Consider the following 55,568-nt stretch of genomic DNA (forward strand, 5'->3'; position numbering starts at 1 on the left):
TCCAGGAGGTAGGTCTTCGCGACGGAGCGGAGCTCCTTGATCGCGAAGATCCTCGGGATGCCCATCTCCCGCACGGGACGGAGGTCGATGTGGCCGCCGGTCAGGTCCGTGACCGGCACCTCGAGCAGCTGGAGCCGGATGGGCAGCCGACCGCGTTCGCGGTTCACGAGCGTGAGCGCCGCGGCGATGCTGCCGCCGGCGGACACCCCGGCGACGGCGACCCGCCCCGCGTCGACCCCGAGCGTCGCGGCCTCGGCGAACAGCCACTCGAGCGCCGCGTGGGCCTGCTCCAGCTGCGTCGGGTACCGGTGCTCGGGAGCGAGCGCGTAGTCGACGGCGGCGATGACCACGCCGGCGTCGGCCGACCGACGACGGAACCCCGCGTCGGTCGTCGGGTAGTCGATCCCGCCGATGCGGAACGCCCCACCGAAGAAGGACAGGACCGCGGGCACCGCCTGGTCTCCGTCGGCCGTGGGCGGGTGGTAGAGCCGGATCCTGACGTCGGGGAAGCCGGCGACCGGGATCGTGTGCTCCTCGATGCGCAGCTCCGGGCCCGGGACGCCGACGGTCGCGAGCTCCTTCTTGTCCCAGTTCCGCGCGGCCTTGCGGTGCTGCGCGCGCGTCTTCTTCCGGCGTGGCGTGGCGGTGGTGGCCTTCGCCGTCGCACTGGAGGGCTTCGCCTTCGGCCCGGTGGCGTTCGAGGGGGTCGCCGTCGGGTCCGCTGCGGGAGCGGGCTTCGGGCGCGCGACGGTGGTCGTCTTCGGCCGCAGGAAGAAGGCCTTCGCCTGTTCGAGTGCGGTCGAGATGAGGTAGGCGCGGTGCGTCCGCGCTCGTTCGACGAAGATCGGGTCGAGGGGCAAACGACTCACCTGCTCTGCTGCTCGGATGGGCGGATTCCAGCAGTCTAGGCGGCTCGGTGGACGACGACCGTGGCCTGCCTGATCCATCCTTCCGCGGGGCTTCACCTCCTGTTCACCGGGAGGCCCGGCCCTGTTCGGGTGCCGCTCGTAGCGTGATCACACGTACGGCACACAGCAGTGCCCGCGTCGGTCACTCGCGGTTCCGCTCCACCGGAGCCACGCGCGGAGCGGGCGGGTGCATCGGTCCTTCTGAAAGGTACGTCCCAGCACATGAAGCTCTCCCTCACCCGCGTCGCTGCGCTCGGCGCCGCCGTCCTCCTCTCGATCGGCCTGGCCGCCTGCTCGAGCGCCACCGCCAGCGACACCGGTTCCGCCGCAGCCGGGACCTTCGCGGTCGACGACCAGACCCTGGTCTTCGGCGTCGTCCCCGACTCGGTCGACACCCAGACCAACTACCAGCCGCTCATGGACTACATCGCCAAGGAGACCGGCAAGAAGGTCGAGTACCACGAGTCGACCGACTACGCGGCCCTCATCGAGGCGGCCGTGGCCGGCAAGATCGACGTCGCCTCCTTCTCCGGGTTCACCTACGTGACCGCGCTCAACAACGGGGCCAAGATCACGCCGATCTCGTCGATCATCACCGACAAGGGGCAGGAGCCGGGCTACTACTCCGAGGCGATCGTCCCGAAGGACTCGTCGATCACGAAGATCGAGGAGTTCAAGGGCAAGAAGGTCTGCTTCGTCGACCCGTCCTCGACCTCCGGGTACCTCTTCCCGAGCTACAACCTGCTCGAGGCCGGCATCGACCCCGAGAAGGACATCACCCCGGTCTTCGCAGGCAAGCACGACGTCTCGGTGACGAAGACCGCCGAGGGCGTCGAGTGCGAGGCGGGCTTCGCCGAGGACTCCGAGGTCGAGAAGAACGACGGCGTGAAGGTCATCGACCGCACCATGGTCCCCGGTGCACCGATCGTCGAGTCCGACTCGCTGCCCGCCGACGTGAAGGAGAAGCTCGAGAAGGCCCTGTCCGAGGTCACGATCGACCAGATCATCGACTCCGGTGTGAAGAGCGCCGACAGCGACGCCTTCCGCGCGACCTTCTACGGCACCTCGCCGGTCGACGACGCGTACTACGACACCATCCGCGACATCTGCAAGAAGACCAACGCCAAGCAGTGCCAGGCCTGATCTGAGCACCGGTCCCGCCCTTCGACAAGCGGTTCCTGAGCTTGTCGAAGGGCGGGAACGACCGTCGATGATCCGCAATCCACGAGAGGCAACAGCCATGAGCGTCACCGAGCAGCAGGCGCGTCGCACCGCACCCGACGGAGCGGAACCGCTCGTGCGTCTCCGCGGGGTCACGAAGCGCTTCGACCGGACGGTCGCCCTGCAGCGCGTCGACCTCGACATCCGTCGCGGCGAGATCGTCGTCCTGCTCGGTCTGTCGGGCTCCGGCAAGTCGACGCTCCTCCGTCACCTGGACGGCCTCGAGCGGCCCACCGCCGGGTCCGTCTCGGTCCTCGGCGACGAGGTGCCGTCCCTCGGGCAGCGCGCCCTGCGCCGGCTCCGCGCCCGCGTCGGGTTCGTCTTCCAGCAGTTCGAGCTGGTCCCGTCGCTCACCGTCCTCGAGAACGTCCTCACCGGTTCGCTGGCGGGCGTCCGCGGACCGCGTCTCGGCATATTCGGCTACGGCCGCACCCTGAAACTCAGGGCCCTCGGCCACCTCGACCGCGTCGGACTCCTCGAGCGCGCCTACCAGCGCGCCGACACCCTCTCCGGCGGACAGCAGCAGCGCGTCGCCATCGCCAGAGCGCTCATGCAGGACCCCGAGATCCTCCTCGCCGACGAGCCCGTCGCCTCCCTCGACCCGGAGTCAAGTGAGCAGGTGATGGCCCTCATCCGCGAGATCGCGATCGACCGCGGACTCACCGTCGTGTGCAGCCTGCACCAGGTGGACCTCGCGCTCTCCTGGGGCGACCGCATCGTCGGTCTCCGCCACGGCGAGGTGGTCCTCGACACCACGACCGACGGCCTGTCGAAGACCGAGGTGATGGAGATCTACGGCCGGGTCGCGACGAGTACCCGTGAGCTGCAGGCGATCGCCGTGGAGCTGGAGAGCGACGAGCTGCTCGGCGACCCCGACGACGACCTCCGCGGTCTGCTCGGTGTCGAGGAGCGCGTGGGCGAGGACGAACTGCCCGACGACCCGGAGTGGGAGTTCGACGCCGACGTCGACGGCCGCGAGCCCGACGAGCTCCGTCGACCTGGCAGGACCCGCTGATGGTCGTCACCGCGCCCGCGAAGACGGCACCGCCCGCCGGCCGCCCGCCAGGACTCTCCGGACCCGTTCCGGTCGGTCGGCTCCGCCCGCAGACGATCGCCGCCGTGCTCACGCTCGTCGCGCTGCTCGCGTTCTCGGTCTACTCGCTCCTCGAGGTCGGGATCTCGATCCCGAACATGGTGGCGAGCTGGGGCAACGCGGTCAACTTCTTCAACCGGGTGGGCACGATCACGTTCCCGCCGCCCGGGGAACTGCTGTCGCTCACCGCCCTGACCCTGGGGATCGTGATCTCCGGCACCGTCCTCGCTGCGGTGCTCTCGATCCCGGTCGCGTACCTCGCAGCCGCCAACACGACCCCGGGACCGGCCTGGCGCGCGGTCGGTCGGTTCGTCGGCGTGCTCAGCCGTGCCGTGCCCGATGTCGTCATCGCGATGATCCTCGTCCTCATGTTCTCGCTCGGCTCGCTGCCCGGCATCATCGCGATCGGGCTGCACTCCGTCGGCATGATCTCGAAGCTCTTCGCGGACGCGATCGAGCAGGTCGACGAAGGGCCACGACTCGCGATCCGCGCGGCCGGCGGCTCGAAGCTGCAGGAGTTCACCTCGGGCGTCCTGCCGCAGGTCCTCCCGTCCTGGGTGGCCACGGTCCTCCACCGCGGCGACATCAACCTGCGCGGTTCGGTCCTCCTCGGCTACGTCGGCGTCCTCGGCCTCGGCCGTGAACTGTCGCTCGCGTTCAAGTCACTCGACTACTCGCTCGGCATCGGACTCGCGATCGTCATCTTCGCGCTGTGCGTCGTCATGGAGATCGTGTCGAGCACCGTGCGGACCGTGATGCTCGGGGTGCAGCCGACCGGACGCGGACTCGGTGACCGCGTCGTGCGTCGGGTGGCCGCGGGCCGGGAGGCACGTCGCGCGGCGAGTGGGAGCAGCCGGACGACCGCCACGCCGAGCGCCGAGTCCCGGATCGCCGCTGCAGCGAAGCGCCCGTGGACGCCGGCCCGCGTCCGCGACACCGTCGGTGCCTGGCTCGCCGTGGCGGTCGTGGTCTGGGGCGTCGTCGTGTCCGACATCCAGTGGGGGACCTCGTGACGTTCTGGGCCAAGGCCCCCGACGTCCTCGTCCGTCTCTGGCCACCGTCGTTCGGCATGCGCACGACGGAGCAGATGGTCGAGGCGATGTTCGAAACCGTCGCGATCGCCTTCGCAGCGACCCTCATCGCCCTCGTCTGCTCGATCGTCATCGGGTCCCTCGCCGCACGGAACGTCGCACCGAACCGCGGTGTCCGCACCGGCGCCCGGTTCGCGCTCGTCGGCATCCGCGGCATCCCGGAGCTCATCCTCGCGATCCTCCTCATCGTCGTCACCGGGCTCGGTGCCCAGGCGGGGACGCTCGCGCTCGGCATCTGCGGGATCGGCCTCCTCGGCAAGCTCATCGCCGACTCCTTCGAGGAGGTCGCGCCCGGACCGGAACGCGCGCTGACCGCCGTCGGTGCGACGCGACCGCAGGTCTACGCCGCCGCGACGCTCCCGCAGGGTGCTCGCGCACTGGTCGGGCACACCTTCTACACGCTCGACACGAACATCCGTGCCGCGACCATGCTCGGCATCGTCGGCGGAGGTGGCATCGGCTACTACCTGATCCAGGCGGACCAGGGCGGGAACTACGACCAGGTCACGGCCATCGTGCTGATGATCCTCGCGGTCGTCCTCGTCGTCGAGGGCATCGCCATGTGGATGCGGAGGGTGTTCTCGTGAACGGACGACGGATGAGCGGCGGGGTGTCTGCGCCGCGGGTCGGCCTCGGTGTCGGGTCGCTCGGAGCCTCGGCCGACCGCGCCGACGTCGTGATCGTCGGAGCCGGCATCGTCGGACTGTCGGCGGCGCTCGCCGCCGTGGACGCCGGTGCGGAGGTCGTGGTCGTCGAACGCTCGGCCGAAGCCCAGGGCGCGTCGGTCCGGAACTTCGGTCACCTGGCAGCGACGCCGCAGGCCGGGCTCGCCTCGCGCCTCGCCGCGCGCTCGGCCGAGATCTGGCAGCGACTCGAGCAGGACGCGGGGCTGTGGGTCCGGCGCTCGGGCACGCACGTGGTCGCCCGGCACCTCGACGAGCTGCGAGTCCTCGAGGACTTCGCGGCGTCCCGTGCCCAGGCGGGTGCCGCGGCCGACATCCGTCTGTACGACGCGGCCGAGTTCCTGCAGCAGGTGCCGGTCAGCGCCGACGACGTGGTGGGCGGTGCCTGGCTGCCGCGCGACCTCCAGGTGAACCCGCGTCAGGCGCTGGGCGCCGTCACGGCGTACCTGGAACGCCGCGGTGTCGAGTTCCGACGCCGGACGACCGTGACCGGACTGCGCTCCGGCTTCGTCGACACCAGCCGCGGCGTCATCGCCGCAGGCCTCACCGTGGTCGCCGTGAACCACGACATCGACACCCTCCTCCCCGAGCTGGCCGAACGGGCAGCTGTCCGTCGATGCGCGCTCGACATGGTCCGGGTGCGCGGCGAGCTGCCGATGCCGATGCCGGCGCCGCTCCTGACCGGGTGGTCGCTCCTGCGCTACGGGGGATTCGCCGACTCGCCCGCCATCCCGGCCCTCCGGGAGCGACTGCAGCAGGACCACCCCGGGCTCGCCTCGCTCGACGTCAACCTCATGGCGACCCAATTGCCGGACGGCTCGATCATCCTCGGCGACACCCACAGCCGCGGCGAGGCGGTCTCCCCGTTCCAGTCCGAGCACGCCTTCGACGAACTCCTTCGGGCCGGAAGCACGCTGTTCGGGACCAGGCTCGACGTCCTCGAACGCTGGCAGGGCGTCTACGCCACCGCCCCGGAGGAGTTGCTCATCGACGAACCGACCCCGGGCGTCCGCGTGGTCGCCGCGACGACGGGCATCGGGATGACGACCGGACCCGCACTCGGCGAGCTGGCCGTCGCCGAGCACCTCGGTCCGACCTTCTCGCCGGCGCAGCCGCCCAGCATCCGTGCCGCATCAGCCCACCTTCAGAAAGGCCTCTCGTGACCAGCATCGATCGACCCCAGCAGGACAGCACCGCGGCTCCCGACCTCGACGACGACGTGGAGACCGACCTCGCCGACCTCGACGAGCTCGAGGACGGCTTCGACGACGCGCACGAGGACGACCTCCTCCTCGAACTCGTCGTCCTCGACCTCGCCGGGACGACGGTCTCGGACGACGGCGTCGTCGAGGACGCCTTCCGCGTCGCCGCCGAGACGATCGGCATCGACACCGAGGACGCACTCGACGCGGCCATCGAACTCGTCCGCGACACGATGGGCCAGTCGAAGCTCGACGTGTTCCTCATGCTGACCGACGGCGACGAGGCTCGAGCCGCTTCCGGCAACGCCGCCTTCGAAGAGGCCTACGAGCGCCTCGTCGGCGAGGGGCGCGTCGATGCGATCCCCGGAGCCGAGGACACGGTGCGACGGCTCCGCGAGCTCGGCGTGGGCGTCGTGTTCACCACCGGGTTCGCCCCGGCCACGCGCGACGCACTCCTCGCGAGCCTCGGGTGGTCGGAGCTCGCCGAGGACGCCCTGTCGCCCGCCGACGCCGGCCGAGGGCGTCCAGCACCGGACCTGCCGCTGACCGCCCTCCTCCGGTTCGGTGCGAGCGCCGTCGACACCATGGTCGTCGTCGGCGACACGGCCAGCGACATGCTGTCCGGGGTGAACGCCGGCGCGGGGCTCGTCGTCGGGGTGCTCACCGGGGCGCACGACGAGGAGACGCTGCTCGCGGCGGGCGCCGACGAAATCATCACGAGCATCGCCGAGTTGCCCGCGCTCCTCGGTCTCGACTGAACGACCGACCGGGGGAACCATGCACACGACGCTCACCGCGCACGAGGGCAACGACGTCTTCATCAGACCGTCGCCGATCGCGATGGTCTGGCAGGGGCCAGGGCACCCGCACCAGGCGATGGCGGTGCCCGGGGTGACGCTCGGGCCGGGGGACGTCCTCGTCGAGGTGGAACTGGCGACCGTGTGCGGCTCCGACGTGCACACCGTCCTCGGACACCGTGACGCCGCCACCCCGCTCGTCCTCGGGCACGAACAGGTGGGACGCGTCGTGGCGGTCGGGGGACCCGTCACCGCGGTGGACGGGACCGTCCTCGTCGCGGGGATGCGGGTCGTGTGGTCGGTCGTCGTGAGCTGCGGCGTCTGCGACCGCTGCTCCGCCGGCCTGGAGCAGAAGTGCCGTCGGCTCGCGAAGTACGGGCACGACCGGGTGCACCGCGGTTGGGAGTTGAGCGGCGGGTTCGCGACCCACGTCGAACTCCTCGAGGGCACGGCGATCGTGATCGTGGGGGAGACGCCGCCCGCCGCCGTCTTCGCTCCCGCGTCCTGCGCGACGGCCACCGCGATCGCCGCCCTGGACGCGGCCGAGCGCGACCTGCCCGGCACGGCGGTCCTGGTGACCGGCGCCGGGATGCTCGGGCTGACCGTCGCAGCCATCGCGACCGATGCGGGCGCTCGCGTCGTCGTGAGCGATCCGGACCCCGCTCGTCGGTCACTCGCCGGTCGTTTCGGCGCCATCGCGACCGTCGACCCCACGATCGGCGCCGCCGAGCACCTCGACGCCGCGCACCTCGCGGCGGGCGTCGAGGGCTTCCCCGTGGCCATCGAGATGTCCGGCGACGCCCGTGCCGTCGACGCGGCCATCGCGTCGCTCTCGATCGGCGGGACGGCGGTCCTCGTCGGCAGCGTGTCGCCCGGTGCGCCGCTCGGCGTCGACGCCGAACGCATCGTCCGACGCCTCCTGACGGTGCGCGGTGCGCACAACTACCGACCGCGGGATCTGGCGCGCGCGGTCGACTTCCTGACCGGTGCGTGGCGTCGGTATCCGTTCGCCGAACTCGTCGGTCCGGTGTTCCCCTTGCACGAGGTCGACGACGCGCTCGTCGCAGCTGCATCGGGGGCGTTCCCGCGTGTCGGTGTCCGACCCTGAACGACCCACGGGAGGTCACGCGAGCCGACTCGCGCCCTCCAGCGAGCCCCGCGGGATCCGGTCGTCGGCTCGGCGACGGCGTCCGAGGGCCGCGTGACCCCTTCGAGCGCCCCCATTCCGGGGGTCACGGCAGCCGATCCGCCCCGGATTTCCGCCGATCTCGGCTCGTGAATCCCGCCCCATGACCCACCTTGTGGGGTATCCTCGGGCCATGACGGTCACGACTCGCCACCCTGGTGTGGTCCGTGTCGGTGGTCGCCTCATGGTCGTGGATCCGTTCGCGGAACGAGGTGAGCTCACCGAGGATCAGCAGCGCGGCCACCAGCTGCGGCGGAGGATCACGCTCCTGCTCGGTGGCTTCCTCCTGCTCACCGGCTTCGTCGTCGGCGCGACGGTGGGCGTGCTCGTCGAGTGGTCACTCGTCCACGACGAACGCTCGACGGTGTCGCTCCCCGGCTTCGACCCGGAGTGGGCGCCCGGACTCGACGTCGTCGGCGCCTTGCTCGGTGCGATCCTCGTCGCCATCTTCCTGCTCGTGTCGGCCGAGCGACGCAACCGTCGCCGTCGACTGGACGGCGGACACCAGCCGTCGAGGTGGATCGATCCGCTCAACGATCACCTCATCGGGCTGAGTGACGACCTCCCTGGCCCTGGCTGTGGACGCTCACGCGCATGTACGCCACCGCGGAGCGGCTGCAGCGCGAACTCGTGGAGCGCAGCGGCACCCGCAGCGAGGTGGGCAGTGACGATTCATGCGATCTCGTCGAGGCGCGGCTCGCGGCCGACGATGCACGCGACGCACTCGAGAAGACGGCCACGCTCATGGGCGTCATCGTGCCGGAGGGACCGCTGCCCGACGCGCAGGCCATCCTGGCCGACAACGCCCGGCTCCGCGCCCGCCGGAAGACGGGCTGACCGGCACCTCGGTCAGCGACCGGTGCCGGTGAGGCGCTCCAGGAGTTCGCGGTAGCGAGCGGCCGTCTGCGTGACGATCTCGGCAGGCAGCGTCGGTGGTGTGGGTGTCGAGGCGTCGTCCTGGTCCCAGTTGTGGGCCAACCAGTTGCGGACGATCTGCTTGTCGAAGCTCGCCATCCGTGCGGTGGGGTCGTCGCTCGTCAGGTAGACGTCGCGGTCCCAGTATCGGCTGGAGTCTGAGGTGAGCACCTCGTCACCGAGGGTGATGACGCCGGTCGTCGGGTTGCGGCCGAATTCGAACTTCGTGTCGGCGAGGATGACGCCGTGGCGTTCCGCCGTGAGGGATGCCGTCTCGTAGATGCCGAGCGACAGGTCCTTCAGCGCGACCGCGTCGTCCTCGCCGATGAGTTCGACCATCCGGGAGAACGAGATGTTCTCGTCGTGCTCGCCGAGCGGCGCCTTGTAGGCGGGGGTGAACAGCGGCTCGGGCAGGCGATCGCCGTCGCGCAGGCCGTCGGGCAGCGGGATGCCGCAGACGGTGCGGTTCGCGACATACTCCTTCCAGCCGGAGCCGGTCAGGTAGCCGCGGACGACGCACTCGACGGGGAACATGTCGAGCTTCCGGACGAGCATCGCGCGGCCGGCGAACTCGGCCGGGATGCTGGACACCGCGACACCCGCGGCGTCGAGCTCGTGATCGGGGACGAGGTGGTTCGGCACCTCACGGAGCTGGTCGAACCACCAGAGGCTCAGGCTGGTGAGCAGATCGCCCTTGCCGGGGATGCCCGGCTCGAGCACGTGGTCGAAGGCGCTGACCCGGTCGCTCGCGACGACGAGCAACAGGTCGTCGGGGCCGGCGGCCGGCTCGTACAGGTCGCGGACCTTGCCCGAGTAGACGTGGTTCCAGGCGTTGGTCTCCGAGGGTGCGCTCACCCGTTCATTATCGTGCATCGGCGGTGGCCGGGCCGATCGCCAGGGCTTGCGACCTCGGCATGGTGCGCGTATGTTCCACGTGGAATAGTTCGTACGGAGTGATGGGATGGGCATGGGCACGGTCAAGCCGCTCGGCATGCTTGCCGTCGCCGCGCTCGGGTATCTGGCCGAGCGACCCATGCACCCTACGAGATGTACCAACTCGCGCTCCACCGTCAGGAGGACCGCGTCGTCAAGGTGAGCCCCGGCTCGCTCTACCGCGCCGTCTACGGACTCGAGGCCGACGGTCTCGTGCTCGCGGCCGGGACCGACCGCGAGGGCGCCCGGCCCGAGCGGACGACCTTCGAGATCACCGAACGCGGCCGACACCTGCTCGGGGAACGGCTGCGCGAGCTGCTCAGCACCCCTACGAACGAGTACCCGGAGTTCGGGCTCGCGCTGTCCGAGGTGCACGAGCTCGGTGCCGACGAGGTCCGGATGCTGCTGGAGACCCGCATCCTCCGGCAGCGTGCCGAGCTCGCCGACCTCGATCGCCGCACAGCCTGGGCACTCGAGCGCCGCATCCCGCGCGTCTACTGGATGAACGTCCCCTACTCGGCTGCCATGGTGCGTGCCGAGATCGCCCACCTCCAATCGCTCCTCGCCGAGATCGCCGACGGATCACTCGCCTGGCACGTGGCCGGGACGCGCGCCCCGCTCCACGAGCAGGCGGCGACCCCACCCGCGTCCGTCCGGTCGACACCCTCCACCTGAACCTCCGGGACGGCCGACCAGTCCGGCTAGCGGTCCCGCTCATCCTCGCGTCCGGAACGCGAACCCGTCACTCAGTGCAGAAAGGGACATCATGTCCACCACCCCCACCACGCCTCCTCAGGGCGTCTCCGGCCCGACGCCAGGGGCCGTGCGCCCCTGGCCGGCGCTCTGGTCCCTGGTCATCGGATTCTTCATGATCCTCATCGACACGACCATCGTGTCCGTGGCCAACCCCGCGATCATGCGCGGCCTCGACACCGGCATCAACAACGTCATCTGGGTGACGAGCGCCTACCTGCTCGCCTACGCCGTGCCGCTCCTCATCACCGGCCGCCTCGGCGACCGCTTCGGCCCGAAGAACCTCTACCTCATCGGCCTCGTCGTCTTCACGCTCGCCTCACTCTGGTGCGGCCTGTCGGGCTCCATCGAGATGCTCATCGTCGCCCGCGTCGTGCAGGGTCTCGGCGCCGCGCTCATGACCCCGCAGACGATGGCCGTCATCACCCGCATCTTCCCTCCGGACCGCCGTGGTGCGGCCATGGGCCTCTGGGGAGCGACCGCTGGTGTCGCGACACTCGTCGGCCCGATCCTCGGTGGGGTGCTCGTCGACGGCTTCGGGTGGGAGTGGATCTTCTTCATCAACGTGCCCGTCGGTGTCATCGGCTTCATCATGGTCTGGCGGAACGTCCCCGCGCTCGCCACGCACCCGCACAAATTCGACGTGCTCGGGGTCGTCCTGAGCGGGCTCGGGATGTTCCTCCTCGTGTTCGGCATCCAGGAGGGCCAGAGCTACGACTGGGGCACGATCACCGGTCCGATCACCGTGTGGAGTCTCATCATCGCCGGTGTCGTCGTCCTCGGCCTGTTCGTCGTGTGGCAGGCCGTCATGAACGGTGAGCCGCTGCTCCCGCTGGCGTTGTTCCGCGATCGCAACTTCTCGGTCGGCAACCTCGCGATCTCGACGATCGGGTTCACGATCACGAGCATGTCGCTGCCGCTCGTCTTCTTCTACCAGACCGTCCGCGGCCTGACCCCGACGCAGTCCGCGCTCATGCTCGTCCCGATGGCCGTACTCTCCGCCGGGCTCGCGCCCGTGGTCGGGCGGGCGATCGACCGCGTGAACCCGAAGTGGTTCGCTCTCGCAGGGCTCCTCCTGCTGGCCCTCGCGCTCGGCTGGTACTCGATCCTCCTCACGCCCGAGCAGCCGATCCTGATGCTGCTCCTCCCGAGCGCCGTCCTCGGTCTCGCCAACGGCTTCATGTGGGGACCAGTGTCCAACCTCACCACCCGGGGGCTCCCGCAGCACCAGGCCGGCGCCGGTTCAGGCGTCTTCAACACGACGCGTCAGATCGGCGCAGTGCTCGGCAGCGCGGCCATCGCCGCGCTCATCCAGGGGCGCCTCGCGGCCGAGCTGCCCGCTGCACCCGGTGGGGCGGCCGGTGGCGTGAGCGAGGTGACGGGTGGCGAGCTGCCTGAGTTCCTGCACGCCGGGTTCACCACCGCCATGGCCCAGTCGTTGCTCCTCCCGGCAGCACTCGCGCTCGTGGGAGCGGTCGTGGTCCTGTTCTTCCAGAAGCCGAAGGCGGCCGCCTGGTCGACCCCGGAGACCCAGCACGGACAGGCCGCCGCGGTCGCCGCGGCTGCCGCCACCGCCCGGTCCGAAGCCGAGTAGCGGCCCCGCCGACACGGCGACACCGGACGGTCACGGGCTGAGGAGGTCCGTGACCGTCCTGGTGTCGCCGTTCCAGAACCGGAGCCCGGTGACGAGCCCGGACGGGAGGTCGCTGAGCGACCGGAGCCCGTCGAGTGCCGCCGCGGTCTGCTCGCCGGCGACGCGTCGGGAGAGTGTGACGTGGGGTGTCCAGCCGCCAGGCCGGGTGTGCTCGAACGCGCCGGTGACGTCTCCGGCCACACGTCCGTGCAGCTCCAGCAGCTCGTGCGTGGGGATCACCGTGAGCGCGAGGACGGCGCCCGAGCGACGCGGGAACAACAGCGGAGCCCCGAGCCGGACGTCGAACGGTCGGAAGGCCGGCCGCCCGGTGAGCTCGAGGTCCTCGCCGGCCGACAGTGTGACGTGCGGACGGTTGCTCGCACCGCGATGCGTGGCGAGACTGCTGATGCCGAGGTCGAGGAGCGCTTGCCAGCGGTCGCGGACGGCGGCCTCGAGGGCCTCGTCGAACGTCAGATCGACGCTGCGCACCGGTCAGCCGATCGGGAAGAAGCCGTGGACGGCGGCGGCGAAGGATCGCGGCTGCTCCACCCAGGGGTAGTGTCCGCACCCGTCGAGCACGATGGCCTGGCCGAGCGGGAACCGCTTCGCGAGGTCGACGACGGGCGCGAGTCCCGTCAGGCCGTCCTCGGAGCCCGCGACCACGAGGACGGGAGCCGTCACGGTGCGCAGGGCGTCGCGGATGTCCTCGACCTCGTCGATCGTGGGGGTGTGCACGAACGCGTCCTGCGCGGCCGGGTGCCAGGCGCCCAGACGCTCGTGTTCGCGGGCGGTGTCGTCCCATTCGCCCCAGGCGATGGGCGCGACCGCCGGGAACAACCGGTTCCCCGACGCGGAGTCCGGGGCTGCGAGCAGCGCGGGCAGCGCCTCGAGGAAGCCGGGGTACCAGTCCTCCGCCGCGTGTCGGGCGATGATCTCCGCGCTGTCGTCGTCCGTGTCGACGAGCCAGGTGGCGGGCGGCGTGATGAGGCACAGGCGATCGAGCCGGTGCGGGTAGCGCGCGGCGTAGCTCACGGCGACGCGGGTACCGGCGGAGTGCCCGAGGAGTTCGAGGCGGTCGACGTCCAGCCAGCGACGCACGGCCTCGACGTCCTCGGCGAGTTCCGGCCAGCTCGCCGCAGCGGTCGACGGTCCGCTCTCGGACCGTCCGACCCCGCGCTGGTGCAGCACGATGAGGCGCCGTCTGGTGCTCAGGCCGCCGAGATCACCGAGGTAGACCGGGTGACGCGCCGGTCCACCGGCGAGGACGACGAGGGGCGGCAGGGCGTCGTCGCCGATCACGTCCACGTGCAGTCTGGTGCCGTCGTGACTCTCGACGACGGCCGATGACCCGGTTCCCGCTGCGGCGCTCATCCGGGCCGCGATCAGGAGACGCGTGCGGCGATGTCGGTGCGGTACTGACCGCCCTCGAGTTCGATGCGCGACAGCGCCTCGTACGCACGGCCGCGTGCCTCGGGGAACGTGGATCCGAGCGCCACGACGTTGAGGACGCGGCCACCGGTGGCGACCAGGCCACCGTCGACGTCGGCCGTGGCCGCGTGGACGAGGTGGACCCCCTCGACGGCGACGGCGGCGTCGAGGCCGGTGATGCTCCGGCCGGTGACGGGCGTCTCGGGGTAGTTCTGGCTCGCGAGCACCACGGTCACCGCGCTCGCCTCGGCGAACGCGGGTCGTGGTTGCTCGCCGAGCGTCCCGGTGGCCGAGCCGAGCAGGAGCGCCGACAGCGGGGTGACGAGCCGGGGGAGGACGACCTGCGTCTCCGGGTCGCCGAAGCGCGCGTTGAACTCGATCACGCGGATCCCGCGCTCGGTGAGGATGAGCCCGGCGTAGAGGAGGCCCTGGAACGGGTTGCCCTCCGCCGCCAGCTGCCGCACGACGGGGATCGCGACGGTCTCGAGGACCTCGTCGACGAAGGCCGTCTCGCTCCCGAACCGGTTGTCGAGCCACGGCAGCGGGGAGTACGCGCCCATTCCGCCGGTGTTGGGGCCGGCGTCGCCGTCGAGCAGTCGCTTGTAGTCCTGTGCGGGGGAGAGCGGGAGCACCGTCTCGCCGTCGGTGATGAAGAAGAGGGAGACCTCCTGGCCGTCGAGGAACTCCTCGACGAGGACGCCGCCGTAGCCGAGCCAGTTCGTGGCGTGCTGGATGGCCGCGTCGCGGTCGTGGGTGACGAGCACGCCCTTGCCCGCTGCGAGACCGTCGGCCTTGACGACGTAGGGGGCTCCGAAGTCGTCGAGCGCGGCGATCGCTGCGTCGAGGTCCTCGGCGCGGACCGCGCGACCGGTGGGTACGCCGGCTTCGTCCATGATCCGCTTCGCGAAGGACTTCGAGCCCTCGAGTGCGGCCGCTGAGCGGTTGGGGCCGAAGACCGGGATGCCGGCGGCGCGCAGCTTGTCGGCAACGCCGGCGACGAGCGGGGCCTCGGGCCCGATGACGACGAGGTCGACCGCTTCGTCGCGGGCGAAGTCGCGCACGATCGAGGGGTTCTCCTGGTCGATGCCGACCACGGTCACGTCGCCCGCGATGCCCGCGTTGCCGGGGGCGGCGATGATGTGGTGCCCGGCCTCTTCGGAGAGGAGAGCCTTGATGATGGCGTGCTCGCGAGCACCGGAACCGAGGACGAGGATCTTCACCCGTCTAGCTTAAGGCGCAATGGCCTAGCCTCGAATGCATGGCCAGACCCAGGATCACGGACGCCGTCGGTCGCGCTGCCCTGGAGCAGGCGCTCGGGGACGCACCGGCGTCGCGCACGGACACGGCGACCGCGGTCCGCTACCTGTTGGAGCTCCTCGTCGAGCGGGCCCCGGGGAACACCGTCGAGGTGCGGGTGCCGCCGTTCGGTGCGGTGCAGTGCATCGAGGGTCCCCGCCACACCCGCGGCACGCCGCCGAACGTCATCGAGATGGACGCGCCGACCTGGCTCGCGCTCGCCTCCGGCCGCATCGACTGGACCACGGCGATGGCCGGCGGCACGGTGCACGCGTCCGGCCAGCGGGCGGACCTCACGGGCCTCGTGCCACTGCTGCTGCCGCGCTGACCGTTCGGCGGGATTCCACGTGCTGCCGCGAGCGAACCGGGGTGGTGCGTCACGGCCTCGTGCGCTGTGATGGAGGCATGAGCACGAATCGACTGTTGGTCCTGGGCGGGACGGAGTTCGTCGGGCGAGCGGTCGTCGACGAGGCCATCGCCGCCGGCTGGGAGGTCACCGTCTTCCATCGCGGTACGAACCGGTCCTCGCCGTCGGACGCGGTCACCGTGCTGCACGGCGACCGGACCCTGCCAGGCGGACTCGACGCGCTCCGGGTCGGGTCGTGGGACGTCGCGGTGGACACCTGGTCGTGGGCTCCGGTCGCCGTCCGCGACGCGGCCGCGCTGCTGGCCGACCGGGTCGGGAGCTATGTGTACGTCTCCAGTCGTTCGGTCTACGCCGATCCGCTTCCCGCCGGTGCCGACGAGGGCGCGCCGGTCGTCGACGGGTCGGCGCACGACGAGGGCTTCGCAGACTACGCCCGTGCCAAACGCGGCGGTGAGCTGGCCGCCGCACAGGCGTTCGGCGACCGTGCGGTCCTTGCACGAGCCGGTCTCATCCTCGGCCCGCACGAGAACATCGGGCGACTGCCGTGGTGGCTGGCCCGGATCGCCGAGGGCGGTGAGGTGCTCGCCCCCGGCGCCGCCTCCGACCCCATCCAGTACATCGATGCGCGGGATCTCGCGGCCTTCCTCCTCACGGCCGGTTCGACGGGCGCGAGTGGTGCGTTCAACGTCGTCAGCGAGCCGCGGGTGACGACCCTGGGCGCGCTGCTCGACGCCTGCGTCGCTGCGACCGGGTCGGGTGCGACCCTCCGCTGGGTGGATCAGGAGCGGGTGCTCGCGGCCGGGATCCAGCCCTGGACCCAACTGCCCGTCTGGCTCCCCACTGGACCGGACGCCGACGCGATGCATCACGGCGACGTCTCGCGTGCGATGGCGGCGGGTCTCCGTCGTCGTCCGCTCGCCGAGACCGTCGCCGACACCTGGGGGTGGCTGCAGGCTCTCGGCGGCGTGGCGCCGCAGCGTCCGGACCGGCCAGTCGTCGGGCTGGACCGCGCCGTCGAGCGGGCCGTGCTCGCCGGGAGCTGACGGCTGTCAGTGGATCTCGCGGAGGAGGGCGAGCCGACTGCGCGTCCTGACCGCGTCGCGGGCGAACCCATCCGGTCCGAGGGCGGGATCGGTCATGAAGGTCTCCTGGTCGGTGGTGGCCACGACGTGGAGTTCGACGCCGAGGTCGCACAGGGCGTCGACGAGATGGACGAACCGGGCGCGCGCCTCCCGGGTGAGGGCGGGGGAGTCGGGCAGGGCGTCGAGGACCCATCGGTCGTAGTCCGTCGCCCAGGCGAGGTAGTCGCCGACCGAGGTCGGACGCTCGATGAGTTCGGCGCTGGCGAACCAGAGGACGCCGTCGCGCGCGGCGGCCGCCTGGAACGTGTGGCCACTGATCGTCAGCGCCGTCGCCTCGCCTGGCCCCGGACGGCGGAGGCCGAGTGCCGCGAGCCGGGCGTCCGCAGCCTCGCCGGCGATGGACCAGCTGCCGCGGGCGAAGCCGTCGCCGTGCCTGACCGGGGAGCTGCGACGGTGGTCGGTCGAGCCGGCGAGTTCGAGCACCTGCATGTTCGCCTCGATCAGGGCGATGCCGGGCTCGAAGATGTGGTGGTACCCCGGGTCCGGCAGCAGGTCCTGCGGCGCGGAGTTCGAGCTCGTCAACAGGGTCACCTGTCGGGCGAAGAGCGCGTCGAGCAGACGGATCATGAGCGCGCCGTCGCCGGGATCGTGCACCTGGAACTCGTCGAACAGCACGACGTCCACCTCGTCGAGCAGTTCGTCGACGGCTTGCTCGACCGCGTTCGTCACCGCTCCGGCCGCCGCGCGGGACCCGGCGCCCGGCTCGCCCGTCGCCCGGGCGGCGTCGGCGGCCTCCGTGCGGACCCGGTGGATCGCGGCGTGCAGCCCACGGAAGAAGGAGTGGAAGTGGACGCGACGCCTCCGATGCGTCGGGAGCGCTGCGAAGAACGCGTCGAGGAGCCAGGTCTTGCCCCGCCCGGCCGCACCCCACAGGTACAGGTGCGCTGGTCGATCCTCGCCGATCCGGAGTGACGCCAGGTGCCACGCCACCTCCAGCTGCTCCGGTTCGAGCGTGAACCCGGCGACGGCGGCGGCGGACTCGACCGCCGAGAGCAGGGCGTCGTCGGGAGGGATCGGAGCGGGATCGGTCGTCTCGGTCCCCGTCGTGTCCACCGCTCGATCGTACCCGTCGGCACGTCGATCGCGGCCGTTCACCATCGGTTCACGATGCCCAGGATCGTGGGGGAGAATGGAAGCATGACAGACGCCACCGGGCAGCCAGCACCGGAAGCTCAGCACCCATCCGAACCGACCGGTCCGACGCCCTCGACCGAGCCCGACACCGAGGTCGCGACCGTGTACTCCTCCGGTTCGGTCTCGGTGCGCCGGTCGCCCCGCTACTGGCGGTTCCTCGTCATCGGTGCCTTCGTCGGTGTCATCGCCGCACTCATCCTCACGTTCGCGTTCCCGGGGAGCGCCGACTACTCGCTCACCCAGGTGTTCGGCTTCCTCCTGCTCGTGTGCGTCGTCATCTTCGGCGCGATCGCCCTCGTCGTCGGTCTCCTCATCGACCGCTCCATGGCGCGACGGACGCGGATCGTCGCAGCGGATAGAGTTGACGTGCATCCAGCCGGGACCCCCGCGGCCGGCGCGGAACCGAACGGTTCCGTCAGTGCCGAGCCAGGTGAGTCCGGCCCCCCGAATCCACCCATCGCAGAAGGTTCAGGACGGTCATGACCTCATCCACCAGCTACCGGGAGGCCGGTGTCGACACGGCAGCCGGTGACCGCGCCGTCGAGCTCATGAAGGCCGCCGTCGCGAAGACGCACGGCCCGGAGGTCTTCGGCGGCTTCGGCGGGTTCGCCGGCCTGTTCGACGCCTCGGCGCTGACGGCCTTCCGTCGGCCTCTGCTGGCGACGTCGACCGACGGCGTCGGCACGAAGGTCGCGATCGCCCAGGCCATCGACAAGCACGACACCATCGGCCAGGACCTCGTCGGCATGGTCGTCGACGACATCGTCGTGGTCGGTGCGAAGCCGCTCTTCATGACCGACTACATCGCCTGCGGCAAGGTCCACCCGGAGCGCATCGCCTCCATCGTCGCGGGTATCGCCCGGGCCTGCTCCGACACCGGCACGGCCCTCATCGGCGGCGAGACCGCGGAGCACCCCGGACTCCTCGGGGTCGACGACTACGACGTCGCCGGCGCCTGCACCGGCGCGGTCGAGGCGGACGCCATCCTCGGCGAGCACCGTGTCGAGGACGGCGACGTCGTCCTCGCGCTCGCGTCCTCGGGCCTGCACTCGAACGGCTTCTCCCTCGTGCGACACATCCTCGCCCAGGCGGGCGTCGGCTACGCCGACCACAGCGACGACCTCGGCACGACGTTCGGCGAGGCGCTCCTCGAGCCGACGCGGCTCTACACCCTGCCCCTCCTGCGGCTGCTCGACGCCCCGGCCTTCGCGGGTGGCGTCCACTCGCTCAGCCACGTCACCGGAGGCGGGATCGCCGCCAACCTCGCGCGCGTCCTGCCCAAGGGGTCCTGGGCCGAGGTCGACCGCTCCACCTGGAGCCCGTCGCCGGTGTTCCGGACGCTGAGCGAGCTGGCCGGATCCTCGCTCGAGTCGAGCGAGGGCACCTGGAACCTGGGCGTCGGGTTCTTCGCCGTGGTCTCGCCGGCGGTCGCCGCCGGTGTCACGGCCGCGCTCGAGGCCGACGGGATCGCGACCTGGCAGGTCGGCACCGTGCACCTCGGCGACGCCGCCACAGACCTCAGCGCGTTCGAACAGGGTGCCAAGGGGGTCGATGGCGGTGCCGTCCGCCTCGTGGGCGCCTACCGCGACTAGCCGCACCGCTCCGGCACACCTTCCTCCGTTCCGTCACTCGCCCAGCACGAACCCCAAGGAGTCCCCACGCATGTGCGGCATCGTCGGCATCGTCTCAACCGAGCCTGCCAACCAGCAGGTCTACGACAGCCTCTTGCTCCTCCAGCACCGCGGTCAGGACTCCACCGGCATCGCCACCGCCGACGGCAGCACCTTCCACATGGTCAAGGCCAAGGGCCAGGTGCGTGAAGCCTTCCGCACCCGCGACATGCGCTCGCTCCTCGGCAACATGGGCCTCGGCCACGTGCGCTACGCGACGAAGGGCGACGCCGCCAACGAGAGCGAGGCGCAGCCGTTCTACGTGAACGCGCCCTACGGCATCACGCTCATCCACAACGGCAACCTCACGAACACCCGCGAGCTCAGCAAGGACCTGTTCCACGTCGACCGCCGCCACGTGAACTCCACGAGCGACACCGAGCTGCTGCTCAACGTCCTCGCGACGGAGCTACAGGGACAGATCAGCGGCCTCGACCTCGATCCCGACCAGGTGTTCAACGCCGTCGAGAACGTGCACGAGCGCGTCGAGGGTTCCTACGCGACGATCGCCCTCATCGCCGGTCACGGCCTGCTCGCCTTCCGCGACCCGTTCGGCATCCGCCCGCTCATCCTCGGCAAGCGCCAGACGGGCCTGGTCGGCAACGACTGGGTGGTCGCCTCGGAGTCGCTCGTCCTCGAAGCCGGCGGCTACGAGATCGTCCGCGAGATCGCCCCGGGCGAGGCCGTCTTCATCACCGCGTCGGGTGAGCTGTACTCGCGGCAGTGCGCGAAGAACCCGCGGCTCGTGCCCTGCTCCTTCGAGTACGTGTACCTCGCGCGCCCCGACTCGGTCATGAACGGCATCTCGGTCTACGAGGCCAGACTGCGTCTCGGCAACCGGCTCGCCGACACCATCGCGGAGTACACGCCGATGGGCGACATCGACGTCGTCATGCCGATCCCGGACTCCTCCCGCCCGGCGGCCATGCAGGTCGCCCAGAAGCTCGGCATCGAGTACCGCGAGGGCTTCTACAAGAACCGCTACGTCGGGCGCACCTTCATCATGCCGGGCCAGGCGCAGCGCAAGAAGAGCGTCCGCCAGAAGCTCAACGCGATGGGCTCCGAGTTCAAGGGCAAGAACATCCTCATCGTCGACGACTCGATCGTCCGCGGGACGACGTCGAAGGAGATCGTCGACATGGCGCGTCTCGCCGGTGCCAACAAGGTGACCTTCACCTCCGCCGCACCGCCGGTCCGCTACCCGCACGTGTACGGCATCAACATGCCGTCCCGCCAGGAGCTCGTCGCACACGGCAAGAAGATCCCCGACATCGCCCGCGAGCTGGGTGCCGACAACCTCATCTACCAGGAGGTCGCCGACATGAAGGCCGCGATCCTCGAGGGCTCGGGCATCAGCGACCTCGAGATGAGCTGCTTCACCGGCGAGTACGTCACCGGTACCGTCTCCGAGGAGTACCTCGAGTGGGTGGAGCGCTCGCAGCTCTCCTGAGTCCCGCCTGAACGACGAAGCGCGCGAGCCCCTCGGGGATCGCGCGCTTCGTCGTTCAGGAACCGATTGCTACTCCGGCGTACCGGGCTGCTCGAGCGACGCCGGCGTGGCCGCGGGGGCCGCCTTCGGCTTCGTGGTGCGCGGCTTCGCCGGTGCCTTCGTGGTGGCCGGCTTCGCTGCGGCGCCCGTCGTCTTCGTCGTCGGTGCCTTCGAGGCTGCGGTCTTCGGCGTCGTGGTCTTGGCCGCTGCCGCCTTCGGCGTCGTCGAACCGGTGGTGGCGCGCGTCGAACTCGTCTTGCGGACGGTGGTCCCCGCGGCCGTCGCCGTGGTCGTCTTCGCGGCGGGCTTCCGGGCCGTCGTCGAACGCGTCGTCGTCGACCGGCTGGTCGAGGTGCGGGGCGCGCTCACAGCCGCAGCCGGTGCAGTGGCCGACACGGTCTCGTCGCGTCCGGTCGTGTCGGCGGCTCCGGTCTCGTCGTTCGCGAGGCGCGCCTCGGTCTCATCGGCGGCGGCTGCGACGGTCTCCGCGTCGCCGTTGGACGTCGACTCCAGGACGATCGACTCGGCCGGTTCGGCGGACGTGTTCGGCGCGGTTGCGGCCTCGGGCGCGCGGTCGGTGCCGGAGAAGACTGCGGCGAACTGCTCGGTCGGGGTGGGCTCGGCGGCGCGCACCCAGTCCGAGGTGGGTTCCGTCGCCGGAGCCTCGGAGGCCGGAGCCTCGGCCGACGGGGCCTGGTAGGCGCCGTACTGCTGCGTGGCCTGGGCGCCCTGGGTCTGCTGCGTGCCGTAGCCGCCGGTCTGGCCACCCGCGTACTGCGAGGTGTCGTAGGCGGCCGTCTGACCGTACTGTGCGGGGTCGTACACCGGTGCCTGCCCGGTCTGGCCCGCCTGGTACGGGTGCTGCTCGTAACCGCTCTGACCGGCGTACGGTGCCTGCGTGGGGTTCGGCTGCGAGGAGGCCTCACGGGCGGCAGCGCGCTGCTGCTGCTGGTTCACGAGGCGCGCGACCTCGGCGTCGATGGCGTCCTCGGTGATGTGCTTGGGTGGACCGTAGGCGTCGAGTCCGACGAAGACCAGGGCGATGCCCATCACGAAGATCGGCCAGATCGGCCAGAAGTATCCCCAGGCGCCGGTGAGGAGCCAGATGACGATCAGGAGGACGGAGACCGCACCCCAGACGGCGAGAAACTGCTTGAAATCGTGCTGCGCCTTCAGGCGCTTCTTGGCGGCAACGCGGAGTTCGTCGGTGTTCATCCGTCCAGGCTAGTCTCCGCCCCGCGAGAACTCCATTTGCCGACACTCGTCTGAGAGATCACCCAGCCGCGAGGTGCTGGAGCGATGGCGAACCGCCGATGCTGGCTCGCGCCGGAACGGGGGGAAGGGCGCGTCTACGCGCCCTTCGCCTCACCGTCGGCGTACTTCTCGGCGTATTCAGCCCACTTGGCGATCTCGTCGTCGTAGCTCTCGTCGACGCCCGTGCCCGGGTGGTCGACGGAGTGCCCCGTGAGCTCGCGCTCGAGCGCGTTGTAGTTCACGTCCGGGCTGAACGACTTGAGCTCACGAGCGATCTTCGTGTGCTTTGCCTTTTGACGGCCACGACCCATGCGAGACCCCCTCATGATTTTCTGACCGGCCGCGCTTGCGGGGCGTCCGGGGCTTTCGCCTACCAGGGAACGATAAAGACTAGCGTTGAGCTTACCATGCCGCCCGTGGACGGGGCGCTCGTACGGGGACGGTCTGCCGGGCACCGATGCCGGCACCGCGATGGAACGGGGCTGGGCCAGGACACCGAGTGGTGGGACGATGGACCCATGACCGGAACCCTGCACATCACCGGAGATGCGGACGCCGACCGCCTGTTGTCGACCGACCCCCTCGCCCTCCTCGTCGGCATGCTGCTCGATCAGCAGGTGCCGATGGAGACCGCGTTCGCTGGACCGCTGAAGATCAGCGACCGCCTCGGTTCCTTCGACGCGGCCACCATCGCGCGGGAGGAACCCGAGGCGTTCGCCTCCCTCTTCAAGACGAGTCCGGCCGTGCACCGGTTCCCGGGTTCCATGGCCGGCCGGGTGCAGGGGCTCTGCGCCGCGATCGTCGACGACTGGGACGGCGACGCGGAGGCGATCTGGACGCGCGACGCGCCCGACGGCCCGGAGATACTGAAGCGCCTGCTCGCCCTGCCGGGGTTCGGCGAGCAGAAGGCGAAGATCTTCCTCGCGCTCCTCGGCAAGCAGTACGGGCTCGACGCGGCCGACTGGCGGGAAGCGTCGGCGCCCTACGGCGAGGACGGCAGCCTCCGGTCCGTCGCCGACATCATCGACCCGGAGTCGCTCGCGCAGGTGCGGGCGGCGAAGCAGGCTGCCAAGGCTGCCGCGAAGCGCGCGAAGGGGGAGTGACGACATGAGCGAAGCGCAGCGGGGTACCGCGATCGTGGTCGGTGTCACGCCGGGGCAACCCGACTCCGTCCTCGTCGAGGCGGCGTCGTTCGCTCAGGCCTTCGGCTGCCGGCTCGTCCTCGCCCACGTCGATGCGAGCCGGTTCGTCGTGGTCGAGAACGTTGACGGCACCGTCACGTCGCTGCCGTTCGACGCCGATCTGCACGACTTCGAGCCGGAACCCGCCGATCCCGGTCTCGAGGCGACGGCGCATCGTCTCCTCGACGACACCGGCGTCGCGTGGGAGCTGACCCAGCTCGCCGGCGACCCGGCGCGTGCCCTCGGTCGGCTCGCCGATTCGGTGTCCGCGCGGGCGATCATCGTGGGAACCCGGGAGCGTGGCCTGCGGAAGGGCATCCTCGAGTTCTTCAACGGTTCCGTCGCCGCGACGCTGGCCCACCGGCAGGCGCGTCCGGTGATCGTGGTCCCGCTCGCGCCGAGCGCCACCGACGAACCGCTGTGGGACGCCCCCGCCGGCGACCTGCGGTGACGGCCGCTCCGACGGGGACACGGGCTCCGCACCTCCAACCCGCCACGATCGCGATGGTCGCGCTCGGTGGCGCGATCGGGACGGGCGCCCGCGAGGCGATCTCACTCGCGATCCCGCCCATCGGCGGTGTCCCCGTGGCCATCCTCGGCATCAACGTCGTCGGCGCCTTCCTGCTCGGCCTCCTCCTCGAGTCGCTCCTCCGACGCGGACCCGACGACGGCCGTCGACGTGATCTCCGCCTCTTCCTCGGCACCGGCGTCCTCGGTGGCTTCACGACGTACAGCGCGCTCGCGGCCGACAGCAGTGTCCTCCTCATCGAGGGGAACGCTCTGGTGGGGGTGCTGTACGCCGCGGGGAGCGTCGTGCTGGGAGCCCTCGCGAGCTGGGGCGGCATCGTCCTCGCCCGACGGATCGGCGGTGGCCGCTCGTGACGCCCTGGCTCTTCCTCGCGATCGCGGCGGCCGGCGGTGTCGGCGCCGCTGCCCGCTTCGTCGTCGACGGCCTCATCCGCTCCCGCGTGAATGGCGCGTACCCCTGGGGCACGACCGTCATCAACGTCAGCGGGTCGCTCCTCCTCGGCCTCGTTACCGCGCTGGCCCTCGGCGGGGTCGTCGACGAGGCGTGGCGGCTCGTCCTCGGCGGCGGGCTGCTCGGTGGGTACACGACGTTCAGCACCGCGAGCATCGAGACCGTCCGGCTGCTCCACGACGGACGTTCCCGGGCCGGATTGACGAACGCGTTGGGCATGCTCGTCGCGTCGGTCGTCGCAGCCCTGGTCGGCTACGGGCTCGGTTCGCTCCTCGCCTGACCGCCCGTTCGCCCAAATCTGGGCGAATGAGCGTTCGTTCGCCCGAAGATGGGCGAACGAACACGGCGGCTATGCCTCGAAGCGGCGGTTGTGCCGGAGGTTCAGCACGATCGGGATCCCGAGGGCGACGATGAGCAGCAGGATGCTCCAGAAGCCGATCTCGGACCACAGCAGGAAGACCCCGAAGACGCCGAGTCCGCCCGACAGCCCGCGCAGGATGATCGTGAACTGCGGGAGTCGCTGCGGGCGGCCCTGCCACATCGGCAGCGGCGAGTCCGGGTTCGCGGCGATGAGGCGGACCATCGACAGCGTCCCGAAGACGGCCGCGAGGAACAGCAGCGAGAGACCCCAGGTGAACATGTCACCAGTCTGTCAGTCTGCGGCCGACCCCGACCCCGATGCCGCCGCGGCCCAGGCGGCGACCCGTCGCGCGCTCTCCTCCTCTGAGAGGTCCTCGACGCGGGACATGACGGACCACCGGACGCCGAACGGGTCACGGATCGATGCGTACCGGTCACCGGATACGAAGTCGGCGAGAGGCTCACGGATGATCGCACCGGCCGCCTCAGCGCGTGCGACCGTCTCGTCGACATCGCGGCAGTACAGGCCGAGCGAGTAGCAGTCCGCATCACCGTCCGGCGCCGTCACGAGGCCGTAGTCCGGATTCGGCTCGCCGAGCTGCAGGCGACCGGCGCCGAAGTCGAGCTCGGCGTGCACGATGACGCCCCCGACCTCGGTGGTGTCGACGAGGCGGGCCCCGAACACGGATCGGTAGAATCCGATCGCGTCCATCGCTCGTTCGACGACGAGGAACGGTGTGAGACTCGTGGAGCCGTCGGGGATGCCGTCAGTGGTGTGGTCGCCGGAGATGCCGATCCCGGAGTGCGTGTGTTCGTCCATACCCCGACGGTACGGATGAAGCCGATGGCGCGTCTTGAAGATTCACGACGGGAGGATGCGGTGACGGTGCCGGACGACGATCACGGTGTCGCTGATCGCCGGGGCGTGCTGTACCCCGCGCGACTCCCGACCTTCCACCGGATCGCTGCCCCCGTCGACCTGGCAGCACTCGTGCGGTGGTTCTGGATCCCGGAGTGGCGGCTCGAGCACGGACGGATCTCGCGGCAGCAGCTGCTTCCGTTCCCTGCGTCGAACCTCGTGGTGGGGCCGGACGGGGTGAACCTCGCAGGGCCGACGACGAGCTCCTCCCACCGTGACCTCGTCGGGTCCGGTTGGGCGGTGGGGATGCTGTTACGCCCGGCCGCCGTTCCGACGCTCGTCCGCGATCCCAGTCGGCTGCGCGATCGTGAGGTGCCGTTCCACGCTCCCGAGTTGTCGGCGGCGGTGACGGCGGCGATGGCGACACCCGACGGTTCAGCCGGTCGGGAGCTGGCGGCGGCCGCCTGCGCCGCGTGGTGCGCAGCTCGTCTGCCGCCGCCGGACGAAGAAGCGCTGCTCGCCAACGCGATGGAGGATCTCATCGCAGGCGATCGCGACATCGTCCGGGTCGACCAGCTGGCGGAACGCCTCGGCTCGACCGTCCGTGCCGTGCAGCGATTGTCGCAGCGTCACGTGGGCCTGCCTCCGTTGACGACCATCCGACGTTACCGCCTGCAGGAGGCGGCGCAGCGTCTCCGCGAGGATCCTTCCGTGGCCATCGCCCAGGTCGCGGCGGACCTCGGCTATGCGGACCAGGCCCACCTCAGTTCGGACTTCCGACGGGTACTCGGACTCGCTCCCCGTGCCTATCGACGGGATGCGGAGGCCGACCCGCGCGGATGAGGCCAGCCCGCCGTCGCCGGAGCGCGTGGCCGATCAGGAGCGGGGCTGCCCCGTGTTGCGGTCGATGTGCGGCTTCCGCTCGATCGGCTTCTTGACGCGGACGATCTCGCCACGTCGTTCCTGGCCGGGCAGTGGCCGTGACCGACGTCCGTAGATGAGCTCGGAGGAGTCGAGCAGCCAGGGCACGAGGGCGACGGTCACGCCGTGGACGAGCATGATCTGGTTGCGGATCCGCGACGCCCGCCGGTTGTGGAGGAGGCTCTCCCACCAGTGCCCGACGATGTACTGCGGCATGTAGACCGTCACGACCTCGGCGCCGTGCTCGGCACGGTGCGCCTTGATGTACTTCGCGAGCGGCATCGCGAACTCGCGGTACGGCGACTCGAGGATGACGAGCGGAACGTGGATGTTCTGTTCGATCCACTGCTGCTCGAGCAGCTTCGTGGCCTCCGGATCGATCGACATGTGGACCGCTTCGAGGCTGTCGTGCTTCGCGGCGATCGCGTAGTCCAGCGCCTTGAGGATCGGCTTCTGCATCTTGCCGACGAGGACGATCGCGTGGTCCCCGGTCGCGCCGAAGGTCGTGGTCGGGTCGACCTCGACCTCCTTCTCGACGTCGCGGTAGTAGCGGTTCACGCCGAGCATGAGGACGAAGAGGATCGGCATGAGCACGAAGACGAGCCAGGCGCCGTGGGTGAACTTGGTGATCGTCACGACGATGAGGACGCTCGCGGTGAGCAGGGCGCCGAAGGCGTTGATCGCGAGTCCGCGGTAGACGGAGCCGCGGTTGTCGCAGCCCTCCCGCAGCATCCGCAGCCAGTGCTTCACCATGCCCGTCTGGCCGAGCGTGAACGACACGAACACCCCGATGATGTACAGCTGGATGAGCTGGGTGAGGTTCGCCTGGTAGACGACGAGGATCGCGCACGCGGCGAGGCCCAGGATGATCATGCCGTTCGAGAACACGAGGCGGTCGCCACGGGTGTTGAGTGACTTGGGGGCGTAGGAGTCGCGCGCGAGGACGGCGCCGAGCAGCGGGAAGCCGTTGAACGCGGTGTTGGCCGCGAGGAGCAGGACGCACGCGGTCGCCGCCTGGATGAGGAAGAACGGGATGCTGTTCGCGCCGAAGACCGCGGTCGCGACCTGGGCCATGAGGCTCGGCTGCGGCGTCGTCGCGCAGTCCGCGAACCCTTCGAGGTGACAGGCGTTCTCGGCGTAGTGCACGCGGGAGATGAGGGCGAGCGCTGTCAGGCCGACGAACAGCACGATCGCGGTGCCGCCCATGAGGACCAGCGTCTTCTGGGCGTTCTTGATCTGTGGGCGACGGAACGCCGGGACACCGTTCGAGACGGCTTCGACACCGGTGAGCGCGGAGCACCCGGAGGAGAAGGCGCGGAGGAGGAGCAGGATGAATGCCGCCTGGGTGAGGCTCTCGCCCTGCACGGTGAACTCGGCGCTCGAGGCGACCGGGGCGTCGCCCATGAACGTGCGGGCGAGTCCTGCGACGATCATGACGAGCACGCTCGCGATGAAGAAGTAGGTGGGGATCGCGAAGGCCTTGCTCGACTCCCGCACGCCACGAAGGTTCACGGCCATGAGGACGAGGACGAACCCGACGGCCAGCTCGACGCGCCACGGGTTCAGCCCGGGGATCGCGGAGATGATGTTGTCGACGCCGGAGGCCACCGACACGGCGACCGTGAGGACGTAGTCGACGAGGAGCGCTGAGGCGACCACGAGGCCGGCCTTCTCGCCGAGGTTCCGGTGGGCGACCTCGTAGTCGCCACCACCCGACGGGTACGCCTTGATGAGCTGCCGGTAGCTCGCGACGACCACGACGAGGAGGATCACGACGCACGCCGCGACCCACGGCGCGAAGCTCAGGAAGGCGAGCCCGCCGAGCGTCAGGATCATGAGGAGTTCCTGCGGCGCGTACGCCACACTCGACAGCGCGTCGCTCGCGAAGATCGGCAGCGCGAGCCGTTTGGGGAGGAGCTGGCCCTCCAGATTCTCGGTCGGCAGCGGGTCCCCGATCAACCAGCGTTTTGCCGATCGTGGTTCTATCCCGGGCTCTCGACCCTCAGTTGTCACGAGCGGCGATATTACTCCTTCGGGAACCGGAGTCAAGCGGGGATGAGCTGGATGGACAGGCATCGTCACCCGACCGTGACGCAGTGTTCATCGAGCGGGGGAGTGGCGGACCCGGATGGTCGACCAATATCCTGATCGACGGCTGTTGCCTGGCTGTGAGCCCGGACAGCCGCTCGTGATCGACCACCCACCTCAAGGACCCTCATCGTGACCGCTCGCCGTCGTCTCCTCCCGCTCGCCCTCGCCGCCCTCGCCGCGGCCCTGACGCTCTCCGGTTGCAGTGTCGTGGAGGGCATCCTCCCGAAGCCAGCCGAGACCCGGGACGCGCAGTCCGGCGAGATCGTCGGTGGAGGCACGACGGACGTCTTCACCCTCTCGGTCGGCGACTGCCTGAACGACGAGTCGTCGTCCGACGAGGTCACGGAGGTGCCGACCGTGCCCTGTTCCGAGCCGCACCAGTACGAGGTGTACGGCGAGGTCACGCTGACCGGCGACGAGTGGCCCGGCGAGGAGGCCGTCACGCAGCAGGCCGACGACGGGTGCTACGCGCAGTTCCAGGCGTTCGTCGGGATCGTCTACGAGGACTCCAGCCTCGAGTTCAACTACTACACGCCGACCGAGGCCAGCTGGAACGGGGTGGACGACCGGCTCGTCACCTGCGTGATCTACGACTCCGCGGCGACCACTGGCTCGCTGGCCGGCGCGGCACGCTAGGCCGACCGCACACGTCGTACCGACGGAACCGCCCGACTCCCGTGAGGGGTCGGGCGGTTCCGTGTCTCGGCCTGCGTGTCGGGGCGCTCAGCCCTGCAGGCGCTCGCGTAGACGGTCGCGGACGGCGACGAGGTCGGCACGCAGCGCCGACACGGTGTCGTCGTCGAGCGCGTTTCCACGGGCGACGTGCTCGCGGAGTTCGGCTCGGACCGCCTGCCGGAACTCGTTGATCGACACGTCGGTCTCGTGGAGCGCCAGGCGACCCTGCACCTTCTGGTCGGCGCTCTCCTCGGCGGTCGACGTCCAGCTCGGACCGGGCTTCGCGGACTGCTTCGCCTCGCGCGCGGCGGAGGCGAGATCGGCCCGGAGGCTCTTCATCGCCGCCGTGACCCCGCTGCGGACCTCGTCGGCGATACGACGGACGGAATCGGTGAGCTGGTCCTCGATGCCGTCGAGCTCGCCCGCCCGCGCTGCGAGCTCCGCCCGGCCCGCCTCGGTGATCTCGTAGACGGTCTTCCGGCCGTCACTCGTCTTCGTGACGAGTCCCTCCTCCTCGAGCTTCGCGAGGCGCGGGTAGATGGTGCCGGCGCTCGGGCTGTAGGTGCCACCGCTGCGGTCGGTGAGCGCCTGGATGAGTTCGTAGCCGTGCTTCGGTGACTCGTCGAGCAGGCTCAGGAGGTACAGCCGCAGGCTGCCGTGGGCGAAGACGGGGCTCATGCGCCTGCCTCGCTCCCTGCGGTGGTGGCCGCGCCCGCCGGCTCGGCAGCCGGGCGGCGGAGGACGGTCACCGCGCCCCCGACGGTGTTCATGCGCACCTCGGCGAACTGTCCGGACAGGGCGCCGGTGTGCGAGTTGTACCCGCCGCCGCGCAGTCCCTTGAGGACGACGCCGTCGATCGCCAGTCGGCCGCCGACCGAGTTCGCGGTGTAGCGAGCGGCGAGTTCCTCGTCGAGACGGACCGTGATCGCGCCGCTCACGGTGTTCAGGTCGAGCTGCTCGCACGCACCGTGGATGTCGAGGAGCAGGTCGGAGGAGACGCCGTCGATCGAGGCGCGCGTGATGTCGCCGGAGACGGTGACGTCGCCCGAGACCGTGTGCGCCTGGATGCGACCCGTGTGGTTCTGGACCGTGAGCTCGCCGCTCACCGAGTTGAGGTCCAGTCGCCCCGTCATGCGGTCGGCCACGAGGTCGCCGGACACCGTGTTGAGCTTGGCGTCTGCGGTGAGGCCCGCGACCAGTCCGCTGGCGCTGACGACACCGAACGTCAGGGCGATGTCGCGGGGGACGAGGACACTGACCTGGGCTGTGGCGCGGTTGGCGCCGAAGTTCGAGAACACTTCGAGGAAGTTGTCCCAGCGCAGCTGCGGGTGGTCGATCTCGGCGACGTCGCCGTCGATGGTGATCTTGAGGTCCTTGCCGGTGACGGCCCCGACCTCGATGCGGGCGCCGGGCTCGTCGTGTCCGATGATGTCGACCTGGCCGCCGATGAGGCCGACCTTGAGTCGTCTCACGAGCTCGAGGTCGATGATGCGGCTCTCGCCGGGAGCGATGATCCACTTCTCCTGTGCCATGGTGCGGTTCCTTCCGAGTGATCGCGATATATCGCGTTGAACTGGAATTCACGATATATCGCGTGTCGGCGCGTGGCAACCCCTGAAACCTCCGGGATCGCCCTGAGTCGACCCTGGGATCGGCGACCGGGCGGTCGCCGAGGCGCACGTCGGTCTGTAGCGGCGGAGGCTCAGTACCAGGGAGCGATGGCCAGGTCGTCGGGGACGGACCCTTCGTCGCTCGGCGGCCCATCGCCGTCGAGGCAACTCGAACCGGTCGGGACCTCCGAGTGCGCCGACCAGGGGTCGTCGGCCTCCGCATGGAAGGGCACGTACCCGACGAGTTTCGAGGACGGAGGCCTCACCTCGGCCTCGAGCGCAGCGGTGAAGTCGTCGAACTCCTTCGTCGCGTACACCGTCGCGCCCTCCAACCCCGACGACGGATCCAGCTCGCAGGAGACGGCCACCGGTCGCCACCCTGCTTCGCGCAGCTGGACCAACATGGCGGTGGCGGCAGGCCAGGCGGGTCCGCTCGGTCCTGGTTCCGCGGTCACGTCCGAGGGCCAGAGGTCCTCGACCGTGACCGCCCCGCGTTGCACGCTGACGTTGGCAGAGGTGTCCGGAACCCGTGGCCCGGTGACGCTGCCGTGGGTGAAGAGCGGATCATCGGCTAGTGCGGTGAGCCGGGCGTCGTCGGTCTCGTCCGCCACGACGGGGGTCGCCGACAGGCCGCATCCCGTGCAACAGAGCGCGGTGGCGAGGATGGTCAGTGACACGGTCGCGAGGCGACGATGGATCTGCTGCATGACGGCCCCTTCCGCGGCGCCCGGGTGGACGCGTCTCCCTCACCGTAACCGACGCCCCGACATGCGCCACGTCCGACGCCCACCGAGTGATGGGGAGTGCTGCCCATCGTCTTGGGGAGCCGCCTGGGACAAGGTGGAACCATCGGATCAGGCGCATCACCGGGCTCGGCCGGGCAGCGCGAGCAGCACCGGAGAGTGGGGACCCATGAGTGGCACGATGCAGGTGGACGACGCGGGCCTGGCGGCGGTCGTCCAAGCGGTCGCCGGGGCGGCCTCGAGCGCGACGGGGATGTTCTCCACGTGCCTCGACACGTCGTTCCTCGACGAGCAGGTGGCTTCGAACGCCGCCGCCTTCGAACTGACGTGGCGGACCGAGATGACAGAGGCGGGCAAGACGCTCGACGACTTCGCGCGGTGGATGCAGAACGTCGCGGACACGATGGCCGGTACGGACGCGGCGCTCGCTGAGGACGCCTCATGACCGCGCCGTCGCCGCTGGCTCGGCCACGCACCGCTGCTCAGCCCGATCGCCGTGATGCGGCCGAGCGGGCCGAGACCGGCGCACGGGTCGCGTCGTTGGCCGCGGAACTCCGAGGAGCCGGCGTCCCCGCCGGCGTCACCGAGCAGGTCGCGAGTGTGGTCCGCACGGCCGGTCTCGACGCCGTGATCGGCCTCGGTGCCGGCATGCTGACGGACGAGCAGGCGGGGGCCGTGCTGCTCGACGCCCTCATCGACGCGCGTCGCCGAGGAGCCGACAGTGCGGAGACCGCCGCCGAACTGCGCGCGGTCGCCAGGCTGCAGACCGTCGTCCTGCGGCTCCTCTCCGGACTCGCCGTGACCAGTGGCACCGTCGGAAACGGGGACCGACCATGAACCTCTCCGACCTCCGCACCAAGAGCTCAGCCGAGATCGACGTGCTCGCCACCTTCATCGGCTCGCTGAGCGGCGACCCGTTGAGCTTCATCACCTCGATCGGTTCGTTCGTCGATCGCGCAGTCGGGCTCATCCCCAGATCCTCGACGTTCGCGGACACCCCACCGCCGGGTGACCCGGCCACCATCGACGGGCTCGCGGAGCAGTACGAGAGCGCGGTGCTCGCCGCGGAGGCGATCCAGACCACGCTCTCCACCGTCACCGCGTCGAGCCTGCCCGACGCACTCGTCGGGGTGACCGGCGCGAGCGCGACGCAGGTCCTGGCGTCCGTCAACACCCTCGTCGGCAGCGAGATCGAGGGGCTCCGGACCGGGGCCACCGGTCTCCGCGACTACGCGGACGCCATGACCTCCGCGCGCACGGCCCACCAGCCGGGTGCCGACAGCATCCGCGACGGCCACCGGACCATCGGGAACATCTCCGTGAACCCGTGGGCGATGACGAACCCGATCACCGGAGCAGGAGAGGTCGCCGGGGTGATCTCGGACCTCGTCCGCGGAGCCGGTCAGATCCTCGACGGCGTATCCGTCTGCCACGAGGCCTACGACGATGCATGGGCGGCCGGTGAGGCGCTGCAGCGGGCACTGTCGGACTCCGAGGGCTACGCCGTGCTCGCCGGCGTCGAAGTGCCCGTGGGCCAGACGCGGCTGGACGTCCTCGTCTCGCGGACGCAGTTCCCGAACGGCGACCCCGACAGTTCGGTCCTCTCCGAGACGGAGTGGGCGAACTACGTCCAGAACTGGAACGCGATGAGCGACGACGAACGGGAACGCATCCTCGCGGCGATGGAAGAGTCCGGCGACCCTGCCGTCAGCGCCCTCCTCATGAGTGCGATCGCCACCGGCGCGGGCAGTTCCTCCGTGCTCGCCCTCGCCGACGCGATCAAGAACGCTCCGCCCGGCGAACGCCAGCGCATGATCGACGAGCTCACGAACCTCGGCGTCGGCGACAACGGGGACGCCACGGTGAACGGCGAGACCTTCGACCAGTACAACAACAAGACCTGCGGGTCGACGACGCTCATCACGCTCGCCGCCCAGTCGGACCCGTTCCTCGCCTACTGGCTGCAGACCGGCGAGTTCCTCGACGGCCACGTGCCCGACTACCTCCGGGGACTCGACCTCGCCGACGCGGCCGGTCTGGACACGGAGGATCGGATGACGTTCCTGCAGCAGGCCGTCCAGGACCGCGCGAACGACCTGTTCCCCGGCCCGATCGACTACCCGAACGTCGCGGGCACGGCGCCCGGTGGCGCGGTCGACGAGTCGGACCGCACCGGTACCGACTACCACATCGACTGGACCAACGCCCTGGGTGGTGACTCGGGCCGAGGGGCGGCACTCACCGAGGCCGCGGCGGCAGCAAACGACGGGACGCCCGTCCCGCTCCTCGTCGGCCCGAGCGACAACACCATCCCGCAGCACTACGTACTCATCATCGGCTTCCACGACGGCGACTACGAGATCTACGATCCGTCGACCGGCGAGACGAACTCCGTGAACGAGGACATCATGCTGAACGGCTCGGACGACCCGGTCACCGGCTTCGCGAACTGGAACCAGATCTACGCCGTCGTGAACCCGAGCTGACCCTTCGACAAGCTCAGGGACCGCGTGGAGTGACTCAGGGAACGCGTGGGGTGGATTAGGGAACGCGTGGGGTGGCTTAGGGACCGCGTGGGGTGGCTCAGGGACCCCGTGGAGTGGCTCAGGGACCCCGGGCGCGGTGGAGACCGACATCCGATCAGCGCCAGCGGTACTCGAGCTCCGGTCGTCCGGGGGTGCCGTAGCGCGGTGAGCGCTCGACGGCGCCCGTCTCGGCGAGGTACTCGAGGTAGCGCCTGGCCGTCACCCGCGACAGGGACCCGGCGGCTGCCGCTTCGCTCGCGGAGAGCGGTCCGGTCGCCTGCCGGAGGAGGTCCGAGACCAGGCGCAGGGTGTCCTCCGAGAGGCCCTTCGCCAACTGCGGACGGGAGGACGGCGCTCGCAGCGTGGCGAGGGTGAGGTCCACCTCGTGCTGGCTCGCCACCGAACCCTCCGCCGACATCGTGTGCCGGAAGGAGCGATACGCCTCCAGCTTGTCGGCGAACGCGGGGAACGCGAACGGTTTGATGAGGTACTGGACGATGCCCGCCGAGACCGCCGCTCGGACGATCCGGAGATCACGGGCCGCGGTGATGGCGATGACGTCGACGTCGATACCCGCCGTCCGGATGCGTCGGCACAGCTCGAGACCGTGCGCGTCCGGCAGGTTGAGGTCGAGCAGGACGAGGTCGATCCGGTCGTCGGCGGAGCGATTGGCCGCGGTGGCCCGCAGCGCCTGCATCGCGGTGGCCGCATCGCCCGCCACACCGGCGAGTTCGAAGCCCTCCACGCGGCGCAGGTAGGACGCGTGGGCCTGCTGGGTGATCGGTTCGTCCTCGACGACCAGGACCCGGATGCGCTCGCTCATGTGCCTGCCTCGTCCCGGACCCCGACCGCGGCCGGCAGTGTCACGACGAACGCCGAGGACGGCTCGCGGACGACCTCGATCGTGCCGCCGAGCCGTGTCACCGCCTGCTGGACCAACGCGAGACCGAACCCCCGACCGTATCGGCCAGGCTCCTTCGTCGACCAGCCGCGCACGAACGCGAGGTCGAGCGCCTCCGGGGGCAGGCCCGGTCCGCTGTCGGTCACCTGGATCACGAGCTCCGTCGTCTCGGCGTCGGCGGACCGCCCGGCGCCGAGCTCGTCCGGCAGCCCCTGCCCGAGGTAGACCTCCACCCAGGGGCGATCGCCGGAAGCCGCGTCGATCGCGTTGTCGATGAGGTTGCCGAGGATGGTGACGATCACGGCCGGGTCGACGCGCACGCGCCCGAGCGCCGGGTCGCTCTCGAGGTGCAGCTCGACCCCCTGCTCGGCCGCCTGCGCCGTCTTGCCGAGCAGCAGGGCCGAGATCACCGGCTCCTGCTCCGCCGCGAGCACGCGGTCGGTCAACCGCTGACTCGCTCCGAGCCCCTGCGCCGCGAGGTCGAGCGCCTCCTCCCGCCGGTCGAGTTCGATGAGTGAGACGATCGTGTGCAGCCGGTTCGCGAACTCGTGGGTCTGCGAGCGCAGGGCGTCACTCATCGTCCGCATCGAGGCCAGCTCGCCGCTCAGGTGTTCGATCTCGGTGTGGTCGCGGAGCGTCATCACCCACCCACGCGGGTGTGGTCCTGCCGTCTCGCCCGGACCGACCGCCGACTCCTGGTTCACGACGAGCACGTGGTCGCGCGTGAGGTGGATCTCGTCGACGGCCTGGCGTCCGCTCGCGAGGAGCTCCCGCAGGCCGGCGTCGATCGGCAGGTCGTCGACCGGTACCGTTCCCGGCGAGCGCTCGCCGAGGGGCAGCCCCAGCAGTTCGGCAGCCTGGTCGTTGACGAGCACGAGACGGCGGTGGCGGTCCACGAGGACGAGCCCCTCGCGCACCGAGTGGAGCACCGACTCGTAGTAGTCGAACATCCTGGCGAGGTCCTCCGGTCCGCGCGACCCGGTGACCCGCGCGAGGTAGCGGCGGAGCGTCCAGGAGCCGATCGCGCCGATGACGAGCACGAGGAGGGCCGTCCCGAGCAACCACGGCACCCTGGTCTCGAAGGTCTCGGACACGTTGCTGACCGTGACCCCCGCGGCGACGAGGGCGACGACCTCGCCGGCCTCGTCACGGATGGGCGCGACGGCGCGGACCGAGGGGCCGAGCGTGCCCGTGTACGTCTCGGTGAAGGTCCGTCCCTCGAGCGCCGGTCCGATCGTGCCGATGAACGGCTTGCCGATCTGGTCGCGCTCGCGGTGCGTGTACCGGGTGCGATTCGGAGCCATGATCGTCACGAAGTCGACGCCGGTGTCGCGCATGAGTGCCTCGGCGTAGGGCTGGAGCGCGTCCGACGGCCGATCCGAGCCGAGCTGCGCGACGACGTAGGGGTTGTCCGCGACGCCGTTCGCGACGTCGAGGCATTTCGCGACCGCGCGGTCCTCGGTCTCGGTGCGGGCCTGGAACCAGAGCAGGACACCGGCGACGAGCGTCATCGCGACGACCGCGACGAGCTGCACGAGGAAGAGCCGCGAGGCGATGCTCCTGGACCGACCGGCCATCGCGTCACCTCCGTCTGCTCCGTCGCGTCGACCCCTCAAGTATCGGTGGTGACGAGGGCGTCAGGTGTCGCCGACCGCGACCAGTACGACCACAAGCGGCCACTACGACCACAACCCGGTCGATCCGCCGACGCGGTCGCAGCATGGGTCGATCGACCACCCGCTGCCGCACTGACGCGGCCGACGAAACGGATCCGGAATGGCAATGACGCTCTCCTCCCTGAAACGGCTGGACAAGACCCACTACCTCTACCTCGCGGTGATCCTCGCGGTGCTCGCCGGCATCGTCGTCGGTCTCGCCGCGCCGGAGTTCGCGAAGGGGCTCAAGCCCATCGGCGACGCCTTCGTCGCGTTGATCAAGATGATGATCGCCCCGGTCATCTTCTGCACCATCGTGATCGGCGTCGGGTCCATCGCGAAGGCCGCGACCGTCGGGAAGGTCGGCGGGCTCGCGTTGCTCTACTTCATCGTGATGTCGACCTTCGCCCTCGCGATCGGCCTCGTCGTCGGCAACCTCATCCAGCCGGGCGCCGGCTTGAACCTCGCCGAGACGAGCTACCAGGTCGAGGGGGAGGCCAAGAGCACGACCGAGTTCATCCTCGGCATCATCCCGACGACGCTCGTGTCCTCCCTGACCGGCGGCAACATCCTGCAGGTCCTCTTCGTCGCCCTGCTCGTCGGCTTCGGCCTGCAGAAGATGGGCGCGACGGGAGAACCGATCCTGCGCGGCATCAAGCTCATCCAGGCGCTCGTGTTCCGGGTGCTCGCGATGATCATGTGGATCGCGCCCATCGGAGCGTTCGGCGCGATCGCCGCCGTGACCGGGTCCGCCGGTGCGAGTGCACTCGTCGGGCTCGCCACGCTCATGATCGCGTTCTACATCACCTGCGCGTTGTTCATCGTCGTCGTGCTCGGTGGCGTCCTGCGCCTCGCGACGGGCTTCAACATCTTCAAGCTCATGAAGTACCTCGGCCGCGAGTACCTCCTCATCGTCGGCACCTCCTCCTCCGAGGCCGCGCTGCCGCGACTGATCGCGAAGATGGAACACCTCGGTGTCTCCAAGCCGGTCGTCGGCATCACCGTCCCGACGGGGTACTCCTTCAACCTCGACGGCACCGCGATCTACCTCACCATGGCGTCGATCTTCATCGCCGACGTCATGGGCGTCCCGATGAACCTCGGGGAGCAGATCTCGCTGCTCGTGTTCATGATCATCGCGTCGAAGGGCGCCGCGGGCGTCACCGGCGCCGGTCTCGCGACCCTCGCCGGCGGCCTGCAGGCCAACCGCCCCGACCTCGTCGACGGGGTCGGCCTCATCGTCGGCATCGACCGCTTCATGTCGGAGGCGCGTGCGCTCACGAACTTCACCGGCAACGCGGTCGCCACGATCATCATCGGCACGTGGGTGAAGGAGGTCGACCGGGTGCAGGTCGGCGAGGTCCTCTCCGGTCGCTCGCGGTTCGACGAGGCGACCATGAGCGTCGACGACCACACGGGCGCGGTGGCGGTGGCGAAGCGCTGATCAGCAGGCCCTTCGACAGGGGGCGGTTCCTGCCCTTCGACAGGCTCAGGAACCGGACATCCGGTCCCTGAGCCTGTCGCTCCCGGTCCCTGAGCCTGTCGAAGGGCGTTCAGTTGGCCGGGGAGTCGACGATCGGCTTCGACGGCGGGGTGTCGCCCTCGAGCACCGCCTCGTCCACGGTGGTGGTTGACCGCTCCGTCCGCGGAGCGATCCGGAACAACGGGATCGTGTAGCCGCAGATCGGGCCGATGAGCACGGCGAAGACCACCGTTCCGATGCCGACGTTCCCGCCGAGCAACCACCCGACGCCAAGGACGACGAGCTCCACGCCCGTGCGCCCGACCCAGATCGGCCACCCGGTGACACGGTGGATGCCGGTCATGAGGCCGTCCCGCGGGCCGGGGCCGAAGTTGCCGCCGATGTAGAGGCCGGAGGCGACGCCGAGGAGGAGCAGCCCGCCGGCGAACAGCAGGATGCGCGCCCACAGGTCGAGGTCCGCGGGGATGAACGCCAGCCCGATGTCGGCCGAGGGCCCACGAGGAGGACGTTCAGGACGGTGCCGACACCCGGCCGCTGCTTGAGCGGGATCCAGGCGAGGAGCACGAGCCCGCCGACGATGATCGTGATGAGTCCGAAGCTCAGGCCGGTCCGCAGGTTGAGTCCCTGGGTGAGGACGTCCCACGGGGCGACGCCGACGGCACCGCGCACGATCATCGCGATGGCGATGCCGTACAGGAAGAGGCCGATGAGGAGTTGGAGCACACGACGGGTCATGGTGGACAATCCAATTGCACGATTGGCTTTGGCGCTAGAGGCCAATCCGGGTATCGTGGTTCAATGGCTTCCATCACCCTGAGTGCCCGATCGCTCGCCGCCCTGCTCGGGCAGTGGAAGACCGCTGCACCCGCGTACCGCGGTCTCGCCGACCGCATCCGACTCCTCGTCCTCGACGGACGCATCCCCGTCGGCACCCGTCTGCCGGCCGAGCGGGAACTGGCCGATCGGCTCGCGCTGAGCCGCACCACGGTCACCGCGGCGTACCGCGAACTGCGCGAAGCCGGTTACCTCCGCAGCATCCGCGGTTCCGGCAGCGTCACCCTCCTGCCGTCGGCACCCACTGCGCTGGCACCCGTGCCACAGGGCGGGTTCCTCGACTTCAGCAAGGCGGCCGTCCCGCCGTGCCCCGAGATCATCGACGCCGTCGCCACCGCCGCCGCAGAACTGCCGCGGTACATGCACGACTTCGACTACGACCTCGTCGGCATGCCCGAGCTCCGGCAGGCCATCGCCGACCGCTACACCGCGCGCGGCTTGCCCACCGACCCCGACGAGATCATGGTGACCGTCGGGGCCCAGCACGCGATCGCGCTCATCGCCCGCACCCTGCTCAGCCGCGGTGACCGCGTCCTCGTCGAGATGCCGAGCTATCCCCACGCCTACGAGGCGCTCCGGGCGGCCGGGGCCAGGCTCGGCGCGGCGACCGTCTCCTCGGAGACCGGCTGGGACGTCCGCGAACTCGAGCAGTGGTTCGAGCGCACGAGCCCTGCGATGGCCTACCTCATGCCGGACTTCCACAACCCGACCGGGGCGTCGATGCCGCTCGAGACCCGCCGCCGGGTCGCCGCTGCCGCCGAGCGGCACGGGACGGTGCTCGTGATCGACGAGACCACGGCCGAGCTCGACATCGACCGGCCGACGGACGAGGGCCTCGACGGCACCCCGTTCGCCGCACTCCAGGGCGCGCCGGCGTCGATCATCACGATCGGCTCGGTGGGCAAGACGATCTGGGGCGGCCTCCGCATCGGGTGGATCCGGGCCGAGCGCGGCACGATCAGGAAGCTCGTCTCGGCACGCTCGCTGGGCGATCTCGGCACCCCGATCCTCGACCAGCTGACCGTCCAACAGTTGATGCCGGCGATGGACGGTATCGTCACCCGGCGCGGGGTCGCGCTCGGCGAGACCCGCGACCGGCTCGTCGACCTCCTGGCCGACCGCCTCCCCGAGTGGACCGTGCCGCGGGTCGACGGTGGGATCGCCACCTGGGTGAACCTCGGCGAGGCCGCGTCATCGCAGCTCTCGCTCGCGGCTCGGAGCCACGGGCTCGTGATCGTCGCGGGGCCGCGGTTCGGGATCGACGGTGCGTTCGAGCGTTACCTGCGCATCCCGATCAGCTATCCGTGGGCCCAGACGGAGCAGGCGGTCGAGCTGCTGACGCAGACGTGGCACTCCGCGATGTTCGGGCACGTGCCGGCCCTGGACTACCTCGAAGACGTCGTCTGACCTCGTCTCCGACGAGCGTGACACCGCTCCACACGCAGTGCTCGTGCGTGCCGTGTCGAGCCTCCGCGCGAGACCGCCGTCGGACGGGTGTGCGGTGACATACTTGCAGAGTCGGCACCTCTCGCATCAACCGAAAGCGGCTCCGTGCACCTGCTCTCCGTCCTCAGCATGAAGAACCGCGCGTTGATCGCGCTCGTCACCATCGTGGCCGCCGTGTTCGGCGTCCTGGCGGTGGGCGGCCTCAAGCAGGAGCTCATCCCATCGGTCCAGTTCCCGCAGCTCGCGATCATCACGAGCTACCCGGGGCGGCGCCCGAGGTCGTCAACGACGACGTCTCGACCCCGATCGAGACCGCGATCCAGGGTGTGCCGGGCATCGAGTCCACCTCGGCGACGTCGAGCACGAACACGAGCCTCATCAGCGCGACCTTCACCTACGGCACGGACCTCGCGACCGCCGAGCAGAAGATCACCCAGGCGATCAACCGCATCAAGTCGACCCTGCCCGACACCGTCGACCCGCAGGTGGTCAGCGGCAGCATCGACGACCTCCCCGTGATCCAGATCGCCGTGTCCGGTGCGGCCGACCAGGACTCCCTGGCCGAGGTGCTCTCGAGCTCCGTGGTCCCCGACATCAAGGACGTCGACGGCGTCCGCGACGCGGCGATCGTCGGTGAGGTGGGCAAGCGGGTCACGATCACCCCCGACGACGCCAAACTGGCGCTCGCGGGGCAGACCAGCCGGGTCATCGGGACGACGCTGCAGCAGAACGGCTCCCTGCAGCCCGCGGGCGACATCACCGAAGGCGACAAGACGTTCTCCGTGCAAACAGGAACGAAGCTCACCTCGGTCGACGACATCGCCGCCCTGCCGATCACGGGCGCCTTCGCCGCCGACGGCTCCGTCCTGACCATCGGCGACGTCGCGACGGTCGCCCTGAGCGACGACCCGATCACGTCGATCTCGCGCGTCGACGGCGAGCCTGCGCTCACCATCGCCGTCACCAAACTGCCCGCGGCGAACACCGTCGAGGTCTCGCAGGGTGTGCGCGACATCCTCCCCGAGCTCGAGCGCACCATCGGGTCCGACGCCAAACTCACCGTCGTCTTCGATCAGGCGCCCTACATCGAGCAGTCCATCGAGGCCCTGACGACGGAAGGCCTGCTCGGCCTCGTCTTCGCGGTGCTGATCATCCTCGTGTTCCTCCTCGACGTCCGGGCCACGCTCGTGACGGCGATCTCCATCCCGACGTCCGTGCTCATCACCTTCATCGGGCTGCAGGTCGCCGAGTACTCGCTCAACATCCTCACGCTGGGCGCGCTGACGATCGCCATCGGGCGCGTGGTCGACGACTCCATCGTCGTCATCGAGAACATCAAGCGGCACCTCTCCTTCGGCGACAACCGCACGGGTGCGCAGCGCGCCGGGTCGATCCTGAGCGCCGTCCAGGAGGTCGCGGGCGCGATCACCGCCTCGACCATCACCACGGTGGCCGTGTTCCTGCCCATCGCGTTCGTCGGCGACGTCACCGGCGAACTCTTCCGCCCCTTCGCCCTCACCGTCACGATCGCCCTGCTCGCGTCGCTCCTCGTCGCGCTCACCATCGTGCCCGTGCTCGCCTACTGGTTCCTCCGCGCCCCGAAGGCCCAGCGCCTCGCAGCCGCAGCCGCAGCTGAGGAGGCGCCGTCCGACGCGACGACCGGACCGGTCCGGAGCCGCCGAGAGCGTCGCGTCAGCGTGCAGGACGAAGACGACCTCGAGAAGCCGTCACGGCTCCAGAAGGCGTACCTCCCGATCATCCACTGGACCCTCAAACACTCGGTCACCACGCTGCTGCTGTCGGTGCTGGTGCTCGTCGGCACCTTCGCACTCACGCCGTTCATGAAGACCAACTTCCTCGGCGACTCCGGCCAGAACACGCTGACGGTCACGCAGACCCTGCCGGTCGGGACGAGCCTCGACGCCCAGGACGCGGCGGCGAAGCAGGTCGAGACGAAGCTGCGCGACATCGACGGCATCGACACCGTCCAGCTCTCGATCGGGTCGAGCGGAAGCTCCTTGCGCGACGCGTTCTCGGGCGGCGGTGGCGGCGCCATCACCTACTCGATCACGACGAGCGAAGACGCCGACCAGACGGCACTCCAGAAGACGGTCCGCAAGGACCTGTCCGGGCTCGACGACGTCGGAGAGATCGAGGTCGCCGCGTCCGCGGGCTTCGGCGGGTCGAGCGACATCGAGATCGACATCACCTCGGCCCGGCAGAGCGATCTCGCGAAGGCCGCCGACGCGATCCAGCAGGCCGTCACCGGCCTCGACGGCATCGACCAGGTCACGAGCAACCTCAGCGAATCGCGACCGTACGTCCAAGTGGCCGTCGACCGCGACGCCGCTGCCGCCGCAGGGTTCAGCGAGGTCGCGCTCGGTGCGTACGTCTCGCAGCTCATGCAGCCGACCACCGTGGGCTCCATCGTCATCGACGACACCACGCTCACCATCTACGTCGACGCCCAGGACCCGCCGACCACCGTCGACGCCCTCGCGGCGACGGAGGTCCCGACCGCTACCGGCCCGAAACGCCTCGACACCCTCGCGACGGTCTCGCAGGTCGACGGACCCGCGACGATCTCGACCGTCAAGGGGCTTCGCTCGGCCACGATCAGTGCGACGCCGGGCAGCGACAACCTCGGTACCGCCAGCGCCGAGGTGCAGACGGCGATCGACGACGTCAAGTTGCCCGCCGGCACCACGGCGACCCTCGGGGGTGTCACGGCATCGCAGAGCGACGCGTTCGGACAGCTGGGCCTCGCGCTCCTCGCGGCGATCCTCATCGTCTACGTCATCATGGTCGCGACGTTCCGTTCGCTGCGGCAACCGCTCCTGCTGCTGGTGTCGGTACCCTTCGCCGCGACCGGCGCGATCGGGCTCCAGATCATCACCGGCGTGCCGCTCGGCGTCCCGTCGCTCATCGGCGTGCTGATGCTCATCGGTATCGTCGTGACGAACGCGATCGTGCTGGTCGACCTCGTGAACCAGTACCGGCGACGCGGCATGACGGTCATCGAGGCCGTCGAGCACGGTGCCGCACGCAGGCTCCGCCCGATCCTCATGACGGCGCTCGCGACGATCTTCGCCCTCACCCCGATGGCACTCGGCATCACCGGGCACGGTGGTTTCATCTCGCAGCCGCTCGCGATCGTCGTCATCGGCGGGCTCGTCTCGTCGACCATCCTGACGCTCGTCGTGCTCCCGACCCTCTACAACCTCGTCGAGGGGTTCCGGGAACGTCGCGAGCAGCGGCGGGCTGCAGCCGAGCCGAAGCCGACGCCGCGCACGGTCGCCGCGATCGAGGGGCCGCGGGCCGCGACGGTCCCCGCGGAGGAGCCGGTCCTCGTCGGCGCCGGTGGCGGAAGCGCTGCAACCGCACCGAGCGAGACTGACGCATCCGTTCCGTCGGACTCGGCGTACGTCGCTCCGGTGGACGCGGCTCCAGACGACGCCGCTCCCGCTGACGCGGAACCGGCGGAGGTGGCCCCGACCGATTCGGTTCCCGCCGACGCCGAACCTGTCGATGCTGTTCCCACGGACTCGGATGCGGCGACCGAGCCGCCGGTCGATGCACCGAGTGAGCCGGCGGTGGATCGACCGATGACGCGGCCCGCCGCGCACGAGGTGCACGAAGCCCACGAGGTGCACGGGGCGCATGTGGCGACGGGTGACGAGCTGCCGCGCACCGAGGCGATCACCCTTCCCGACGCGGTGTCCGACGCCCCTGCGGACGAGGTCGTGCATTCCGGCGAGCACGCCGCCCCAGCGGTGCAGCCTGGGCCGGACGTGCAGGCTGAACCGGTCCTGGAGACGGAGCCGGTCGGAGAGGCTGAGCCGGCGGCGGAGTCCGAGCGCCCTGCTGACTCCAGCCCGACGAGCGACACTGCGCCAACGTCTGACGCCGAACCGACGTCTGAGGCCGAACCGACGTCTGACTCCGAACCGACGCCTGACGCCGAACCGACGCCTGACGCCGATACGGCACCCGGCACCGAACGGCCGAAGCGTCGCCGCGCGCAGTGGCCGTGATCGACCACCTGCCGCTCGGTCGCTGAGCTGAGGCTCGAGCCGTTCGATACGAAGCCCTCGGGAACGCCGTCACCGGCACCCGAGGGCTTCGTCGTGTGACGCCCGACTCAGCGGAGATCGCCGACCGCGCCGGTGACCGCCCGCACGACCTCGCCAGACTGCACCAGCGCGGTGACCGCCTCGATCTCAGGGGAGAGGAACCGGTCAGGGCCGGGACCCGTGACCTGCTCACGCACCCGGCGGAGCACCGCCCCGGTGCCGACGGCCGGCTCGAGCGGGCCGCGCAGGTCGAGGCCCCGGGCTGACGTCATGACCTCGATCGCCAGCACCCGGCTGAGACCGTCGATCGCCCTCTGGAGCTTCCGCGCCGCCGCCCAACCCATCGAGACGTGGTCCTCCTGCATCGCGGAGGACGGGATCGAGTCGACGGACGCCGGGTGCGCCAGGCGCTTCAGCTCGCTCACGATGCCGGCCGCCGTGTACTGGGCGATCATGAGGCCCGAGTCGACACCGACCTCGTGCGCGAGGAACGGCGGGAGGCCGTTGTTCCGGCTCCGGTCCAGGAAACGGTCGGTTCGGCGCTCCGACATGGACGCGACATCGGCGACGGCGATCGCGAGGAAGTCGAGCACGTAGGCGACCGGGGCACCGTGGAAGTTCCCGTTCGACTCGACGCGCCCGTCCGGCGTGAGCACCGGGTTGTCGACGGCGCTCGCGAGCTCCCGCTCGGCGACCATCGCGGCGTGGTCGACGGTGTCCCTGGCTGCACCGTGCACCTGCGGGGCACAGCGCAGTGAGTAGGCGTCCTGCACCCGGGTGCACTCAGGACCCCGGTGGCTCGCGACGATCGGGGAGCCGTCGAGCAGCAACCGCAGGTTCGCGGCGCTCTCGGCCTGACCCGACTGCGGGCGCAGGGCCTGCAGGTCGGCCGCGAACACCGCGTCCGTGCCGAGCAGGCCCTCGACGCTCATCGCCGCGGCGACGTCGGCGGTGCGCAGGAGCATCCGCAGGTCGTCCACGGCGAGGGCGAGCATCCCCAGCATGCCGTCCGTCCCGTTGATGAGCGCGAGCCCCTCCTTCTCGGCGAGCTGTACCGGGACGAGGCCGGCGTCGGCGAGGGCGTCGGCTGCAGGACGACGGCGTCCGTGCGCGTCGGTCACCTCGCCCTCGCCCATCACCGCCAGCGCGCAGTGCGCGAGGGGCGCGAGGTCGCCGGAGCAGCCGAGCGACCCGTACTCGCGCACGACCGGGGTGATGTCGGCGTTCAGCATCGCCGCGTAGGCGCGGACCGTCTCCACCCGCACCCCGGTGCGGCCCGTCATCAGGGTCGAGAGGCGCAGCGTCATCAGGGAACGCACGACCTCCCGCTCGACGACCTCACCGCTGCCGGCGGCGTGCGAGCGGACGAGACTCGCCTGCAACTGCGCGCGGCGCGTCGGCTCGATGAACGTGGTCGCGAGCGCACCGAACCCGGTCGAGATCCCGTAGTGGGGCTCGGGGTCGGACGCGAGCGCCTCGATGATCCGGCGGGATGCGGCGACACCGTCGAGGGCCTCGCCGTCGAGGTCGATCCGCGCGCCGTGTCTGGCGACGGCGACGACCTCGTCGATCGACAGCGGCCCGGCGCCGAGGGATACCGAGGTCGGGCCGACGGGCTCGAGATGCGAACGACCGGAGGTCGTCGGGTCGCTGGTGGTCGGGGTCGTGCCGGGCTGGATGTCCATGTTCCGATGGAACACCCGGGCGCCCACCGCGGCGGTGCGCGTAGAGTCGTCCGTGTCTGGGATGACAGACATGGACGACCAGGCGGCCGCGTTCGAGCCGCGGAGACGAGGCCCACGGTGAGTCAGGTCCCGGCAGCCGACGCCACCCTGCGCGTGCTGAGCCATCTCGCCGGCGCCCGCGGCCCGCTTCCGGCGGCAGCCATCGCCTCGGCACTCGACCTGCCGAGATCGACGGTCTACCACCTCCTCAGCGTGCTGCAGGAGCACGGCTTCGTGGTCCACCTGCCCGAAGCCCGTCGCTACGGGCTCGGGGTCGCCGCCTTCGAACTCTCCGGCGGGTATGCCCGGCAGGAGCCGCTCAGCATGCTCGGGCGCCCGCTGCTCGCCGAGCTGGTCGACCGGGTGGGAGAGAGCGCGCATCTCGCCGTGCTGCACGGCCGGGACGTGCTCTACATCGTGGACGAGCGGGCCCCGCGTCGGCCGCACCTCGTCACCGACGTCGGCGTCCGCCTGCCGGCCCACCTGACCGCCAGCGGCTGCGCGATCCTCGCCGCGCTCCCGGCCGGCCAGCTGCGCGCCCTGTTCCCCGACCAGGCGGCGTTCGTCGACCGCACCGGCCACGGGCCGAAGCGGTACCGGGAGCTCCGGCAGGTCCTGGCACAGACGACCCAGGACGGCTATGCGCGCGAAGCTGGCGGGGTCACGGTCGGTCTCGCGAGTGTCGGGGTGGTCGTCCGCGACCACACGGGGTGGCCGGCGGCAGCGATCGCGGTCACCTACGACGCCGATGCCGGGCTCGACCCGGCGTGGTTGGCCCGCGAGATCCACCCGGCGGCGGCCGAGCTGTCCCGGCGGATCCGGGGTCGCTGAGCGGTCGGCGGTGCGTGCGGGCGGTGCGGCGGTTCCGGAACCGTGGTCAGGCGACCGAGCGCAGGATGAGCTCGAGCAGTGCGGTCGCGTAGGCGTCGGGGGCCGTCGCGGCGCTGAACCGTCGCAGTTCGCCGCCGAGCTCGACCACGACGGTGTACGCCTCGGCGTCGCCCAACGACAGGAGGACGTCGAGTTCGTCGTCGAGCGTCGGCTCGCCGTCGGTCGGTGCCGTCGGGGACACCGCGCGCTCGAGCGACCGGAACGAGCCACGCAGCAGAGCGCGCAGCTGGTGTTCCGACGGCAGCCAGAGCGTCTCCTCCTGATCGACGGAGTCCAACGCCCACTCGGTCGTGCCGTTGAAGCCGAAGCTGCGGCCACCCGGGTGCTCGTGCACCTCGACGGTCATCTCGCTGACCGTGAACACGTCGCCGGCCAGCTCGCCACCGTCGATGGTGAAACGGTCGCCGGGTTCGGGGGTCCAGCGCAGGCCGGCGGTGCGGAGCGCTCGGGCGAGGTCAGCGGAGATCATCAGTCCAGTATCGCCGACCACTGCGCGATGCGGCTGGCAACCCCTCGATTCGGATGGAACCCTGTGCGAGGGTGGAGGATCTCTTCGAAGGGTCCGATGATGCCCGCACCTGATGATGGCCTCTCCGGTCGGTTCCCTGCGCGCGGCCGCGTCACCACACGACGGTTCGAGGGTGCGGCCGGGATGCGCGAGGTGTCGGGCGCCCTCCGATTCGTGGACGTGGACCCCGATCGGTTCTCGATGACCGTCGACTCGGTCATGCTCGGCGAGTACGTCGTCCATCGCAACACCGTCGGACCCGGGACGTTCGACCTCGTCGCCGACGCCTACGGGCTCGATGAGCCGGTCGCGACGATCGTGATGCTCATCGAGGGCGCCGCCAGCCTGGTCCATGGCCGACAGCAACTCGACCTGCTCCCCGGGACCGGGACGCTCACGGAGGGTGCCGAGACGTACCGGACGACGATCCACGACCATGCGACCTATCTGTACGTGTTCGTTCCGATGCGTGCGCTCCGCCGCCTCGGCATCACCCCGACGAGTGCCCTCGGCCCGTTGGCGCCGTCGCCGCTGCTGCGGGGGAGCGCCGCATTCCTCGTGGAGGTCATCTCCGCGTTCGAACCGATCGGCGGCGCCGCGCAGCTCAGACTCTGCCGCGTGATCGACACGATGCTCGCGACGCTCTACGCGGAGAACGACCTCTTCCGGGCTGAGGGTGAGGCCGGACGGGTTCCGCTCCGGCTCCGGATCATCGAGCACATCGCCGCGTCCTTCGCCGAGCGGGAGCTGCGACCGGAGACGCTGGCGCGTCGCTTCAACATGTCGACCAGGTCCCTGCAGCGGGTGTTCGAGGGCTCGGGCACGAGCGCCGCGGGCGAGATCGCCGAGCGGCGGGTGCAGCTCGCGCTCGCCCTCCTCTCGGACCCCGACCACCGGAGCCTGTCGATCGCCGAGGTCGCGGCCCGATGCGGCTACCACTCCCAGGCGCACCTCCGACGAGCGGTCGTGGCGCACACCGGTCTCAGCCCGAGCCAGTTCCGGGAGCAGACGAAGGCGGAGGACGCCTGACGTCGTGGCGCCGTCCGAGTGCGCCGGATCAGCCTGCGGTGCGCCCGCTTCGACGTGGGGCCGTCAACCAGGGCCGCAGCAGCCTCGTGACGAGTGGCAGGAGCCAGTAGGTCATGATCGGCGTCAGGATGAGCGTCGAGATGAGCACGTGGAGGAACACGCCGAGCGGTTCCCACCCGGGCACGAGCGCCGTGACGAGGAGGGTGAAGACGAGGTTGAGCGGGAAGAAGCCCAACCAGATGCTCACCGCCTGCTTCCAGCGCGGCGGTGCGGGCGGGATCGGGTCCGGGTCGCCGGAGAGCTCGGCCTCCTCGACGCGGAGGATGCCGTCGGGCGCGTCGAACCATCCCTCGATCCCGCTGCGCCGCTCGACGCGGGACTGCTCCATGAACTCGCGGCCGCTCGAGAGCCACCAGGCGCGTTCCTTCGATTCCTCCCAGTCGGTGAGCGTCTGTTCGTCCGCGAAGCGGTAGAGCATGTACCAGACGTCGCTCTCGGCGCCGGCGCGCACCCAGCCGGAGCCGAGGAAGCCGGGGTACCGGTTCGCCAGGTTGATGCCCGCCTGGACCCAGATGGTGGCCTCGGAGATCGACGCCGGGTTGACGCGTCGCTCGATCGAGACGGTGATGGGATCGTGTTCCATGCGCCCAGTAGACCGCACTCGTGTTTCGATCTCGTGTCCCGCGGCCGCCCCCGTAGAGTCGAGGCATGGCGACTCCTGACTTCGTACTGGCCCTCCGCGAGCGGATCGGGCACGCGCCCCTGTGGTTGACCGGGGTGACCGCGGTCGTCCTGCGCGGTCTCGGGACGCCGGAGGCTGAGGTCCTGCTCGTCCGGCGCCAGGACAACGGGGCGTGGACGCCGGTCACCGGCATCATCGACCCGGGCGAGGAGCCTGCGGTGGCGGCGGAGCGCGAGGTCCTCGAGGAGGCTGCCGTGGTCGCCGTGGCCGAACGACTCGCCCAGGTGCAGGTGCTCCCGCAGAACGTCTACGACAACGGCGACATCACGCAGTACATCGACCTCGTGTTCCGATGCCGATACGAGTCGGGCGAGCCGTACCCGGCGGACGGCGAGAACTCCGAGGCGCGGTGGTTCCCGCTCGACGCCCTGCCCGAGCAGGTCTCGCAGAACTTCCGCACCCGGATCGCGCTCGCCGCCTCCGACGAGCGCGAGGCCCGCTTCACCCGCTGACGTCCCTCCACCTGCCCGCGAACTGTCACTTGCGGACAGTTCCGGGGCCCGCGACTAGCGTTTGGTGACAGTTCGCGGGCTGGAGGAGGAGGCGGCTGCGGCGATGGCGTCGGCGGCTCGGACGAGGGTGAGGTGCGAGAGCGCCTGCGGGGTGTTGCCGACCTGCCGCGCCTGCTGCACGTCGTACTCCTCGGACAGCAGGCCGAGGTCGTTGCGGAAGGACAGCAGCCGGTCCATCAGCTCGCGGGCGTCGTCGAGTCGGCCCGAGGCCGCGTACTGCTGCACGAGCCAGAACGAGCACGCGAGGAACGGGTGCTCGTCGCCCGGCAAGCCGTCGACCCCGCTCGTCGTGCGGTAGCGCAGGAGCAGACCGTCCTGGAGCAGGTCCTCCTCGATCGCGGCCACGGTCGCGAGCATGCGCGGGTCGTCGGGCGCCACATAGCCGATCTGCGCGAGCACGAGTAGCGACGCGTCGACCTCGGTCGTCCCCGCGTGCTGGACGTAGCACCCGCGTGCGTGGTCGACGTTCTCGCGCTCGATCGTCTCGCGGAGGGTCTCGCGCAGGGCCTCCCAACGTTCGACGGGCCCGTCCATGCCGTGCTCGCGAACCGCTCGGACGCCGCGGTCGAGCGCCGCCCAGATCATGGCGCGCGAGTGGGTGAAGTGCTGCTCGTCGCCTCGGACCTCCCAGATGCCGCGGTCGGGACGGTTCCAGTGCTCCTCGAGGACGCCGAGCAGCGCGCGCTGGAGGCTCCACGAGAAGTCGTCGTCCGCGAGACCGACCGAGCGCGCCTCGTCGAGGGCGATCATCACGGACCCGAAGACGTCGCCCTGGTACTGCGTGTAGGCGCCGTTGCCGACGCGCACGGGGCGGCACCGAGGTAGCCGGGGAGGCTGTCGAGCTCCTCCTCCACGAGGTGGCGTTCGCCGGCGAGGCCGTACATGATCTGCAGGTCGTTCGGATCACCGGCGATCGCCCGGAGGAGCCACCTGCGCCAGTCGTGCGCCTCCTCGGTGAAGCCGTGCTGCATGAGGGCTTCGAGGGTCAGCGAGGCGTCACGCAGCCAGACGTAGCGGTAGTCCCAGTTGCGGACGCCCCCGAACGACTCCGGCAGGCTCGTGGTCGCGGCGGCGACGATGCCCCCGGTGTCCTCGTGCGTGAGTGCACGGAGGACGAGCAGCGACCGCACGACCGCCTCCTCGTACTCGTCGGCGGGATCGCAGCGGGACGCCCAGTCGCGCCACCAGGCGATCGTGTGGTCGATGCGCGGGCCGACGTCGACCGGGTCCGGTACCTCGCGATGCGAGGGTACCAGGTGAGGGTGAGGTCGACGGTGTCGCCCGCGGAGACCTCGACGGTCGCCGAGTGGGCGTGATCGGACGCCGTCAGGTGCACGCCGCGGACCACGACGGCGTCAGGGCCGGCGACCGCGACGATCCCGGAGCCGTCCGGGAGCTGCCGCACCCACGGGATCGCGTCGGCGTACCCGAAGCGGAGGCGCACCTCGACGTCGACCGCGACGGTGCCGCTGAGCCCCTCGATCCGGCGGACCAGATCCGCCCGGCGGTCGCCGTGGGGCATGAGGTCGGTCACACGCACCTGGCCGTCGGGGGTCGTCCAGACGGTCTCGAGGACGAAGGTGTCGTCGAGGTAGGCGCGGCTCGCCGTCGCCCGCGCGTCGGCTGGCCGGACCGTCCAGCAGCCGTGGTCGTCGGTGCCGAGTAGTGCACCGAACATCGACGGCGAGTCGAACCGGGGGAGGCACAGCCAGTCGATGCTGCCTTCCGACGACACGAGCGCGGCGGTGTGGCAATCACCGATGAGGGCGTAATCCTCGATGGGGCTGGGCATGCACCCATGCTGCCACGCCGCCGCGGGCCTGCCTGGGAGCCATGCTCCGTGACTTCTCAGGGTGGATCGGGTAACGTAGGTGAGTCGGCTCTAGACACCGCGTTTGTACCGCGGAGGGTTATGTCAGTCTGGTGGGCCGGTTTCGTCGGAGAGAACTCCGCGAACACACACATGATGTGGACGGCCCCGGCCAGTGATCGCCCGGGTATGAGCATGCCGCAGCGCAGCCGAGGTTTCGGATGGCGCTGTGTGAGTCATGCAGGTTGTTCATGCGAACGAGTTATAACCCGGAAAGCATTTCTCCATGCCCAAGAACAACACCCCCGCCGGCAAACGCCCGGCCAAGAACTTCGACCCCAAGTCCAAGTACGGCGAGAACAAGCGGCCCTTCGGCTCACGCCCCGGCGCGAAGTCCGGCAGCAAGAGCGAAGGCCACCGCGGCTACCGCCCCGACGCCGGTGGAGCGCCGCAGAAGTCTCGCTGGAACGCAGACGAGCGTGCCGAGCGCGCCGCCCGCTTCGAGTCGGAGGAGCGCGGCGACCGCGCACCCCGCGGCGACCGCAACGAGCGTCCTGCGTACAACCGTGGTGGCGACCGCAATGAGCGTCCCGCGTACAACCGTGGCGGCGACCGCAATGAGCGTCCCGCCTACAACCGTGGCGGCGACCGGAACGAGCGTCCTGCGTACAACCGTGGCGAGCGGACTGAACGTCCGTCTTACGGTGACCGGAACGAGCGTCCTGCGTACAACCGTGGTGGCGACCGCAACGAGCGCCCCGCGTACAACCGCGGCGAGCGGACCGAGCGTCCCTCGTATGGCGACCGCAACGAGCGCCCGTCCTACAACCGTGGCGAGCGGACCGAGCGTCCCTCCTACGGCGACAGGAACGAGCGTCCTGCGTACAACCGTGGTGAGCGGTCCGAGCGTCCCTCGTATGGCGACCGGAACGACCGTCCGGCCTCGAACCGTGGTGGCGACCGCACCGAGCGTCCTGCTTACAACCGTGGTGAGCGGTCCGAGCGTCCCTCGTACGGCGACCGGAACGACCGTCCCGCGTACAACCGTGGCGGCGACCGCAACGAGCGTCCGGCCTACAACCGGGGTGAGCGCACGGAGCGTCCCTCGTACGGTGACCGCACGGAGCGTCCCGCGTACAACCGTGGCGAGCGGACCGAGCGTCCCTCCTATGGCGACCGCACCGAACGTCCCGCGTACAACCGCGGCGAGCGGACCGAGCGTCCCTCCTACGGTGACCGCCCGGCTCGTCAGGGTGACCCGCGTCAGGCGAACCGCACCGACCGCCCCGCGCGTTCCTATGACGACCGTCCGAAGCGTTCCTTCGAGGAGCGCCCGGCGCGTTCGTACGACGACCGCCCGAAGCGTTCCTTCGACGACCGCCCGAAGCGCTCGTTCGACGACCGCGGCTCGTCCGACGCCGGCCGTGGCAGCGACTACTACCCGAAGCGCGACGCCGGCTCCTACACGCCGCAGGACGACGTGGTGCTCGAGCGCCTCGAGGCCGACGCGATCCAGGCGGGCGACGTCGAGGGTGTGACCTTCGAGAGCCTCGGCCTCGGCGGCAACATCGTCCGTGCGCTCGCCGAGCTCGGCGCCGACAGCCCGTTCCCGATCCAGGCGGCGACCATCCCGGACGTCATCGCGGGCCGCGACGTCCTCGGCCGTGGCCGCACCGGCTCCGGCAAGACCATCGCCTTCGGTGCCCCGCTCGTCGAAAAGCTCATGGAGAACGGCGGCGGCAAGAACCGCAAGCCGGGTCGCAAGCCCCGCGCCCTCATCCTCGCCCCGACGCGTGAGCTCGCCCTGCAGATCGACCGCACCGTGCAGCCCATCGCGCGCGCCGTCGGCCTCTTCACCACGCAGATCTACGGCGGTGTCCCGCAGGGTCGCCAGGTCGGCGCCCTGCAGCGCGGCGTCGACATCATCGTCGGCACGCCCGGTCGCATCGAGGACCTCATCGAGCAGGGTCGCCTCGACCTCTCGCAGGTCACCGTGACCGTCCTCGACGAGGCCGACCACATGTGCGACCTCGGCTTCCTCGAGCCGGTGCAGCGCATCCTGCGTCGCACCGCGCCCGACGGCCAGAAGCTCCTCTTCTCCGCCACCCTCGACAAGGGTGTCGCAGCCCTCGTCAACGAGTTCCTCCCGAACCCGTCGGTGCACGAGGTCGCCGGTGAGGACCAGGCGTCCTCCACGATCGACCACCGCGTGCTGGTGGTGGAGCACAAGGGCAAGGACCGCCTCATCGAGGAGCTCGTCAACCGCACCGAGAAGACCCTCGTGTTCGCCCGCACCCGGGCGTACGCCGAGCGTCTCGCGGAGCAGCTCGGCATGGCGGGCATCCCCGCCGTCTCGCTCCACGGCGACCTCAACCAGGCGCGCCGCACGCGCAACCTGGAGAAGCTCACCTCGGGTCGGGTCAACGTGCTCGTCGCCACCGACGTCGCCGCCCGCGGCATCCACGTCGACGACATCACGCTCGTCGTGCAGGCCGACGCCCCGGACGAGTACAAGACGTACCTGCACCGTGCCGGCCGCACCGGTCGTGCCGGCAAGATCGGTCGCGTCGTCACGATCATCCCCAAGGCCCGTCGCCGTCGGATGACCGAACTGCTCGACCGCGCCGAGATCGAGGCCGCGTTCGACGACGCCGCCCCCGGCGACCAGCTTGTCGAGGACATCGCCACGGCGTAGTCCTCACCGCATCAGGAACGCCCGCCGAGCTCACGCTCGGCGGGCGTTCCGCGTTCCGGTCGGCGTTCTGCAGCCTCTCTTGAAGCGGCCGATGGTGATGAGTAGGCTCAAAATATATGAGTGAACCCCGCGAAGCGATCGTCAATGCAGCAACCGAACGCGTCGTCGATGCTGCGCGGAAACCGCTGGGCCGCCGACCGGTCGACGTGAGCCGCGGCGCAACGCTCTACGCCGATGCGGTTGCAGCGATCGGGTCCGTGGCCCTGGTCGGAGAGTGTCGAGCCGCCCAGACGTCGTTCGACCGGCGCACGGCCTGGTTCGACCTTGCAGATCCGAATGGTCAGTGGACGTCCATGCTCGTGCTGCCGCCCGAGCGGAAGCGGATCGAGGGCTTCCTCGGCATGGACCTCCTCGAGTTCCTGACCGAGGGCAAGGTCCTCGCGGTCAGTGGTCGCTTCGTGCCGGGGAGACGAAGCGGCGAGCGACAACTGCGCGTCGAGAAGATCAGTGCGACTGCTGTCGAGGACGCAGGAGCCGCTTTCTTGGCCCGAACGGAGGCTCAGTCCTTCCTCGAGTCGGCCTTCGCGCAGGATCCGGAGCAGTACGGCGACAGGGATGCGACTCGCCCGTACCGGGGACGCGCCAAGGATCTGGCACAGCAACTCTCCAATCGAGGGTCCGTGTGGAGCGGGTCATCACATTGCGGCCGGCCAGCTCCCAGACCCAGGACGAGTTCTCCCGGGGTTCGGCCGAGCGGGGCTCCAGGAGGAGCAGCGATCGGTGCCGTTCGACCCGACTGGTCTCTCCGCGGCGCTCGACGCGATCGAGCCGGCCGACGATGTCATCGTGGCGATCCATCGGGGAGGCGGACACTGGAGTGACCGCTCGGCGCTGGACGACATCCAGGTCGTCCGATCGATCATCGACTGTGCAGCCCCCGTGTTCACCGGGGTGGGTCACTGGGCGGATGAGACCGTCGCGGATCGAGCGGCCTTCGCCTCGGCGGCCACACCGACCATGCTTGGAAGCCTGATCACCTCGCTCGCGCGTGAACAGGCTCAGGAGCGTTCACGGCGTTCAGCGCGGAGCGCTGCTCCTCCGTCCACCACAGCGCCGGTTGCGAGGC

General features: G+C 70.3%; 53 protein-coding genes and 2 pseudogenes (2 of these 55 only partly in view). 32 read left to right on the forward strand and 23 right to left on the reverse strand.

Features of this window, described 5'->3' with window-relative positions; all coding sequences use genetic code 11:
- Window positions 1-869 carry the 5' portion of an alpha/beta hydrolase gene (locus FGL15_RS13055; RefSeq protein WP_240773535.1) on the reverse strand. It extends 277 nt beyond the left edge of the window, so 869 of the gene's 1,146 nt are visible here — the first part of the coding sequence; the start codon lies at window positions 867-869; its stop codon lies off the left edge, out of view.
- A 261-nt stretch (window positions 870-1,130) separates the two neighbouring features.
- Between FGL15_RS13055 and FGL15_RS13060 the strand changes: the two genes are divergently transcribed.
- The 8 genes from FGL15_RS13060 to FGL15_RS13090 all read left to right on the forward strand — a co-directional run bounded on the left by FGL15_RS13060 (window position 1,131) and on the right by FGL15_RS13090 (window position 9,018).
- Window positions 1,131-2,051, forward strand: coding sequence for a phosphate/phosphite/phosphonate ABC transporter substrate-binding protein (locus tag FGL15_RS13060; protein WP_138946366.1), 921 nt, complete (start codon window positions 1,131-1,133; stop codon window positions 2,049-2,051).
- Between the two features lie 97 nt (window positions 2,052-2,148).
- Window positions 2,149-3,144, forward strand: a complete 996-nt coding sequence (phnC, locus tag FGL15_RS13065; RefSeq protein ID WP_138946367.1) for a phosphonate ABC transporter ATP-binding protein — start codon at window positions 2,149-2,151, stop codon at window positions 3,142-3,144.
- Entirely contained in the window at window positions 3,144-4,235 is a 1,092-nt protein-coding gene (locus tag FGL15_RS20975) for an ABC transporter permease (RefSeq protein ID WP_240773536.1), read from the forward strand. Before phnC ends, FGL15_RS20975 begins: the two co-directional genes overlap by 1 nt.
- The gene (phnE, locus tag FGL15_RS20980; protein WP_240773537.1) at window positions 4,232-4,900 is read left to right on the forward strand and encodes a phosphonate ABC transporter, permease protein PhnE; all 669 of its coding nucleotides are present in this window, start codon (window positions 4,232-4,234) and stop codon (window positions 4,898-4,900) included. The genes FGL15_RS20975 and phnE overlap by 4 nt, the downstream gene beginning before the upstream one ends.
- Entirely contained in the window at window positions 4,897-6,159 is a 1,263-nt protein-coding gene (locus FGL15_RS13075) for a TIGR03364 family FAD-dependent oxidoreductase (protein WP_240773538.1), read from the forward strand. The genes phnE and FGL15_RS13075 overlap by 4 nt, the downstream gene beginning before the upstream one ends.
- The gene (locus FGL15_RS13080) at window positions 6,156-6,956 is read left to right on the forward strand and encodes an HAD family hydrolase (protein ID WP_240773539.1); all 801 of its coding nucleotides are present in this window, start codon (window positions 6,156-6,158) and stop codon (window positions 6,954-6,956) included. Before FGL15_RS13075 ends, FGL15_RS13080 begins: the two co-directional genes overlap by 4 nt.
- A 19-nt stretch (window positions 6,957-6,975) precedes the next feature.
- Window positions 6,976-8,103 carry a zinc-binding dehydrogenase gene (locus tag FGL15_RS13085; protein ID WP_138946368.1) on the forward strand — a complete coding sequence of 376 codons (1,128 nt, stop codon included), beginning with the start codon at window positions 6,976-6,978 and terminating at the stop codon, window positions 8,101-8,103.
- Window positions 8,104-8,775: 672 nt separating this feature from the next.
- Window positions 8,776-9,018: a hypothetical protein gene (locus FGL15_RS13090; RefSeq protein WP_138946369.1), complete on the forward strand. Its 243-nt coding sequence runs from the start codon at window positions 8,776-8,778 to the stop codon at window positions 9,016-9,018.
- A 12-nt stretch (window positions 9,019-9,030) separates the two neighbouring features.
- On the opposite strand, the gene FGL15_RS13095 is transcribed toward FGL15_RS13090, so the two are convergent.
- Window positions 9,031-9,969 (reverse strand): phosphoribosylaminoimidazolesuccinocarboxamide synthase, encoded by a 939-nt coding sequence (locus FGL15_RS13095; protein WP_138946370.1) that lies wholly within the window; start codon window positions 9,967-9,969, stop codon window positions 9,031-9,033.
- 174 nt (window positions 9,970-10,143) lie between these two features.
- Between FGL15_RS13095 and FGL15_RS13100 the strand changes: the two genes are divergently transcribed.
- Window positions 10,144-10,704 (forward strand): PadR family transcriptional regulator, encoded by a 561-nt coding sequence (locus FGL15_RS13100; RefSeq protein ID WP_240773540.1) that lies wholly within the window; start codon window positions 10,144-10,146, stop codon window positions 10,702-10,704.
- Between the two features lie 91 nt (window positions 10,705-10,795).
- The gene (locus FGL15_RS13105) at window positions 10,796-12,376 is read left to right on the forward strand and encodes a DHA2 family efflux MFS transporter permease subunit (RefSeq protein WP_138946371.1); all 1,581 of its coding nucleotides are present in this window, start codon (window positions 10,796-10,798) and stop codon (window positions 12,374-12,376) included.
- 30 nt (window positions 12,377-12,406) lie between these two features.
- Here the strand turns inward: FGL15_RS13105 and FGL15_RS13110 are convergent, their stop codons facing one another.
- Genes FGL15_RS13110 through purD form a run of 3 tightly spaced genes read right to left on the reverse strand, consistent with a single transcriptional unit; the run spans window position 12,407 to window position 15,063 of the window.
- Window positions 12,407-12,904 carry a 2'-5' RNA ligase family protein gene (locus FGL15_RS13110; protein WP_138946372.1) on the reverse strand — a complete coding sequence of 166 codons (498 nt, stop codon included), beginning with the start codon at window positions 12,902-12,904 and terminating at the stop codon, window positions 12,407-12,409.
- 3 nt (window positions 12,905-12,907) lie between these two features.
- Window positions 12,908-13,786: an alpha/beta fold hydrolase gene (locus FGL15_RS13115; protein WP_138946373.1), complete on the reverse strand. Its 879-nt coding sequence runs from the start codon at window positions 13,784-13,786 to the stop codon at window positions 12,908-12,910.
- 11 nt (window positions 13,787-13,797) lie between these two features.
- Window positions 13,798-15,063, reverse strand: coding sequence for a phosphoribosylamine--glycine ligase (gene purD / locus FGL15_RS13120; protein WP_138946374.1), 1,266 nt, complete (start codon window positions 15,061-15,063; stop codon window positions 13,798-13,800).
- A 38-nt stretch (window positions 15,064-15,101) separates the two neighbouring features.
- On the opposite strand from purD, the gene FGL15_RS13125 reads away from it, so the two are divergent.
- Window positions 15,102-15,467, forward strand: a complete 366-nt coding sequence (locus FGL15_RS13125; RefSeq protein WP_064294203.1) for a sterol carrier family protein — start codon at window positions 15,102-15,104, stop codon at window positions 15,465-15,467.
- Between the two features lie 77 nt (window positions 15,468-15,544).
- Complete coding sequence (locus FGL15_RS13130) at window positions 15,545-16,549, forward strand: NAD-dependent epimerase/dehydratase family protein (RefSeq protein ID WP_138946375.1); 1,005 nt, start codon at window positions 15,545-15,547, stop codon at window positions 16,547-16,549.
- Window positions 16,550-16,555: 6 nt separating this feature from the next.
- Here the strand turns inward: FGL15_RS13130 and zapE are convergent, their stop codons facing one another.
- Window positions 16,556-17,701 (reverse strand): AFG1/ZapE family ATPase, encoded by a 1,146-nt coding sequence (zapE, locus tag FGL15_RS13135; protein WP_168223399.1) that lies wholly within the window; start codon window positions 17,699-17,701, stop codon window positions 16,556-16,558.
- An 84-nt stretch (window positions 17,702-17,785) separates the two neighbouring features.
- Between zapE and FGL15_RS20590 the strand changes: the two genes are divergently transcribed.
- The 3 genes from FGL15_RS20590 (at window position 17,786) to purF (ending at window position 20,902) form a co-directional block, all read left to right on the forward strand.
- Window positions 17,786-18,265: a DUF2273 domain-containing protein gene (locus tag FGL15_RS20590; RefSeq protein ID WP_205858621.1), complete on the forward strand. Its 480-nt coding sequence runs from the start codon at window positions 17,786-17,788 to the stop codon at window positions 18,263-18,265.
- A complete protein-coding gene (gene purM, locus FGL15_RS13145) occupies window positions 18,262-19,374 on the forward strand; it encodes a phosphoribosylformylglycinamidine cyclo-ligase (RefSeq protein WP_138946377.1) in 1,113 nt (370 codons plus the stop codon). Before FGL15_RS20590 ends, purM begins: the two co-directional genes overlap by 4 nt.
- A gap of 70 nt (window positions 19,375-19,444) precedes the next feature.
- The gene (gene purF / locus FGL15_RS13150; protein WP_085511828.1) at window positions 19,445-20,902 is read left to right on the forward strand and encodes an amidophosphoribosyltransferase; all 1,458 of its coding nucleotides are present in this window, start codon (window positions 19,445-19,447) and stop codon (window positions 20,900-20,902) included.
- A 69-nt stretch (window positions 20,903-20,971) separates the two neighbouring features.
- On the opposite strand, the gene FGL15_RS13155 is transcribed toward purF, so the two are convergent.
- Window positions 20,972-22,156, reverse strand: coding sequence for a 2TM domain-containing protein (locus tag FGL15_RS13155; protein ID WP_138946378.1), 1,185 nt, complete (start codon window positions 22,154-22,156; stop codon window positions 20,972-20,974).
- Window positions 22,157-22,290: 134 nt separating this feature from the next.
- A complete protein-coding gene (locus FGL15_RS13160; RefSeq protein WP_064294210.1) occupies window positions 22,291-22,506 on the reverse strand; it encodes a DUF3073 domain-containing protein in 216 nt (71 codons plus the stop codon).
- A 207-nt stretch (window positions 22,507-22,713) separates the two neighbouring features.
- On the opposite strand from FGL15_RS13160, the gene FGL15_RS13165 reads away from it, so the two are divergent.
- From FGL15_RS13165 to crcB, 4 genes are read left to right on the forward strand one after another with little or no spacing between them, the layout of a single operon-like run.
- The gene (locus FGL15_RS13165; protein ID WP_138946379.1) at window positions 22,714-23,298 is read left to right on the forward strand and encodes an HhH-GPD-type base excision DNA repair protein; all 585 of its coding nucleotides are present in this window, start codon (window positions 22,714-22,716) and stop codon (window positions 23,296-23,298) included.
- A 4-nt stretch (window positions 23,299-23,302) separates the two neighbouring features.
- Window positions 23,303-23,827, forward strand: a complete 525-nt coding sequence (locus tag FGL15_RS13170) for a universal stress protein (RefSeq protein ID WP_138946380.1) — start codon at window positions 23,303-23,305, stop codon at window positions 23,825-23,827.
- 53 nt (window positions 23,828-23,880) lie between these two features.
- Complete coding sequence (locus FGL15_RS13175; RefSeq protein WP_138947314.1) at window positions 23,881-24,258, forward strand: CrcB family protein; 378 nt, start codon at window positions 23,881-23,883, stop codon at window positions 24,256-24,258.
- On the forward strand, window positions 24,255-24,635 hold the full coding sequence (crcB, locus tag FGL15_RS13180; RefSeq protein ID WP_138946381.1) for a fluoride efflux transporter CrcB: 381 nt from the start codon (window positions 24,255-24,257) through the stop codon (window positions 24,633-24,635). The genes FGL15_RS13175 and crcB overlap by 4 nt, the downstream gene beginning before the upstream one ends.
- A 69-nt stretch (window positions 24,636-24,704) precedes the next feature.
- On the opposite strand, the gene FGL15_RS13185 is transcribed toward crcB, so the two are convergent.
- Window positions 24,705-24,995 (reverse strand): hypothetical protein, encoded by a 291-nt coding sequence (locus FGL15_RS13185; protein WP_064294214.1) that lies wholly within the window; start codon window positions 24,993-24,995, stop codon window positions 24,705-24,707.
- 12 nt (window positions 24,996-25,007) lie between these two features.
- On the reverse strand, window positions 25,008-25,535 hold the full coding sequence (locus tag FGL15_RS13190; RefSeq protein ID WP_138946382.1) for a glyoxalase/bleomycin resistance/extradiol dioxygenase family protein: 528 nt from the start codon (window positions 25,533-25,535) through the stop codon (window positions 25,008-25,010).
- Window positions 25,536-25,601: 66 nt separating this feature from the next.
- Between FGL15_RS13190 and FGL15_RS13195 the strand changes: the two genes are divergently transcribed.
- Window positions 25,602-26,417, forward strand: coding sequence for a helix-turn-helix domain-containing protein (locus FGL15_RS13195; RefSeq protein WP_240773541.1), 816 nt, complete (start codon window positions 25,602-25,604; stop codon window positions 26,415-26,417).
- Window positions 26,418-26,450: 33 nt separating this feature from the next.
- On the opposite strand, the gene FGL15_RS13200 is transcribed toward FGL15_RS13195, so the two are convergent.
- Window positions 26,451-28,454 carry an APC family permease gene (locus tag FGL15_RS13200; protein WP_085511822.1) on the reverse strand — a complete coding sequence of 668 codons (2,004 nt, stop codon included), beginning with the start codon at window positions 28,452-28,454 and terminating at the stop codon, window positions 26,451-26,453.
- Between the two features lie 261 nt (window positions 28,455-28,715).
- On the opposite strand from FGL15_RS13200, the gene FGL15_RS13205 reads away from it, so the two are divergent.
- Complete coding sequence (locus tag FGL15_RS13205) at window positions 28,716-29,222, forward strand: septum formation family protein (protein ID WP_229940073.1); 507 nt, start codon at window positions 28,716-28,718, stop codon at window positions 29,220-29,222.
- Window positions 29,223-29,309: 87 nt separating this feature from the next.
- Here the strand turns inward: FGL15_RS13205 and FGL15_RS13210 are convergent, their stop codons facing one another.
- The 3 genes from FGL15_RS13210 to FGL15_RS13220 form a co-directional block, all read right to left on the reverse strand.
- Entirely contained in the window at window positions 29,310-29,939 is a 630-nt protein-coding gene (locus tag FGL15_RS13210) for a PadR family transcriptional regulator (protein ID WP_138946384.1), read from the reverse strand.
- The gene (locus FGL15_RS13215; protein ID WP_137242313.1) at window positions 29,936-30,793 is read right to left on the reverse strand and encodes a DUF4097 family beta strand repeat-containing protein; all 858 of its coding nucleotides are present in this window, start codon (window positions 30,791-30,793) and stop codon (window positions 29,936-29,938) included. Before FGL15_RS13215 ends, FGL15_RS13210 begins: the two co-directional genes overlap by 4 nt.
- A gap of 170 nt (window positions 30,794-30,963) precedes the next feature.
- Window positions 30,964-31,578: a hypothetical protein gene (locus tag FGL15_RS13220; protein ID WP_138946385.1), complete on the reverse strand. Its 615-nt coding sequence runs from the start codon at window positions 31,576-31,578 to the stop codon at window positions 30,964-30,966.
- Window positions 31,579-31,783: 205 nt separating this feature from the next.
- On the opposite strand from FGL15_RS13220, the gene FGL15_RS13225 reads away from it, so the two are divergent.
- Genes FGL15_RS13225 through FGL15_RS13235 form a run of 3 tightly spaced genes read left to right on the forward strand, consistent with a single transcriptional unit; the run spans window position 31,784 to window position 34,100 of the window.
- Window positions 31,784-32,059, forward strand: coding sequence for a hypothetical protein (locus tag FGL15_RS13225; protein ID WP_138946386.1), 276 nt, complete (start codon window positions 31,784-31,786; stop codon window positions 32,057-32,059).
- Window positions 32,056-32,451: a hypothetical protein gene (locus FGL15_RS13230; RefSeq protein ID WP_138946387.1), complete on the forward strand. Its 396-nt coding sequence runs from the start codon at window positions 32,056-32,058 to the stop codon at window positions 32,449-32,451. The genes FGL15_RS13225 and FGL15_RS13230 overlap by 4 nt, the downstream gene beginning before the upstream one ends.
- Window positions 32,448-34,100, forward strand: coding sequence for a hypothetical protein (locus FGL15_RS13235; protein WP_138946388.1), 1,653 nt, complete (start codon window positions 32,448-32,450; stop codon window positions 34,098-34,100). Before FGL15_RS13230 ends, FGL15_RS13235 begins: the two co-directional genes overlap by 4 nt.
- Window positions 34,101-34,254: 154 nt before the next feature.
- On the opposite strand, the gene FGL15_RS13240 is transcribed toward FGL15_RS13235, so the two are convergent.
- Together FGL15_RS13240 and FGL15_RS13245 are read right to left on the reverse strand one after the other, a co-directional pair.
- The gene (locus FGL15_RS13240) at window positions 34,255-34,962 is read right to left on the reverse strand and encodes a response regulator (RefSeq protein WP_138946389.1); all 708 of its coding nucleotides are present in this window, start codon (window positions 34,960-34,962) and stop codon (window positions 34,255-34,257) included.
- A complete protein-coding gene (locus FGL15_RS13245) occupies window positions 34,959-36,617 on the reverse strand; it encodes a sensor histidine kinase (RefSeq protein WP_138946390.1) in 1,659 nt (552 codons plus the stop codon). The genes FGL15_RS13240 and FGL15_RS13245 overlap by 4 nt, the downstream gene beginning before the upstream one ends.
- Window positions 36,618-36,816: 199 nt before the next feature.
- On the opposite strand from FGL15_RS13245, the gene FGL15_RS13250 reads away from it, so the two are divergent.
- Window positions 36,817-38,139, forward strand: a complete 1,323-nt coding sequence (locus FGL15_RS13250) for a cation:dicarboxylate symporter family transporter (RefSeq protein ID WP_138946391.1) — start codon at window positions 36,817-36,819, stop codon at window positions 38,137-38,139.
- A gap of 109 nt (window positions 38,140-38,248) precedes the next feature.
- Here the strand turns inward: FGL15_RS13250 and FGL15_RS21540 are convergent, their stop codons facing one another.
- Both FGL15_RS21540 and FGL15_RS21545 read right to left on the reverse strand, forming a co-directional pair.
- Complete coding sequence (locus tag FGL15_RS21540; protein ID WP_205858622.1) at window positions 38,249-38,521, reverse strand: hypothetical protein; 273 nt, start codon at window positions 38,519-38,521, stop codon at window positions 38,249-38,251.
- Window positions 38,518-38,913 (reverse strand): hypothetical protein, encoded by a 396-nt coding sequence (locus tag FGL15_RS21545; RefSeq protein WP_205858623.1) that lies wholly within the window; start codon window positions 38,911-38,913, stop codon window positions 38,518-38,520. Before FGL15_RS21545 ends, FGL15_RS21540 begins: the two co-directional genes overlap by 4 nt.
- A gap of 63 nt (window positions 38,914-38,976) precedes the next feature.
- Between FGL15_RS21545 and FGL15_RS13260 the strand changes: the two genes are divergently transcribed.
- Window positions 38,977-40,419 carry a PLP-dependent aminotransferase family protein gene (locus FGL15_RS13260; RefSeq protein WP_138946392.1) on the forward strand — a complete coding sequence of 481 codons (1,443 nt, stop codon included), beginning with the start codon at window positions 38,977-38,979 and terminating at the stop codon, window positions 40,417-40,419.
- A 144-nt stretch (window positions 40,420-40,563) separates the two neighbouring features.
- Window positions 40,564-43,724 (forward strand): annotated as a pseudogene (locus FGL15_RS13265) (efflux RND transporter permease subunit); the annotation flags it as partial.
- A gap of 875 nt (window positions 43,725-44,599) precedes the next feature.
- On the opposite strand, the gene hutH reads toward FGL15_RS13265, so the two are convergent.
- Window positions 44,600-46,216, reverse strand: coding sequence for a histidine ammonia-lyase (gene hutH / locus FGL15_RS13270; RefSeq protein ID WP_138946393.1), 1,617 nt, complete (start codon window positions 46,214-46,216; stop codon window positions 44,600-44,602).
- 117 nt (window positions 46,217-46,333) lie between these two features.
- On the opposite strand from hutH, the gene FGL15_RS13275 reads away from it, so the two are divergent.
- Entirely contained in the window at window positions 46,334-47,086 is a 753-nt protein-coding gene (locus FGL15_RS13275; RefSeq protein ID WP_138946394.1) for an IclR family transcriptional regulator, read from the forward strand.
- A gap of 46 nt (window positions 47,087-47,132) precedes the next feature.
- Here the strand turns inward: FGL15_RS13275 and FGL15_RS13280 are convergent, their stop codons facing one another.
- Window positions 47,133-47,615, reverse strand: a complete 483-nt coding sequence (locus FGL15_RS13280; RefSeq protein ID WP_138946395.1) for a pilus assembly protein CpaE — start codon at window positions 47,613-47,615, stop codon at window positions 47,133-47,135.
- Window positions 47,616-47,714: 99 nt separating this feature from the next.
- Here FGL15_RS13280 and FGL15_RS13285 point away from each other — a divergent pair, with 99 nt between their 5' ends.
- Window positions 47,715-48,683, forward strand: coding sequence for an AraC family transcriptional regulator (locus FGL15_RS13285; RefSeq protein ID WP_168223400.1), 969 nt, complete (start codon window positions 47,715-47,717; stop codon window positions 48,681-48,683).
- Between the two features lie 28 nt (window positions 48,684-48,711).
- On the opposite strand, the gene FGL15_RS13290 is transcribed toward FGL15_RS13285, so the two are convergent.
- Window positions 48,712-49,326 (reverse strand): antibiotic biosynthesis monooxygenase, encoded by a 615-nt coding sequence (locus FGL15_RS13290; protein ID WP_086474605.1) that lies wholly within the window; start codon window positions 49,324-49,326, stop codon window positions 48,712-48,714.
- Between the two features lie 65 nt (window positions 49,327-49,391).
- On the opposite strand from FGL15_RS13290, the gene FGL15_RS13295 reads away from it, so the two are divergent.
- Entirely contained in the window at window positions 49,392-49,877 is a 486-nt protein-coding gene (locus tag FGL15_RS13295; RefSeq protein WP_071262396.1) for an NUDIX domain-containing protein, read from the forward strand.
- 54 nt (window positions 49,878-49,931) lie between these two features.
- On the opposite strand, the pseudogene FGL15_RS13300 reads toward FGL15_RS13295, so the two are convergent.
- Window positions 49,932-51,729, reverse strand: a pseudogene (locus FGL15_RS13300) (glycoside hydrolase family 15 protein).
- A gap of 304 nt (window positions 51,730-52,033) precedes the next feature.
- Between FGL15_RS13300 and FGL15_RS13305 the strand changes: the two are divergent.
- Entirely contained in the window at window positions 52,034-54,442 is a 2,409-nt protein-coding gene (locus FGL15_RS13305) for a DEAD/DEAH box helicase (RefSeq protein ID WP_138946397.1), read from the forward strand.
- A 107-nt stretch (window positions 54,443-54,549) separates the two neighbouring features.
- Here FGL15_RS13305 and FGL15_RS13310 read toward each other — a convergent pair whose 3' ends face one another.
- Window positions 54,550-55,104 (reverse strand): hypothetical protein, encoded by a 555-nt coding sequence (locus tag FGL15_RS13310; RefSeq protein ID WP_168223401.1) that lies wholly within the window; start codon window positions 55,102-55,104, stop codon window positions 54,550-54,552.
- A gap of 118 nt (window positions 55,105-55,222) precedes the next feature.
- Between FGL15_RS13310 and FGL15_RS13315 the strand changes: the two genes are divergently transcribed.
- Window positions 55,223-55,568, forward strand: partial view of an exodeoxyribonuclease VII large subunit gene (locus tag FGL15_RS13315; protein ID WP_168223402.1) — the 5' portion only. It continues 386 nt past the right edge of the window; 346 of the gene's 732 nt are visible here — the first part of the coding sequence; its start codon is at window positions 55,223-55,225; its stop codon lies beyond the right edge, outside the window.

It is taken from the genome of Plantibacter sp. M259 (genome assembly GCF_006065115.1).
Taxonomy (GTDB): Bacteria; Actinomycetota; Actinomycetes; order Actinomycetales; family Microbacteriaceae; genus Plantibacter; species Plantibacter auratus.

Bases quoted from the DNA above. Each gene is read 5' to 3' on its own strand.
- FGL15_RS13060 (WP_138946366.1), top strand. From the start codon at position 1,131: ATGAAGCTCTCCCTCACCCGCGTCGCTGCGCTCGGCGCCGCCGTCCTC.
- phnC (WP_138946367.1), top strand. From the start codon at position 2,149: ATGAGCGTCACCGAGCAGCAGGCGCGTCGCACCGCACCCGACGGAGCG.
- FGL15_RS20975 (WP_240773536.1), top strand. From the start codon at position 3,144: ATGGTCGTCACCGCGCCCGCGAAGACGGCACCGCCCGCCGGCCGCCCG.
- FGL15_RS13085 (WP_138946368.1), top strand. From the start codon at position 6,976: ATGCACACGACGCTCACCGCGCACGAGGGCAACGACGTCTTCATCAGA.
- FGL15_RS13090 (WP_138946369.1), top strand. From the start codon at position 8,776: ATGTACGCCACCGCGGAGCGGCTGCAGCGCGAACTCGTGGAGCGCAGC.
- FGL15_RS13095 (WP_138946370.1), bottom strand. From the start codon at position 9,969: ATGCACGATAATGAACGGGTGAGCGCACCCTCGGAGACCAACGCCTGG.
- FGL15_RS13100 (WP_240773540.1), top strand. From the start codon at position 10,144: ATGTACCAACTCGCGCTCCACCGTCAGGAGGACCGCGTCGTCAAGGTG.
- FGL15_RS13105 (WP_138946371.1), top strand. From the start codon at position 10,796: ATGTCCACCACCCCCACCACGCCTCCTCAGGGCGTCTCCGGCCCGACG.
- FGL15_RS13115 (WP_138946373.1), bottom strand. From the start codon at position 13,786: ATGAGCGCCGCAGCGGGAACCGGGTCATCGGCCGTCGTCGAGAGTCAC.
- FGL15_RS13125 (WP_064294203.1), top strand. From the start codon at position 15,102: ATGGCCAGACCCAGGATCACGGACGCCGTCGGTCGCGCTGCCCTGGAG.
- FGL15_RS13130 (WP_138946375.1), top strand. From the start codon at position 15,545: ATGAGCACGAATCGACTGTTGGTCCTGGGCGGGACGGAGTTCGTCGGG.
- FGL15_RS20590 (WP_205858621.1), top strand. From the start codon at position 17,786: ATGACAGACGCCACCGGGCAGCCAGCACCGGAAGCTCAGCACCCATCC.
- purM (WP_138946377.1), top strand. From the start codon at position 18,262: ATGACCTCATCCACCAGCTACCGGGAGGCCGGTGTCGACACGGCAGCC.
- purF (WP_085511828.1), top strand. From the start codon at position 19,445: ATGTGCGGCATCGTCGGCATCGTCTCAACCGAGCCTGCCAACCAGCAG.
- FGL15_RS13155 (WP_138946378.1), bottom strand. From the start codon at position 22,156: ATGAACACCGACGAACTCCGCGTTGCCGCCAAGAAGCGCCTGAAGGCG.
- FGL15_RS13160 (WP_064294210.1), bottom strand. From the start codon at position 22,506: ATGGGTCGTGGCCGTCAAAAGGCAAAGCACACGAAGATCGCTCGTGAG.
- FGL15_RS13165 (WP_138946379.1), top strand. From the start codon at position 22,714: ATGACCGGAACCCTGCACATCACCGGAGATGCGGACGCCGACCGCCTG.
- FGL15_RS13170 (WP_138946380.1), top strand. From the start codon at position 23,303: ATGAGCGAAGCGCAGCGGGGTACCGCGATCGTGGTCGGTGTCACGCCG.
- FGL15_RS13175 (WP_138947314.1), top strand. From the start codon at position 23,881: ATGGTCGCGCTCGGTGGCGCGATCGGGACGGGCGCCCGCGAGGCGATC.
- FGL15_RS13185 (WP_064294214.1), bottom strand. From the start codon at position 24,995: ATGTTCACCTGGGGTCTCTCGCTGCTGTTCCTCGCGGCCGTCTTCGGG.
- FGL15_RS13190 (WP_138946382.1), bottom strand. From the start codon at position 25,535: ATGGACGAACACACGCACTCCGGGATCGGCATCTCCGGCGACCACACC.
- FGL15_RS13210 (WP_138946384.1), bottom strand. From the start codon at position 29,939: ATGAGCCCCGTCTTCGCCCACGGCAGCCTGCGGCTGTACCTCCTGAGC.
- FGL15_RS13215 (WP_137242313.1), bottom strand. From the start codon at position 30,793: ATGGCACAGGAGAAGTGGATCATCGCTCCCGGCGAGAGCCGCATCATC.
- FGL15_RS13220 (WP_138946385.1), bottom strand. From the start codon at position 31,578: ATGCAGCAGATCCATCGTCGCCTCGCGACCGTGTCACTGACCATCCTC.
- FGL15_RS13225 (WP_138946386.1), top strand. From the start codon at position 31,784: ATGAGTGGCACGATGCAGGTGGACGACGCGGGCCTGGCGGCGGTCGTC.
- FGL15_RS13230 (WP_138946387.1), top strand. From the start codon at position 32,056: ATGACCGCGCCGTCGCCGCTGGCTCGGCCACGCACCGCTGCTCAGCCC.
- FGL15_RS13235 (WP_138946388.1), top strand. From the start codon at position 32,448: ATGAACCTCTCCGACCTCCGCACCAAGAGCTCAGCCGAGATCGACGTG.
- FGL15_RS13240 (WP_138946389.1), bottom strand. From the start codon at position 34,962: ATGAGCGAGCGCATCCGGGTCCTGGTCGTCGAGGACGAACCGATCACC.
- FGL15_RS13245 (WP_138946390.1), bottom strand. From the start codon at position 36,617: ATGGCCGGTCGGTCCAGGAGCATCGCCTCGCGGCTCTTCCTCGTGCAG.
- FGL15_RS13250 (WP_138946391.1), top strand. From the start codon at position 36,817: ATGGCAATGACGCTCTCCTCCCTGAAACGGCTGGACAAGACCCACTAC.
- FGL15_RS21540 (WP_205858622.1), bottom strand. From the start codon at position 38,521: ATGACCGGCATCCACCGTGTCACCGGGTGGCCGATCTGGGTCGGGCGC.
- FGL15_RS21545 (WP_205858623.1), bottom strand. From the start codon at position 38,913: ATGACCCGTCGTGTGCTCCAACTCCTCATCGGCCTCTTCCTGTACGGC.
- FGL15_RS13260 (WP_138946392.1), top strand. From the start codon at position 38,977: ATGGCTTCCATCACCCTGAGTGCCCGATCGCTCGCCGCCCTGCTCGGG.
- hutH (WP_138946393.1), bottom strand. From the start codon at position 46,216: ATGGACATCCAGCCCGGCACGACCCCGACCACCAGCGACCCGACGACC.
- FGL15_RS13280 (WP_138946395.1), bottom strand. From the start codon at position 47,615: ATGATCTCCGCTGACCTCGCCCGAGCGCTCCGCACCGCCGGCCTGCGC.
- FGL15_RS13285 (WP_168223400.1), top strand. From the start codon at position 47,715: ATGCCCGCACCTGATGATGGCCTCTCCGGTCGGTTCCCTGCGCGCGGC.
- FGL15_RS13290 (WP_086474605.1), bottom strand. From the start codon at position 49,326: ATGGAACACGATCCCATCACCGTCTCGATCGAGCGACGCGTCAACCCG.
- FGL15_RS13295 (WP_071262396.1), top strand. From the start codon at position 49,392: ATGGCGACTCCTGACTTCGTACTGGCCCTCCGCGAGCGGATCGGGCAC.
- FGL15_RS13305 (WP_138946397.1), top strand. From the start codon at position 52,034: ATGCCCAAGAACAACACCCCCGCCGGCAAACGCCCGGCCAAGAACTTC.